The sequence below is a fragment of the Pelagibius litoralis genome, assembly GCF_011683915.1.
Lineage (GTDB): Bacteria > Pseudomonadota > Alphaproteobacteria > Kiloniellales > Kiloniellaceae > Pelagibius > Pelagibius litoralis.
In genome coordinates, this window is sequence record NZ_JAAQPH010000013.1 from 112,726 (window position 1) to 170,396 (window position 57,671).

At 58.4% G+C, this 57,671-nt stretch carries 47 protein-coding genes, 1 tRNA gene and 1 pseudogene (2 of these 49 only partly in view); 22 read left to right on the top strand and 27 right to left on the bottom strand.

The annotated features are described in order from the left end of the window. On the bottom strand, positions 1-692 hold the 5' portion of the coding sequence (gene guaB, locus HBA54_RS17125) for an IMP dehydrogenase (protein WP_167226961.1). The gene continues 772 nt to the left of window position 1, outside the view; only the first 692 of its 1,464 coding nucleotides appear in the window; its start codon is at positions 690-692; its stop codon lies beyond the left edge, outside the window. Between the two features lie 200 nt (positions 693-892). On the opposite strand from guaB, the gene HBA54_RS17130 reads away from it, so the two are divergent. After that, positions 893-1,342, top strand: a complete 450-nt coding sequence (locus HBA54_RS17130; protein ID WP_167226814.1) for a host attachment protein — start codon at positions 893-895, stop codon at positions 1,340-1,342. Here HBA54_RS17130 and HBA54_RS17135 read toward each other — a convergent pair. Together HBA54_RS17135 and HBA54_RS17140 are read right to left on the bottom strand one after the other, a co-directional pair. Next, positions 1,339-2,130, bottom strand: a complete 792-nt coding sequence (locus tag HBA54_RS17135; RefSeq protein WP_167226816.1) for an RlmE family RNA methyltransferase — start codon at positions 2,128-2,130, stop codon at positions 1,339-1,341. The genes HBA54_RS17130 and HBA54_RS17135 overlap by 4 nt on opposite strands. Before the next feature lie 12 nt (positions 2,131-2,142). Beyond that, positions 2,143-3,303 (bottom strand): Ppx/GppA phosphatase family protein, encoded by a 1,161-nt coding sequence (locus tag HBA54_RS17140; RefSeq protein ID WP_167226818.1) that lies wholly within the window; start codon positions 3,301-3,303, stop codon positions 2,143-2,145. A 209-nt stretch (positions 3,304-3,512) separates the two neighbouring features. Here HBA54_RS17140 and HBA54_RS17145 point away from each other — a divergent pair. From HBA54_RS17145 to HBA54_RS17155, 3 genes are all read left to right on the top strand, one after another. Then, positions 3,513-3,586: transfer RNA gene (locus HBA54_RS17145), tRNA-Gln, on the top strand. A gap of 120 nt (positions 3,587-3,706) precedes the next feature. Then, on the top strand, positions 3,707-5,632 hold the full coding sequence (locus HBA54_RS17150) for a site-specific integrase (RefSeq protein ID WP_167226820.1): 1,926 nt from the start codon (positions 3,707-3,709) through the stop codon (positions 5,630-5,632). 252 nt (positions 5,633-5,884) lie between these two features. Then, positions 5,885-6,556 (top strand): IS6 family transposase, encoded by a 672-nt coding sequence (locus HBA54_RS17155; RefSeq protein ID WP_167226822.1) that lies wholly within the window; start codon positions 5,885-5,887, stop codon positions 6,554-6,556. A 118-nt stretch (positions 6,557-6,674) separates the two neighbouring features. Here the strand turns inward: HBA54_RS17155 and HBA54_RS17160 are convergent, their stop codons facing one another. After that, positions 6,675-7,190, bottom strand: a complete 516-nt coding sequence (locus HBA54_RS17160; protein ID WP_167226824.1) for an Lrp/AsnC family transcriptional regulator — start codon at positions 7,188-7,190, stop codon at positions 6,675-6,677. Between the two features lie 80 nt (positions 7,191-7,270). Here HBA54_RS17160 and HBA54_RS17165 point away from each other — a divergent pair, with 80 nt between their 5' ends. Continuing rightward, positions 7,271-8,419, top strand: a complete 1,149-nt coding sequence (locus HBA54_RS17165) for an MFS transporter (RefSeq protein WP_167226826.1) — start codon at positions 7,271-7,273, stop codon at positions 8,417-8,419. A gap of 1,147 nt (positions 8,420-9,566) precedes the next feature. Here HBA54_RS17165 and hyoA read toward each other — a convergent pair. After that, a complete protein-coding gene (gene hyoA / locus HBA54_RS17170) occupies positions 9,567-13,919 on the bottom strand; it encodes an NACHT domain-containing antiphage protein HyoA (RefSeq protein WP_167226828.1) in 4,353 nt (1,450 codons plus the stop codon). Between the two features lie 572 nt (positions 13,920-14,491). After that, entirely contained in the window at positions 14,492-15,592 is a 1,101-nt protein-coding gene (locus HBA54_RS17175) for a type I restriction enzyme HsdR N-terminal domain-containing protein (RefSeq protein WP_205944713.1), read from the bottom strand. Between the two features lie 812 nt (positions 15,593-16,404). On the opposite strand from HBA54_RS17175, the gene HBA54_RS17180 reads away from it, so the two are divergent. Beyond that, on the top strand, positions 16,405-16,821 hold the full coding sequence (locus HBA54_RS17180; protein WP_167226832.1) for a hypothetical protein: 417 nt from the start codon (positions 16,405-16,407) through the stop codon (positions 16,819-16,821). 118 nt (positions 16,822-16,939) lie between these two features. Here HBA54_RS17180 and HBA54_RS17185 read toward each other — a convergent pair whose 3' ends face one another. Next, on the bottom strand, positions 16,940-17,791 hold the full coding sequence (locus HBA54_RS17185; protein WP_205944714.1) for a S1 family peptidase: 852 nt from the start codon (positions 17,789-17,791) through the stop codon (positions 16,940-16,942). 386 nt (positions 17,792-18,177) lie between these two features. On the opposite strand from HBA54_RS17185, the gene HBA54_RS17190 reads away from it, so the two are divergent. The 3 genes from HBA54_RS17190 to HBA54_RS17200 all read left to right on the top strand — a co-directional run bounded on the left by HBA54_RS17190 (position 18,178) and on the right by HBA54_RS17200 (position 24,940). Next, positions 18,178-21,582: a TM0106 family RecB-like putative nuclease gene (locus tag HBA54_RS17190; RefSeq protein ID WP_167226836.1), complete on the top strand. Its 3,405-nt coding sequence runs from the start codon at positions 18,178-18,180 to the stop codon at positions 21,580-21,582. 134 nt (positions 21,583-21,716) lie between these two features. Then, positions 21,717-22,013, top strand: coding sequence for a hypothetical protein (locus tag HBA54_RS17195; protein ID WP_167226838.1), 297 nt, complete (start codon positions 21,717-21,719; stop codon positions 22,011-22,013). An 878-nt stretch (positions 22,014-22,891) separates the two neighbouring features. Continuing rightward, positions 22,892-24,940 (top strand): DUF3363 domain-containing protein, encoded by a 2,049-nt coding sequence (locus HBA54_RS17200; protein ID WP_167226840.1) that lies wholly within the window; start codon positions 22,892-22,894, stop codon positions 24,938-24,940. Between the two features lie 240 nt (positions 24,941-25,180). Here HBA54_RS17200 and HBA54_RS17205 read toward each other — a convergent pair whose 3' ends face one another. Further along, the gene (locus HBA54_RS17205) at positions 25,181-26,053 is read right to left on the bottom strand and encodes a LysR substrate-binding domain-containing protein (protein WP_205944715.1); all 873 of its coding nucleotides are present in this window, start codon (positions 26,051-26,053) and stop codon (positions 25,181-25,183) included. 134 nt (positions 26,054-26,187) lie between these two features. Between HBA54_RS17205 and proX the strand changes: the two genes are divergently transcribed. From proX to betC, 4 genes are read left to right on the top strand one after another with little or no spacing between them, the layout of a single operon-like run. Then, entirely contained in the window at positions 26,188-27,141 is a 954-nt protein-coding gene (gene proX, locus HBA54_RS17210) for a glycine betaine/L-proline ABC transporter substrate-binding protein ProX (RefSeq protein WP_167226841.1), read from the top strand. A gap of 57 nt (positions 27,142-27,198) precedes the next feature. Next, complete coding sequence (locus tag HBA54_RS17215; RefSeq protein WP_167226843.1) at positions 27,199-28,218, top strand: quaternary amine ABC transporter ATP-binding protein; 1,020 nt, start codon at positions 27,199-27,201, stop codon at positions 28,216-28,218. A 9-nt stretch (positions 28,219-28,227) separates the two neighbouring features. Then, positions 28,228-29,145 (top strand): ABC transporter permease subunit, encoded by a 918-nt coding sequence (locus tag HBA54_RS17220; protein ID WP_167226845.1) that lies wholly within the window; start codon positions 28,228-28,230, stop codon positions 29,143-29,145. 6 nt (positions 29,146-29,151) lie between these two features. Beyond that, positions 29,152-30,669: a choline-sulfatase gene (gene betC / locus HBA54_RS17225; protein ID WP_167226847.1), complete on the top strand. Its 1,518-nt coding sequence runs from the start codon at positions 29,152-29,154 to the stop codon at positions 30,667-30,669. Between the two features lie 423 nt (positions 30,670-31,092). On the opposite strand, the gene HBA54_RS29685 is transcribed toward betC, so the two are convergent. Beyond that, the gene (locus HBA54_RS29685; protein ID WP_322096058.1) at positions 31,093-31,611 is read right to left on the bottom strand and encodes a helix-turn-helix domain-containing protein; all 519 of its coding nucleotides are present in this window, start codon (positions 31,609-31,611) and stop codon (positions 31,093-31,095) included. A 138-nt stretch (positions 31,612-31,749) separates the two neighbouring features. Between HBA54_RS29685 and HBA54_RS17240 the strand changes: the two genes are divergently transcribed. Continuing rightward, positions 31,750-32,307, top strand: a complete 558-nt coding sequence (locus HBA54_RS17240; RefSeq protein ID WP_167226849.1) for a hypothetical protein — start codon at positions 31,750-31,752, stop codon at positions 32,305-32,307. Positions 32,308-32,781: 474 nt separating this feature from the next. Here HBA54_RS17240 and HBA54_RS17245 read toward each other — a convergent pair whose 3' ends face one another. From HBA54_RS17245 to HBA54_RS17270, 6 genes are all read right to left on the bottom strand, one after another. Then, complete coding sequence (locus HBA54_RS17245) at positions 32,782-34,725, bottom strand: ATP-binding domain-containing protein (protein WP_167226851.1); 1,944 nt, start codon at positions 34,723-34,725, stop codon at positions 32,782-32,784. Positions 34,726-34,790: 65 nt separating this feature from the next. Continuing rightward, positions 34,791-36,185 carry a hypothetical protein gene (locus tag HBA54_RS17250; protein ID WP_167226853.1) on the bottom strand — a complete coding sequence of 465 codons (1,395 nt, stop codon included), beginning with the start codon at positions 36,183-36,185 and terminating at the stop codon, positions 34,791-34,793. Positions 36,186-36,205: 20 nt separating this feature from the next. Further along, positions 36,206-38,032, bottom strand: coding sequence for a tyrosine-type recombinase/integrase (locus tag HBA54_RS17255; protein ID WP_167226855.1), 1,827 nt, complete (start codon positions 38,030-38,032; stop codon positions 36,206-36,208). A 156-nt stretch (positions 38,033-38,188) separates the two neighbouring features. Then, on the bottom strand, positions 38,189-38,578 hold the full coding sequence (locus tag HBA54_RS17260) for a helix-turn-helix transcriptional regulator (RefSeq protein ID WP_167226857.1): 390 nt from the start codon (positions 38,576-38,578) through the stop codon (positions 38,189-38,191). Between the two features lie 191 nt (positions 38,579-38,769). Continuing rightward, positions 38,770-39,270, bottom strand: coding sequence for a hypothetical protein (locus HBA54_RS17265; RefSeq protein ID WP_167226859.1), 501 nt, complete (start codon positions 39,268-39,270; stop codon positions 38,770-38,772). Between the two features lie 66 nt (positions 39,271-39,336). Then, positions 39,337-39,606, bottom strand: a complete 270-nt coding sequence (locus tag HBA54_RS17270; protein ID WP_167226861.1) for a hypothetical protein — start codon at positions 39,604-39,606, stop codon at positions 39,337-39,339. Positions 39,607-40,721: 1,115 nt separating this feature from the next. On the opposite strand from HBA54_RS17270, the gene HBA54_RS28740 reads away from it, so the two are divergent. Further along, positions 40,722-40,937, top strand: a complete 216-nt coding sequence (locus HBA54_RS28740; RefSeq protein WP_205944716.1) for a hypothetical protein — start codon at positions 40,722-40,724, stop codon at positions 40,935-40,937. Here HBA54_RS28740 and HBA54_RS17275 read toward each other — a convergent pair. After that, complete coding sequence (locus HBA54_RS17275; RefSeq protein WP_167226863.1) at positions 40,916-41,122, bottom strand: hypothetical protein; 207 nt, start codon at positions 41,120-41,122, stop codon at positions 40,916-40,918. The two genes, HBA54_RS28740 and HBA54_RS17275, sit on opposite strands and share 22 nt — an antisense overlap. Here HBA54_RS17275 and HBA54_RS17280 point away from each other — a divergent pair. The 4 genes and pseudogenes from HBA54_RS17280 to HBA54_RS17295 all read left to right on the top strand — a co-directional run. Beyond that, entirely contained in the window at positions 41,109-41,876 is a 768-nt protein-coding gene (locus HBA54_RS17280) for a metallophosphoesterase (protein WP_167226865.1), read from the top strand. The two genes, HBA54_RS17275 and HBA54_RS17280, sit on opposite strands and share 14 nt — an antisense overlap. A 105-nt stretch (positions 41,877-41,981) precedes the next feature. Further along, positions 41,982-42,590 carry a helix-turn-helix domain-containing protein gene (locus HBA54_RS17285; RefSeq protein WP_167226867.1) on the top strand — a complete coding sequence of 203 codons (609 nt, stop codon included), beginning with the start codon at positions 41,982-41,984 and terminating at the stop codon, positions 42,588-42,590. A 186-nt stretch (positions 42,591-42,776) separates the two neighbouring features. Beyond that, positions 42,777-43,091, top strand: coding sequence for a DUF6634 family protein (locus tag HBA54_RS17290; protein ID WP_167226869.1), 315 nt, complete (start codon positions 42,777-42,779; stop codon positions 43,089-43,091). 178 nt (positions 43,092-43,269) lie between these two features. Next, positions 43,270-43,779 (top strand): annotated as a pseudogene (locus HBA54_RS17295) (IS6 family transposase); the annotation flags it as partial. Positions 43,780-43,816: 37 nt separating this feature from the next. Here the strand turns inward: HBA54_RS17295 and HBA54_RS29690 are convergent. Together HBA54_RS29690 and HBA54_RS29695 are read right to left on the bottom strand one after the other, a co-directional pair. Continuing rightward, positions 43,817-44,101: a group II intron maturase-specific domain-containing protein gene (locus HBA54_RS29690; RefSeq protein ID WP_437126214.1), complete on the bottom strand. Its 285-nt coding sequence runs from the start codon at positions 44,099-44,101 to the stop codon at positions 43,817-43,819. A 296-nt stretch (positions 44,102-44,397) separates the two neighbouring features. Further along, positions 44,398-45,072: a reverse transcriptase domain-containing protein gene (locus tag HBA54_RS29695; RefSeq protein WP_322096060.1), complete on the bottom strand. Its 675-nt coding sequence runs from the start codon at positions 45,070-45,072 to the stop codon at positions 44,398-44,400. Positions 45,073-45,663: 591 nt separating this feature from the next. Between HBA54_RS29695 and HBA54_RS17305 the strand changes: the two genes are divergently transcribed. Beyond that, the gene (locus HBA54_RS17305; RefSeq protein WP_167226871.1) at positions 45,664-45,822 is read left to right on the top strand and encodes a hypothetical protein; all 159 of its coding nucleotides are present in this window, start codon (positions 45,664-45,666) and stop codon (positions 45,820-45,822) included. A gap of 323 nt (positions 45,823-46,145) precedes the next feature. On the opposite strand, the gene HBA54_RS17310 is transcribed toward HBA54_RS17305, so the two are convergent. Genes HBA54_RS17310 through HBA54_RS17335 form a run of 6 tightly spaced genes read right to left on the bottom strand, consistent with a single transcriptional unit; the run spans position 46,146 to position 51,650 of the window. Continuing rightward, the gene (locus HBA54_RS17310; protein WP_167226873.1) at positions 46,146-47,063 is read right to left on the bottom strand and encodes a DMT family transporter; all 918 of its coding nucleotides are present in this window, start codon (positions 47,061-47,063) and stop codon (positions 46,146-46,148) included. Positions 47,064-47,080: 17 nt separating this feature from the next. Continuing rightward, a complete protein-coding gene (locus HBA54_RS17315) occupies positions 47,081-47,713 on the bottom strand; it encodes a cysteine hydrolase family protein (RefSeq protein ID WP_167226875.1) in 633 nt (210 codons plus the stop codon). A 16-nt stretch (positions 47,714-47,729) separates the two neighbouring features. Continuing rightward, a complete protein-coding gene (locus tag HBA54_RS17320; protein WP_167226877.1) occupies positions 47,730-48,533 on the bottom strand; it encodes an ABC transporter permease in 804 nt (267 codons plus the stop codon). Positions 48,534-48,535: 2 nt separating this feature from the next. Further along, complete coding sequence (locus HBA54_RS17325) at positions 48,536-49,474, bottom strand: ABC transporter permease (protein WP_167226879.1); 939 nt, start codon at positions 49,472-49,474, stop codon at positions 48,536-48,538. Continuing rightward, the gene (locus HBA54_RS17330) at positions 49,474-50,541 is read right to left on the bottom strand and encodes an ABC transporter ATP-binding protein (protein WP_167226881.1); all 1,068 of its coding nucleotides are present in this window, start codon (positions 50,539-50,541) and stop codon (positions 49,474-49,476) included. Before HBA54_RS17330 ends, HBA54_RS17325 begins: the two co-directional genes overlap by 1 nt. A gap of 20 nt (positions 50,542-50,561) precedes the next feature. Beyond that, positions 50,562-51,650 carry an ABC transporter substrate-binding protein gene (locus HBA54_RS17335; RefSeq protein ID WP_167226968.1) on the bottom strand — a complete coding sequence of 363 codons (1,089 nt, stop codon included), beginning with the start codon at positions 51,648-51,650 and terminating at the stop codon, positions 50,562-50,564. Between the two features lie 156 nt (positions 51,651-51,806). Between HBA54_RS17335 and HBA54_RS17340 the strand changes: the two genes are divergently transcribed. Next, positions 51,807-52,682: a LysR family transcriptional regulator gene (locus tag HBA54_RS17340; protein WP_167226883.1), complete on the top strand. Its 876-nt coding sequence runs from the start codon at positions 51,807-51,809 to the stop codon at positions 52,680-52,682. A gap of 96 nt (positions 52,683-52,778) precedes the next feature. On the opposite strand, the gene HBA54_RS17345 is transcribed toward HBA54_RS17340, so the two are convergent. Next, positions 52,779-53,237: a DDE-type integrase/transposase/recombinase gene (locus tag HBA54_RS17345; RefSeq protein WP_240932742.1), complete on the bottom strand. Its 459-nt coding sequence runs from the start codon at positions 53,235-53,237 to the stop codon at positions 52,779-52,781. 346 nt (positions 53,238-53,583) lie between these two features. Between HBA54_RS17345 and HBA54_RS17350 the strand changes: the two genes are divergently transcribed. After that, a complete protein-coding gene (locus HBA54_RS17350; protein WP_167226887.1) occupies positions 53,584-55,137 on the top strand; it encodes a trimethylamine methyltransferase family protein in 1,554 nt (517 codons plus the stop codon). A gap of 48 nt (positions 55,138-55,185) precedes the next feature. Here the strand turns inward: HBA54_RS17350 and HBA54_RS17355 are convergent, their stop codons facing one another. Then, positions 55,186-56,520, bottom strand: a complete 1,335-nt coding sequence (locus HBA54_RS17355) for an NAD(P)/FAD-dependent oxidoreductase (protein ID WP_167226889.1) — start codon at positions 56,518-56,520, stop codon at positions 55,186-55,188. Then, positions 56,517-57,671, bottom strand: partial view of an aldehyde dehydrogenase gene (locus HBA54_RS17360; RefSeq protein WP_167226891.1) — the 3' portion only. Its footprint extends 354 nt past the window's final position; the window shows 1,155 of its 1,509 coding nt (coding positions 355-1,509); the start codon falls outside the window, past its right edge; its stop codon occupies positions 56,517-56,519. The genes HBA54_RS17355 and HBA54_RS17360 overlap by 4 nt, the downstream gene beginning before the upstream one ends.

Below are 57,671 nucleotides of genomic sequence, written 5' to 3' on the forward strand. Positions count from 1 at the left end.
CGCGCCAGGCCATCGGAGCCGACACCGGTCGCCGCCGCTGCCCGCAGGCGGCCCTGCTCGTCCTTGCAAGCATTGGGGAAAGCCTTGGCCTTTTCCATATCCTTGACGGTAATCAGGCCGATACAGCGATAGTCCTCGTCGACCACCAGAAGCTTCTCGATGCGGTGCTGGTGCAGCAACCGCTGGGCTTCCTCCTTGCTGACCCCTTCCTTGACCGTAATCAGGTTTTCCCTGGTCATCAGGGCCAAAACCGGTTCCTGGGGGTTCTCGGCAAAGCGCACGTCGCGGTTTGTCAGGACGCCGACCAGGCGCTTGGTCTTGCGCTCCACCACCGGAATACCGGAGATGCGGTGGCTCTCCATCAGGGCCAGGGCATTGGCCAGGGGCTCGTCCGGGTGGATGGTGACCGGATTGACCACCATGCCGCTCTCGAATTTTTTGACCCGGCGGACCTCGTCGGCCTGCTGGTCAATGTCCAGGTTTTTATGGACGACACCGATGCCGCCGGCCTGCGCCAGGGCAATCGCCAGGCGGCCCTCGGTCACCGTATCCATGGCAGAGGAAATCAAGGGAATCCCCAGCTCGATGGAGCGGGTCAGCCTTGTGCGGGTGTCGGTCTGGCTGGGGAGAACTGCGGATTCCGCCGGCTCAAGAAGTACATCATCAAAAGTGAGAGCCTGACGGATTTCCATGCCGATCCCCTTGGCGGTGATTGGCGCCGCATCATACACAGGAGCTTCGCGATGCCAAGCGGTTTGCGGCGCAGCTCTGGCGCGCGTGCTGGTCATACCTGCCCCCCAAAGGCCGGGGCAGCTTGACCTGCATCATCGCGCCAGCCCGGCCAATCAGGCAACCTGACCGCATTCACCATGGATTTCCGGGGAAAATCGCCATGAAATCTGTTCGTAGCTGGATTGTCGTCGCCGATGGTGCCCATGCCCGTATTCTTGAGAACGACGGTCCGGGCAAGGGATTGACGCCCCTGACGGCGGAAGAGACGAATCGAACGCCCAGGCCGAGTCGGGAAATCGATGCCGACCGGCCGGGCCGCACCCACGACCGGATGGGCCCCGGACGCCATGCCATGGAGCCACCCAGCGACGCTCATCGAAACGAGAAACGGCGCTTTGCCGAGGATCTGGCGCAGCAGCTCAATACCGCCGTCCTGCGCCATCGCTACGACCGCCTCATCCTGATCGCGCCGGCCAAGACCCTGGGTGACCTGCGCCGCTCCCTCAACAAGGAAGCAACGGCGCGCATTCACGGTGAGCTGCCGAAGGACCTGACCCCTATTGCCGACGGGGACCTGGCGGACCATCTTGCCGAGGTGATCGCGCTCTAGTCGTCGCGCGCCTCGCCGCCGCGACCGCGAAAGCCGAGCGCCACCAGGTACATTTCCGACGAATCGGCCCGGCTGGCCGCCGGCTTCACATGGTGAACCTTGGCGAAGTCGCGTTTCAGGGCGGTCAGCAGATCCCGTTCCGTGCCGCCCTGGAGCACCTTGGCCACGAAGGCGCCGCCCGGGGCCAACACCTCCTGGGCAAAGAGCAGCGCCGACTCGGCCAGCGCCATCACCCGCAGGTGGTCGGTCTTCGCGTGACCGGTCGAGGCCGCGGCCATGTCCGAAAGCACAATGTCAGCAGGGCCGCCAAGGGCGGTCTTCAAGCGCCCCGGCGCGTCCTCGTCCAGAAAGTCGCCGACCAGCAGGTCGGCGCCGGAGACCGGCTCGACCTCCAGCAGATCGATCCCGATGATCCGGGTCGCGCGGCCGCAACGCTCTGCCACCACCTGGGCCCAGCCGCCGGGGGCGCAGCCCAGATCGACCACCCGCAAGCCGCTCTTGAGAAAATGAAAGCGATCATCCAGCTGAGAGAGCTTGAATGCCGCCCGTGAGCGATAGCCGCGCTTGCGGGCCTCGGCAACGTAAGGGTCGTTCAGCTGACGTTCGAGCCAGCGCGCCGAAGAGGCCGAGCGCCGTTTGGCGGTCTTTACCCTGACCTTCAGATTGCGGCCGGAAAGGTCCCGACCGCTGCCGCCTGCTGACGAGCCGCCGCGTGAGCCGCCTGCCCCACGGCCGCCGCCCTGTCCGCCGGAGCGCCCGCCCGAGCGCCCGCTTGGTGATCGCGCCAAACTCTTGCTTCCTTATGTGTCGCCTGCCGCCCGGGCTGCCTGGCCGCCGCCGGACCCAACGGGGTGAGGCATTGTCGCACCCTGAATCATAGTATAGAGCATTCCCTCACGCAGGCCCCGGTCGGCAACCCTCAAGCGCTCGGCAGGCCAAAGATTACACAGCGCCGTCAGGATGGCACAGCCGGCCACCACAAGGTCCGCCCGCTCCTCGCCGATACAGGCATGTCCCGCCCGCTCGCCATAACTCATTCCGGCAATCCGGCTGCAGATCTCATGGACGGTCTCCATCTCCAGATAGCGTCCATCGACCGTGGCCCGGTCGTAACGCGGCAGATCGAGATGGACGCCGGCCAAGGTCGTCACGGTTCCGGAGGTCCCCAGCATCTGCACCTTGCTGTCGGCGACCGCCGCGCGGACGTCATGCTGCCGCGCAAAATCGGCGATTGATTCATCCATCGCCGCCACCATCGCGTCATAGTCGCCAGGCGTCAGATCGACACCGCCAAAGCGCTCCGCCAGGGAAATCACGCCGATCGGAACCGAGGCCCAGGCAAAGAGCGACAGGTCCGCCCCGATGAGCCCCCGCGTTCCATTCCCCTGCGCCCCATTACTGCCGGCGGAACCCGATTGCGCTGTCTCCGCCGCCTTCAACCAGCAGATTTCCGTGCTGCCGCCGCCGATATCGAAAAGCAGGATGTCCGGCACCTCAGGGTCGATCAGAGGGGCACAGCCGCAGATCGCCAGCTTCGCCTCCTCGTCCTGGGATATGATTTCCAGCTCGATACCGGTTTCCTGCCTCACCGTCGCCAGAAAAGCCTCGCAGTTATCAGCCTGGCGGCAGGCCTCGGTAGCGACCGCGCGCACCTGGGTGACCCCCCGGCGCCTTATTTTTGCGGCACAGACCTTCAGGGCCTCCAAAGTCCGCGCCATGGCCTGGTCCGAAAGCTTGCCGGAAGCCGACAAGCCCTCCCCCAGGCGCACGATCCGCGAAAAGGCGTCGACGACCCTGAAGCCCTCCTGCGAGGGCCGGGCGACGAGCAGGCGGCAGTTGTTGGTGCCCAGGTCGAGCGCTGCGTAGACCCCGTTGCCACGCGCCGCCCCGTCCGGGCGCCCAGAACCCCCGTTCCGCCTGGCCCGACCGGACCGGCGCCGCCCGTTTCCGAAGGCTGCCACGTAGAATAAAACTCCTGTTCTTCCCGGCCGGGCATTGGCCGCCGGCCGTTACCGGTCATCATAACGTGAAGCCGGGCTTTCGCGCCAGCCTCGGCCCCTCGGCCGGTCGCAGGTAGTCGCCAGAACAGGACGAAAATCAGTTGAAAAGCCCCCGTCGGTAGGACTATGTAAAGCATTCGCGCGCTATCGAGGGTGCTGGCCCGGCCTTTTGGGGGATAGTTTAGCGGTAGAACTCTCGGCTCTGACCCGAGCAACCCTGGTTCGAATCCAGGTCCCCCAGCCAAACCTTTGATTTATCACGCATTTTAGCCAATTCGGCGGCGCCTGACGCCGCCGGCGCGGGTGTGACACAACCCTGTGACACATTTACCGCCGGCGGCCCCTCGAACAGGGAGCTGCGGCCATGGCGAGACCTTTACATCTTTTTAGGAGAAACGGGCTTTTCTACTGGCGCCGGCGCCTGCCGCGAGCGCTCGTGCGTGGCACCGGGCCCGACCATCTGTGCCGGTCGCTCGAGACCGCGGACAGGCCCCTCGCCCGTCTGCGCGCGCTCCGGCTTTCTGCCGTTTTCGAGGAAGCTCTGTTGTCCCACGCCACCACGCTCAAGTCCGCAAAACCCCTCACCAAATACCAGCGCGAGCAGGTTCTCTTCGCGCTCTACGACCAGATCCTTGAGGAGTGCCAAGCATGGGCGGCCGGGCGGACTGTCGACATCGAGTTCCTCGATCCCGAGCATGTCGACTGGCAAATGGACCGGTACAATCACCCCTCCAGGCAAGCCAGGGAGTGGACGACCTTCTATCAAAACGGCATGTACGAGGGCGCCGAGAACGTGCTGAAGCCCCTGCTGGCCAGCCACCAGATCGACCTTCCGGCCGACAGCCTCGAGTTCCGCAGCTTGGCGGCCGAGGGCATGCGCTACGCCATCGCCGCCTACCGGGAGGCCGCCGAGACCGTCGAACTCGGCGAACTCGACGAGGGCACGCTAGCGCGGCTCGCCCGGCGCCACGGGCGAACATCGGCTCCTTCGCCGGGCACAAGTGGGGCGCCCGCGACGCCGCCGATACCGGCGGCGACGGAGCTCCAGAATGATGATGCCCGTCTACCCCCGCGGAACCGCCCCCTGCGAGAGATCTACACGCAATTTGTGGATGACAAGAGGCGTATGAAAGCCTGGAAAGATGAAGCCCGGGACGACGCCTGGCTCGCCCTCTATCTCTTCGAGGAACTCGTGGGGCTCAGGAAGATCGGCGAGATTGAGCACGGCGACGCCTACACCTTTCGCGTGAAGCTCGAGCAGCTACCGAAGTACCACGGCAAGGGTCCCTTCAAGCGGCCGATGCGCCCGCGCGAGGCCATCAAGAAGGCCGGCGCCATGGATGCGGAGCTGAAGGACCGCCTTGACGCCGCCGTGGAAGCGGGCGAGATCACGTTCGAGGAGCACAAGCGGCGCTTCGAGGAAGAGTGTGTGCCTCGTTGCGGGGCGAAAACCGTCAACAAACACCTCGACTACCTCGGCGGCTGCATCAAGTGGTGCAACCGGCATTTCGGCTGGGACCTGCCGAATGGTTTTGCCGCCACGCGCCTCTCCAAGCGCGAGCTCAATAAGGCCGGCCGGCGGCGCCGGGCGATGAAGAGCGAGGAGCTGAAGCGGCTCTTCGAGAGCCCTCTTTTCACCGGCTGTCTCTCGGAGAACCGCCGTTCGCTGCCCGGCGAACAAATCCTCAAAGACTCGTTCTACTGGGTGCCGCTCCTCATCGCTTTCACCGGTGGGCGCCTGGAGGAGATCTGCCAGCTCACTACCAGCGATGTCCTTGAGGTCGAGGGCATCTGGTGCATCCGCATCTCCGACGAGAACGAGGACCAGGAGGTCAAGACGGAGGCCGCACAGCGCATCATCCCGCTCCACCCCACGCTCCTGAAGCTTGGCTTCATCGAACGAGTCCTCCGTCTCCGCGAAAACGCGAAGCGCCGGGTCTTCCCAGAACTTACGCCTGGCGGACGCTACGGCCGCTATGGCTACCGCCTCACGAAGCGCTGGACGCACTACCGTCGCCAAGTAGAACTCTACGAGCCCGGGAAGGATTTCCACACGCTCCGGCACAGCTTCAACACCCACCTTCTCAACAAGAAGGTGCCGATCGTCTGGATGTCGCAGCTCATGGGGCATGCCACGCCGGGTCACACCGCCGGACACGCGGTCAATCTCGAGACGGCATCGACTTACTACGGCGGCGCCGAAATTCCTCAGCTGAAGGAAGCTGTCCAACAGTTCGACTTCGGGCTGCGGCTGATCGCGGTCGACGGCGAATGGCAAGTTGCCCGATGACCGCAGAGAGAATCGACGACAACTCGACTCGAGCAGGCCGCTATCACCGTCAAAGATCGGGTTAGCGCGATCCAGCTTCACCCCAGTGTGAACCAGCTGCGCCGATCGCTTAGTGGAATTCGCTCACAAGCGAGGAGGTATTCAGAAACGGTTGTGTTCCCATGGGCGATCGCATGAACTGTTTTGCCCCAAGGGGGGCGCTGTCACAGGAACGAGCTGGCCGGATCGATGACAGCCCGTTAGCGTTGTCTCATGTCTAAGATCTCATATGCCCGTCATCATTTTCCACCGAGTGTCATCCGCTATGCCGTCTGGTTATACCTGCGGTTCAACTTGAGTCTCAGGGACGTCGAGGACTTGCTGGCTGAGCGTGGCTTGGACATCTGCTACGAGACCGTCCGCCGTTGGGCCGTGAAATTCGGAACGGCCTACGCCAGGAATTTGCGCCGGCGCCGGCCAACGGCAAATGACCGATGGCATTTGGATGAAATGTTCGTTTCGATCGGCGGGCGCCGGATGTATTTGTGGCGTGCTGTCGATGCTGAAGGCAAGGTACTCGACATTTTGCTCCAGCCGCGGCGAGACAAGCGTGCTGCCAAGAAACTGATTCGGAAACTGCTTAGGAAGCAGGGCATTTCACCCACTGCAGTCGTGACTGACAAGCTACGTTCCTATGGCACGGCGTTGGGAGATCTCGGACTTAAAGAACGCCACGAGACAGGCGGCCGACTGAAAAATCGTGCTGAGAATTCCCATCAGCCGGTGCGGCGGCGAGAGCGATCGTGGATCGGTTTTAATCGGCCAGGATCGACGCAACGATTTCTCTCCATCCACGCCGTCGTCTACAACTGCTTCAACCTCCAACGCCACCTCATCTCCAGACGCACACTCAAAACCTTCCGAGATGTGGTATTCACCGAATGACGGATCGCTACCCAGACTGCGTGACACAGACGTATTCTCCCGAACCCCTTTATTCACTTCGGGAAGATGTGACAGTGCCGGCTGCTCACCTCGTCCAATTATTTTACCCCATAATTTATCACTCGGCTGACCCACCGATTTCGATCTCTGGCTTTGGACCGCGCTCAAGGTAGGTGTTTAGAACCACATGGCTGCGGATGCTCCGCACGCCTTCAAAGCGGTAAATGCGCGCTAAAAGTGCCTCTAGATCCTGGGTGCCGCGCATCCTCACTTTGAGAATGACGCAGGTATCGCCAGCGGCCGAATGGATCTCTTCGACATCCGCCAGGCCGCCAAGTTCAAGAACCGAGTCCGTCAGCCCCCAGCCGTCCGTGTCTACATGGATAAACGCCAAGAGTGGACAGCCGATCTTCTTGCCATCAAGCGTCGCGACGGTGCCCGTAATGACGCCGTCACGCTTTAAGCGCTTCACGCGTTCATGGACAGCGGGCGCCGTGAGATGAACGGCTTCCCCCAACTCCGCATATTTGCGAGTGGCATCCTCAGCAAGGAGCCTTAACAGCTTTCGGTCCACATCGTCGATCGACACCGGTGGCGGGCGGTCTCGTTTAACCGGGTTCATTTCTTTTGCCATTTGAGCGCTTAGCCATTGTGATTGAACTACATTCGAGCAAATCTCATTTTACATGAATGTAGTTTAATGGCAGCTTTCTCTTGGCATCGACCGTTTCAGTTTCACGATTAAGCGCGTTGCTAACGCTTGGCATTGTTGTGATGGGCTCAAACTCGTTCGTTCTGAGTCCGATCCTGACGGATGTGGCGTCGGATCTCGGCACGACGCCGGTCGTCATTGCCCGAGTGATCTCAGCCTTCGGTGCAACGACAGCGATCTCGTCCTTCACACTCGGCGGGATGATCGACCGGGTTGGCGCACGAACGGTATTGCTGGTCGGCGCAACAACGATGGCTATGGCCCTTGTTGGATGCGCCGTCAGCCAGAGCTGGGGCTGGCTCGCACTTTCTCAAGCCGTCATCGGAAGTGCGGTCGGGGTGATGCTTCCGGCGATCTATGCCGCCGCCACCGCTAGCGCTCCAGAGGGTCAGGGAGCACGTATTCTGGGCCGGGTGATCAGCGGGTGGGGCATTTCTCTCGTGCTCGGCGTGCCATTCTCCGCCTTTCTAACGGATTTCGCCGGATGGCGCGCCACTTTTGGCGCTCTCGCAATTTTCGCAACAGTGGCTTTACTAGGCTTTTTCCAGCTTCCACGACATGACCGGACTGGCGCTCAAGCACCATCGATTTCATCCACGCGCGCACTCCTCATCCCAGGCGTGATCCCGTTGCTCACAATCTGCCTTGCGTACATGACGGCCTTCTATGGCCTCTATGCGTTTCTCGGAGACCACCTCCGCACGACACTAGGTTTGAGCGCCGGTCAGGCCGGTTTGGTGGTACTTGGCTATGGGGCTGGATTTGGATTGGCGAGCTTCGCCGATACGGCAGTAGACAGAATTGGCCCTGCCCGGATCTTTCCCGCTGTCTTGCTGGCGATCGGAGCGGTCTATCTCCTTCTCATCCCGGCCACTCAGGGCTACGTAAGCGGAATCATCGCCGCCGTCGTTTGGGGGTTCATCAACCATATTGGCGTGAACATCATCATTCTGCTTCTGTCACAGACACGGGCGGATGCCAGAGGTGCGCTCATGGGTCTTCACACCGCAACAACTTACAGCTCAGTCTTTCTAGGTCCGCTCCTTCTCGGCGCTCTTTATGAACCCTTCGGCTTTCAGACGGTCGCAATCGTGGCCGCCGCATTCCTGACAGGTGGATCGCCCATCGCCTGGAGAATACGGAAACTGTGATTGGAAAGGGAAATGACGGAAACGGAATGGCACAGGCCCTTTTAGTGGCTTCAGATCGACCAAGACCACCTATCGGGCATTGACAATGCCGAGGCGGCTGATGTGGTTCACTAGAACTGGGTGGATCAGCGTTGGCGCCAAGCGTGTTACATAATCTGGTGCTGCCAACGAAAACGTACAAATCTATTGCCTGTTCCATTGACAGACTAAACAAGGTCTAGACGGCGTTCATGGCAATAGCAAACATAGACGAAGATCGCTTTAAAGCTATTCTTCGCACGTACCTGACACCCGCCCGAGGGCACTGACAACTTAACCGCCACGGAACCAAGGGCCCACCGAGTGCATCGAGATAGGCGGTGCTGGAGCTGCTCGACAGTGTACCGTTCATCACCTCTCGGCAGGTCATGACCTCTCCACCTTCGGCTACCGCCTCGTACCGTAGTGTGGTGGATTTTCCCGCTCCAGGTTCGCCGAGCAAGACGACATACGGCTCGTCGCGCAAATGGCTCAGCGGGTGAACCACTGTATCGGCCTTGGTCTGAACGGCGACTCGCCTATCTAGAGATGCACTTTCCATGGCCGGAAAGTAGTAGTGAAGTCTTTCCAAAAAAACACGCGCAAAGGCGCAAGCTGCGTTTTCACCATGGTAATATCTACATCTGGGTTGAGGAAAAGACACCCTCATGGACCGGTATTGGGCGCAAAGTGAACGTCTCTTCCACGGGAGGCGGGCGTTTGAAGCACAACTGCCTTTGAATTCCCTGGTTCATAGGTTGGTTGCGGGTGATTGAAACTACGAAGCTAAGCTATTGATTTTATTGAGGTGCAAACCCGACAAAAACAAGAGCCCTGTAACCTCTTGAGGTTGCGGGGCTTTTTTTGGGGGTTTGGTTGCGGGGGCCTGCAACCACCGAAACCGACATTCGCTTTCAGTAACAGTCTGATGGTCGCTAAGTATCTTAGAAATAAGCTAAATTCCGCCTCTTAAGACATCACTGATTGCATCGCCTTGCGAAAATTTTGAAGTTGTGTCTGCCACAAAGGGCGGGAGTTGACCTTAAAGAGCCGCTCTCGATTAATGGCGCGAACGTCGACTACGTAAGGATCAACCGTTCGTCCGACAGGCTCAGACATGACGGAAGAATCAGTCAAGAGTAGTCATCGAATGTGAACCATTTCCCGACTTAGGCGTCCGTCGCTTGTTCCCTGCACCACGTTTTGTTAAGTCAATACCGATGATGGCGACGTTCTCGATGCCTGAGTGCTTTTCAATTAACTCCCCTGCCTTCAGGCGTAATTCCTCGACCAGTTCGTCAAACGTAAGAGAAAGTCCGCTATTTGGATGCTGCCAGGTCTTCTGCTTACCACCATAGACAAGCAGATAGACTCCGTTCGATGAGTGAACGTCCCGGAGATAGTCACCACAAAGCTGATTTTCGAGTCGCTCAAAAAGCTTCGATCCGCTCCAGCCGTTGTCGGCGATCTTTAGCTCAACAGGTACAGCTCCTGGTATCCCCGCCGCATGAAATCGAATGTCAGTCCGCTTCGTGTCGGGAAGCTCTTCTTCTTGAGCGATTGAGTATCGCCCTTTTGAGATCTTGCGCAGTTCGTTTGCGATGTAGTTTCTAAGCTCGACTTCATCTTTGGTTCTGATAACAACAGCAGCGGGGCTCGTGTCACTATCCTCGTAGTCATGTTTTAACTCCTGAAGGCGAGATACAGCTAGATCGAATAACTGACGATGGGTCGTTGGCTGACACTCCAGGTGCTCCGCAAATTCGGCGAAGCGTGCAGCGTCCCAAGGTTTTCCCTGAGCATCCGATTCTGCACGCTTCATCGCGTAAGAACGCATCCAGACTTCAGACTCCCCTTGCCCCAGCTTCGTTGCAATCTCAATCAATGCATCAAATGATTCCTTGCCGGGAATTGCGAGCAAATCAGAGAAGATTCTGTTACGTGCATCTTGCGCATCATCACGGATCGTTGGGGAATAGACCCCCTGCCCGGCGCGTTCGATGTCTTCGTCGCGCCGAATGTAGTTGTGCATAAGCAAATAAAGCTCTTTCAAGTATGGAGCGCTCTTATGGTTTTCGCGAGCACCAATACCGCGTTCGCTCCGAGAACCGTAGAGCGCGCTGACAAAGGCCATCGCCGCATAAACAGCATCGGCCTTGGCGAGGGCCTCCAAGTAAGACCTCAGTTGAGCTATTGCGACTGCGGGTCTAACCGACACCCAAGCCGCGAGCCATATCGGCGCATGTTTGATAGTCACGTGCGCCGTTACCTTCCCAGCGCACAACTCGGCAATTTGATTGTCGGAAGCGGCGTCCGCCGCGAAGATCAATAGCAGCGCGTTGTAGAGATTACTTGTACAGCGAGGTTCATCTTTCGACAGAAACTTGAGGAGCACTGGCGCAATGGCATCGGCGAGCCATTGGGCATGCCAAGCAACATCGGACAGAACATAATGTGCGCGATCCTGGGATGGGTTCTTGAAAAAATCCCATTCGATCTCGCGCGATACAATCTCAAGACATATCTCTGGGAAACGATCGTACAGTCTGCGAAACCAGCTTGGAAAACCGTTGAGCTCGCTGAAAAGATACCGTGCGGCGTGCTGCGCGTCTGCCTTTGAGAGCGCCACTGGCCAATCAGCCACCTCTGCAGCTTCGATTTCCAACCCAGAGAGACTGAATACCTCGCTTAGCAGGGTCGAGTTACTGGTTTGCCCCACCTCAGACGCGATCTCTGGTTCAAACCGCCGCCACTTTGCCATGAGTCCGTCACGCATGGCCTCCGCCGCATCTTGCCCGTACTCATCGGCGAGGTCTCTCCAATTCGTTTGAGCCCATTTGCCGCTGTCTCCTCCGAGCTCTCGCATCCTCTCAAAGAGGTATCCTTGAACCCTCCAATACGTGCCATCAGGCGGAGGCTCGCGATCATTGATCTTGTTGATCAACCCCGGAATTGTGCCCTTCCAGGTAGCATGGTTTTCCGCGATAGCCTCATCGCGTTTCTTGAACCGCCGGCTGTAGGCCGCCTCGCTCCTCTTCCACTTCTTCTGCTCCTCAGTTTGAGGAGAAGGAATGAGAAGAGATTGCAAACGCACCTCAAGTTCGCGTTCTCCGGCGACCGCACTTTTCATGCGACCGCGCCAAGCTCTCGGGCGTCTTGCTTGAATGTATAACCGGAATGCCAAAGTCAAGGCGACGAGGCGATCATCCAAGAAAGGCTTCACCCCTATCCAACTCAAAACACGTTCAAAATCGTCCTGCTTAAACCTCCAATAATCTCGGAATATTTGAGCGCGCCACCAGTCTACAAGACGCTCTCCTTTCTTCTTGTCGGTAAGTCGGCGACAATCTTCAACGTCATACCAAAATAAGGCGTCATTCAAGTCCAACCAAGCTGGAACTAGCTCACCAAAGTAGGTTTCATTGTCTCGCTCGCCATAGTGATGCGAGAGCGCGGTTAGAGATATTATTGTAAGAGAGGGGCTTTCAAGCGCCGAAGGGTGTCGTGCTCGAACCAACCTTTCACAGCCACTCGCCGCGGAACCAAGCATCCAGGAGTTTTCTCTTGATATCTCGAAATGCCGATGTTCTACGAAAGGCTCTTCCTGAAGCAAATTCGCCGTTTCGACAATCAGATACTCAGCATTCTCGATAGAGCATGACTTGAGATAAGACTTTATGGATTGGTTTAAACCATCAGATCGGTGACGTGATGGTCTTTCAGCACCCTTCATCAAGTCGACCAGCTTTGAAGGTGAGATATTCTTGGGCCCGAAGACATCGATGTAGTCCGAGAGACGCGAGCGTTCGGTGAGGCTGCCATCGCTTCCAATAGCTGCACATGCACTTGTGACTTCTTCTAGGCTACCCGTGGCAACCAACGCCCGAATTGCAGCAAGCCTTGTATATCTGTCCGCACTCGTGTCCTGCGCGTCGCTCGCAGCGATATCAGATAATTCCTTCAAGGGACCAAGCTCTATCGAGCGAAGTAACAAGCTTCTGATTTCGGGTCCATGGGCATATCGCACGTGGAGTTCTCGAACCGTATCAGCGACATCAGGTCGGACAAGGCGCTGGAGCGCATTGTGGTCAACCGAAATCCGCGACGTTTCGCCCTCGGCATATCGAGTGCATATTTTCTGGAGCAGTTCCTGCCGCACGGGCAGAGGTAGTCTCGACGGATCACCTCCCTCAAACAGGATTTCGGGCCAATTCTTCACGATCCGACGCATGATCCGATCATCCATGAGGGCTAACCAGGCAAGGATCGGCCTTAGCTTGGGAACTACAACATCGATCCCATATTGGTTGACAAAGAATAACCCCTCGATAGCTGTTCGGGAGTTCCCGTCCCGAAGTATATCTTCGAACCATCGCGCCGCCAGGTATTCGAGAGTGTCGCGATGATGAAATCGAACAAAGCCATAGGTCTCGGGCTCGAAGACTGGTCTGGCCAAAAGTGCCAAACACTCGGACGATGTCCAATCGGTCTGGACGGTCTCGATCTTGACTCCGTTGTTCGGGTTCTTGCTGTCGGGAACGAATATTCTTGCTTGACGCATCATACTGACGGCAGCCGCTAACCGCTTAGCACCCGCCAGAGCCTTCTCTCTGGACAATGGATCAACTTGGGCTCGATTCGGATCAGCCTCGGTAAGCTTCCGTGCCACATTCGCTTCAACAAGCTCGAAGCGGCTCCCCAACCGACCGTTGGCTCGCCAAAACTCGATGATGTCTTCTAAGTCTTTCGGTCGGTTCGCAAGGCTGAAGACATCTTCACGTTCGATCTCTTGCACGAGATTATCAGCGTCGCCCACACCGTGCGCCATCGCGAAGGTACGCATCTGCTCGGCAGTCAAACCGCGTAAAGTGAAATACCGTATGGGGGATTGGCTCTCAGACTGATCGTCTTCCGCAGGCGGGCCGGGGGAATCATCATCCGAACCGACTACATCGTCAGGCTTGTCAGGAGCTTTGTACCGTAATTGCGCATTTAGCATGCTGGCGTCCGTCGTCGGACGCCATGCACCGATCCTGCTTGTCACAACGATATGGGTCGTCTGCAACGCATTCTTGATTTTTCCTCGCAAACGGCGGATAGCACTCTCAAAATCCTGCGGATTTGAGAGGCGGGCTTCGTCGATCGAATCCAGAAAAACCCAACACTCCTTCTGATCTCTGACCGCAGACTCCAGCTCCTCGTGATCGCCAATCTCAAACGCACCTCCCCAATCATTCGCTAGGTGCTCAAGCCTCAAGAAGACCGCGGCATGTCCTTGCGCTCGAAGGAACTCGCATTGATTGCTGATTTCCATGGTCTTCCCGGTTCCCGCAGACGCCAGGATCACGACACGGTACTCGACTAATAGGTCAGACCAGGAAAGCGCCGAAACCAGACCAAGCTCGGCGCTAGCTTCGAAATTCTCGTCGGCCACATCTTCCCTGCTGAGACGAACAAACTGCCTGCCTAGTTCGATATACATGCTCGATGTGTCCAAGTTTTTTCTTAGTTGCGGGAATTCCATCAAACGCAGGTCTTCTTCTAGCGCAAGTAGAGTGCAGAAGAAAGATTCGAGCTGCTATCGCCGGGGACGACTAACCAGTTCTCAAACCAATCCCGCCGCTGGCTGCAATTTCGGCAAAGGTGGCTTTCGCCCGGTCGTTGGCCATTTGTTGCGCCTCCCTTAATTGCCGCTACAGGTCAATTGCAGTAGTTGATGAGGTGGCTTTTAGCCGTTTTCTTTGTGCTGTTGAGCAGATCGTTTTCCACTAGGAATTTGGATCCCAGCGTGCTCTTTCCTGGCATTGGATGGGCTTGGAAGATGATGCATTCAAGGGCCCGCAACCACCGAAACCGACATTCGCTTATGGTGCAGGTTTGACGTTGGCAGAGAACTGCAAGCCGCACCACCAACCAAGAGGGGTCGCTCACAAATTTGAGGTCATACTCGTACTCTCGGTGTGCCCGGCAAGCTAGACTCTCTGACAGCCTCTTCTGCTGTTCTACGCTAGCAAAGTCTGCAGGAGATCGATTTGGATCGCGAGGCACAACCACTCATTTGATTATGATGTCGAAGGTGCCTTCCCCGCGAAGATCCATCTGAGGCGGCAGCATTGCTTGGATGGCACTTGGAACGCTATCAAATCGGAAGTCATAGATGATGTCGAATGTACCACGAAATCGATCGTCTTGAATGTATCCGACCGCCTCGGTAAACGCGGTCATTGCGAAGCCAAACGGTAGAGGAAACTTTACTGCACCAGGCGCCTGACCAACAAGTGCGGGAGGCACTCCCGGAGGAATAGGAAATTCCACTCCTGGTCTGAGTGCCGCGCGTACAACGTTCTGGAAGATCGTCGGACTCTCAACATTGTTCGATATGAATTCGTCAGCGGTGGAGAAAACCAGTACGTCCATGCCAGCGGCTTTGTTAATCTGATCAAGAACACTGTACGGCCCCGCCAAATCGAGCTCGCCTTGTATCCGGCCGTCAGGCAATCGGTAAGCTGCTTCACCGATGACAGAAGCCCTCATTCCATCCATGTGCCCGATCGAATCTTGAAAGGCCTGCACGTCTGTTGAATGACGAGTATACTCTAGGTGCCCCCCTGACAACTGGATCTTCGAGTTGTACCCTTTAGCTAGAGGCTTCTTGAGATCAACCGGCACATGGACTCGGCGTTTTATAGCCTCGGGACCAAGTAGATTCTCGATGTTTGGCATAAGCGCCTCTGTCTCGTCGGTCCTCCAAGAAAAGATCGGCTCGTCAGGCGCGCTCAAACGATACAGCTGGAACTCACGGCCATTCGTGAGCAGCGAAAAGACTGCACCGATTTCAGGATGGGCCGCATAGGTATGAGCCTGATGTGCATCGTCGACCGTCAGCTCCTGGCTTGGCGCTTTCACTTCGACGACCCAACGCCCAAACGATACAATCTCACAGATGTAATCAGCCCGCCCTACTAGATCAGGATCCTTGCTTGGTTTCTTTCGACCAAGAAAGGCCTTACTGTAGCTAAGTCGCTTTTCCGTCAAAATGTTAGCTTCAGTGCCTTGCCTGTAACCAAGTTTGTGTAAGAGCGGACGAACGATCATTTCACGCACATCCGCCTCATTCATTGTCTCGATATCGTATGAACCAAACAAACTAGTCACTGTGCGCCAATCCAATTGCTATGGAAGAAAATAGATCAACAACTCTTACTTAAAAAGTATTGTTGGTTTTCCACACAATAGCTTACCTGAAGTTGAACTCTAATCGAGCAATTCATGACGTGCGGCTTTCGTATCCCGCAATCGTCCGACTGTCGTATAGCTGAACGCAATTCAAAGATAATCAACTTCGGATCGCAAGTCAGGATCAAATCCGAGTGGCCGAGACGGCGAAACGGACTGAGTTTACGAGAGCCACGTCTGAGCACGTCAGGGGTAATGAGACTACCCTGCCGTTATGTGACACTACAGATCCGGCGCCTCACTCCCTCTCCTGCTCCCGACATGCGCCGCCCAACGCCTACAATGGCACTCATCAGGTAGTTAGCTAGTCGCCCGAGGCCAGACCACAGTACGTGAATTGCTGATTGCGGCTTTTGCCATAACCGGAACAGACCTGGCTTACAGACGAGGGAAATCTCGAGAACGGCGCTCCGACAGATCGTGCTTACCAGCAATGCGTTGGGACTGTCCCCGGCGGCCAGGGAACGGCTCACCGCGCCGGAGCCGGAGCGATATCCAAAATTTGCAAATCTGATCGGCGCATGCGGACAAACGGCCATTACCCGGCACACCGACCAGCGCGTAGAAAAAGCGAACCAACCGCCTGCTAACTTATACGGTAGAAATCTCGCCTTGCGCTCATAGTCCTGCCGAGCAGGCGGAGCAAACTTGCGTTATGGCAGCAGAATTGCCAAGAGTAAGAATAGAAAAGAGCCATGCTATGATTTCGGATCGCTACGGACGAGGAGCTTATGTTTTCACTATTCCGCCGAAACAAAAAGAAACCTCCCGAAATCCAATTAGCTACCATCACAAATGGACCAGGGACGTATTTAGTCGAAGCTGTAGGGGAGAGTAAATATCAAGACACACTGGAGAAGATATGCGGAGGGCGGACTGAGAACGGTCATCGTTACAAAGTCGATGCTTATCTTTATCCTGAAGATGACAATCCGCATGACAACCAAGCGATCTTGATTGTGATCGATGATGAGCCTGTTGGCTATCTCGATCGTGCTACGGCACGTAGTTTTCGGAAGGCCATGGCGAAAATTGCGCCTAATGGAACGATAGCCAAGTGCCCTGGTATGATTGTTGGCGGATGGGATAGGGGAGACGGTGATGAAGGATACTTTGGCGTTAGGCTCGACCTTCCATCTGACCCATGAACTTCGCGAACCAAGCTCCGCTATCCCCGACGTGCCGCCGACGAGCCAGTCCTTCACGGGAAATTTCAGGATAAAGCGATATCGCAAAATGACGCGGCGCGCTATGGCGCAGCTATATCTAGTCGACAGGATGATCGAGAATCAGGTGTCCAAACGCTGCGAGGTCGCGGAGCGTCAACACTTCGTGCTTCCGATCACTAGGGATCTGTTGGTATTCCCAAATGCCTTCTGAAAGCATGAGATTGTTGAAGCCAAGATCCAAAGCGTGCCGAAGCGGCGTAAGGAATGAGGTAACGACGCCTTCGTGCTCGCCAACTCCAAAGTCTATACTGCTTTGGACAACACCCACTATTCGTCCTTCTGAATCGAAGGCCGGCGCCCCGCTGGCACCGCCTTCGATCGGAACAGTGGTCTGGTAGGCCTCTACCTGATGAGCATCGTATTTGCCCGGCTCACGAATGCACTCGAACTGGCCTTCAAAGCGATCAGCGAACATTTCGACGCAGCTGCTCTTGTCAACTGTGAAGTCAAGTAGCGCGTTTCGCGGATAAGCGAAAACCACTAGGTTTGAACCGGGCACGGGATGCCGCAGAGTCAAGATTGGGCGCAGGTTTCTCAGTGGTTGCTCAGGGAACTGCGAAATGAAGTTATCAGCCTCAGCTAGCGCGACATCCGCATAGTGCGAATAGCTAATCCGTGTGACTGGGCGTATGTGTAACGCATTCCCAGTGTCATGAAGAATCCGCAGGCTATGGCGGCCCGGACTATCCGACTTAACGATATGATCGAAGACATGCCGTGCCGTTAGGAAGAGACCATAGCGTGTAACATAGAAGCCGGTCCCAATGACTTGCAGCTTGCCGGGTTCGAGTTCTCTCAGAATCGGAACGACACCCGTCGTCGCGGAGATAATCTTACCATCGCCCGTACGCGCTTGGTGGTTTGCCGGAATGTCTTTGGGTCTGGACATATAGTCTCTTTTCATCGCGCAATGCTTACATTGATTGTGCCCTGACGCCCGACCCCCATCAACTCGATAGGCGCGTTCCTGATGCCAATTACTATCCTTACCCTGATTCAGAGCGCAGGCCTCGGAAGACCGATCAACCAGCGCGACGTGATCTGTAGTGGTCCGCACTGAAGGCCTGGAACACCCGTCGAGGTCCAGGGGCTGTGCGCATCGGAATGCCCTTTGGCAAGCTGCCAAAGCCCGCCAGGACGTCTTCGCTAGGACCTAAACGACGATGCAGCGAATTTTGAGCCGTCTCTACGAATCGACTGAGAATGACTTGCATTTTCGTCAGCGCCTACAACCAATATTTGGTCCTAGACTGCTTCCGCATTAGAGTACCCAGTATGAGGAAAGTCGGGGACTCACTACAACTCACTGCAACCGACCTCGTCGGTTATCTGAACTGCCATCATCTTTCCGAGCTGGACCAGGCTGTCGCCGAAGGCATTCTCGACAAGCCGAAAGTCTGGGACCCCCTGCTTGAAATTCTGTGGGAACGGGGAGCTATCCACGAACAGAACTATGTGGATCATCTGACGAATGCGGGTTTGAACGTCGTCAGAATTGACGGCATCGAGGTAACCGATTCCGCTGTCGACCAAACACTTGAGGCGATGACAACTGGCGCCGAAGTGATTGTGCAGGGCGCGCTGGCGCATGAAGCTTGGGTGGGGCGTGCTGACATATTGAGCCGCGTCGAAGTTCCAAGCGCGCTAGGCTCATGGTCGTATGAAGCGGTCGATACGAAGCTAACGCGTGAAACAAAGGCTGGGACGGTGCTCCAACTCTGCCTTTATTCGGAGCTTCTGGGTCAGGCGCAGGGCGCAGCGCCGGAGTGGATGTACGTGATCGCGCCGTGGTCTGATTTTGAGCCACAGCGATATCGCTTCGCCGATTACGGGGCATATTTCAGGCAGGTCAGACATCGCCTGCTGCGCAGCGTCGCCAAGCCGGACGCAGAAGAGACCTATCCCGACCCAATAGCGCACTGCGACATTTGTCGGTGGCGCGAGGCTTGCGACAAGCGCCGCCGCGACGACGATCACCTTTGTCTTGTAGCGGGAATCTCGAAACTCCAGATTAGTGAGCTGAAAGCCCAGGGCATTGCGACTTTGCAGAATCTTGCTGAATTGGCACTGCCATTGCCGTGGAAGCCAGATCGCGGCTCGGTCGAGGCCATCACAGGCGTTCGCGAGCAGGCGCGAATCCAGTGCGAAGCCCGAGTGGCCGGCGAACGAAAATTCGAAGTCCTGCCGCTCGAACACGGTTTTGGTCTAACGCGCCTGCCCGAACCCTCTGAAGGGGATATCTTTCTCGATCTTGAAGGCGACCCGTTCGTGACAGAGCATGGCCTGGAATACCTCTTTGGCTACCTCTTCAATGAAGAGAACGGCAACGAAGCCTATGTGGGCGATTGGGCCCTCACCCGCACCGATGAAAAACAAGTATTCGAGCGTTTTGTCGATTTCGTGATGGGCCGGTGGGAGACGTTTCCCGACCTTCACATCTACCACTATGCGCCATACGAGCCAGGAGCGCTTAAGCGCCTCATGGGTCGGTATGCAAGCCGAGAAGAAGAGATCGACCGCATGCTCCGGGCCGGCCTGTTCATAGATCTCTATCAGGTCGTGCGGCACGCCGTGCGCGCAAGCGTGGAGAGCTATTCCATCAAGCAACTGGAACCGTTCTATGGGTTTGAGCGGGAAATAGCGCTTCCCGATGCGAACGTGGCCCTGGCTAATTTTCAGGCAAATCTCGAATTGGATGACGCTGCCTCGATCTCCGAAGAGACCAAGGCGATAGTCATGGACTATAACCGGGATGACTGCCTCGCCGCTGCCGGGCTACGCGAATGGCTAGAATCTCTGCGAAGCCAGATTGTCGCTGACGGGACCGACGTTCCCCGACCGGAGCCGGGTGACGGTTCTCCAAACGAGAAAATTAGTGACTGGCTGAAGCTGATAAACGCGTTGTTCGAAAAGCTCACTGCCGATGTTCCGGCTGACCCGCAAGAGCGGGATGAGGATCAGCAGGCCCGCTGGGTTCTGGCTAACGTGCTCGATTACCATCGGCGTGAAGAAAAATCGGTGTGGTGGGAATTCTATCGGCTGGCGGAGCTGTCAGCCGAAGACCTGATCGATGAGCGGGCGGGTCTCTCCGGCCTGATCTATGTTGGTGAAGCCGGGGGAACAGCAAGAGCCCCAATTCACCGATATCGCTTTCCGCCACAGGAAACTCAGTTGCGTGGTGACGAAGACCTGCACAACCTTGGCGGAGCCAAGCTTGGCAAGATCGCAGCGATCTCGCTGGAGAACCTTACGGTTGATATTAAGAAGCGGCAGGATAGCGCAAGCATTCATACCCAGGCCGCTTTCGCGCACAAGTTTATTGGCAAGGAGCCAATCAAGAACGCCCTGGTGCGGATCGGGCAGTACGTGGCCGATCATGGATTAGCTGGGAACGGTCCCTATCAGGCCGCACGCGATTTGTTGCTAAGGGAGCCCCCGGGCGTAGAGGAGCAGTCACTTCACCTTGAGGGCGAATCGACGGTGGATGCCGCCGTGCGCCTCTGCGCGCATCTGGCCGGCGGAATTCTTCCCATCCAGGGGCCACCTGGCGCGGGCAAGACCTTTACCGGCGCCCAAATGATTTGCGAGCTGGTCCGACGGGGTAAGACGGTCGGCATCACAGCGAATAGCCACAAGGTCATCCGCAACCTGATAAACGAGACCATTAAAGTGGCCGACGAAACGGGTGTCGATCTGCAATGCTGCCAGAAGGCAGACGAGGTTGAAGATCCACCGCACCGCCTGCGTTTTGCAGCGCGAAGCGAGGATCTGAATGCGGCGCTGGGCAATACGGCGGAAGTTGGTGGCGGGACGGCTTGGCATTGGTCGCGGGAAGATGCATTCGAATGCGTCGACGTACTCTTTGTCGACGAAGCTGCGCAAATGGCCCTGGCCGACGTTCTAGCTATCTCACAGGCTGCTAAAACAGTCGTGCTGATCGGCGATCCGCAGCAGCTCGATCAGCCGCGACAAGGCACTCATCCGGATGGCACAGACGTCTCAGCGCTCGATCACATCCTAGCAGGAGAGCAGACCATTCCTCCGGACAAGGGACTGTTCCTCGAAGAGACTTGGCGGTTACACCCCGATATCTGCGCTTACACCTCCGAGCTATTTTACGAAGGCAAACTCAAGTCGAGGGCCGGGCTCGACAAGCAGGTGATCAAACCACCGGACTCTCCGGTCAGCGGCGCGGGCCTATTTTTCTTACCAGTCGAGCATAGCGGCAACCAGAATAGTTCCCCCGAAGAAGCCGAAGCGGTTGTAGCGATCGTGAAAGGCATCCTCGAAAGCAAGGCAAGCTGGGTTGACCGTGATGGAGAAGAGCAGCTGATCGCACTGGATGATGTTGTGATCATCACACCGTATAACGCGCAGGTGTTCGAAATTCAGGAGCGCCTGCCGGGTGCGCGCGTGGGCACGGTAGACAAGTTCCAGGGCCAGCAAGCGCCTATAGCGATTTATTCGACGGCCACGTCAAGCCATGCTGATGCCCCTCGCGGAATGGAGTTCCTGTACAACCTACATCGGCTCAATGTTGCGACGTCGCGCGCTAAATGCATATCCCTTATCGTCAGTTCGCCGCAGATCTTCGAAGCCGAATGCCGGACGCCCCGACAGATTCAGCTCGCAAATGCGTTTTGCCGATATCTCGAAATGGCGCAGTGCCTCCCAGACTAGCCACATCTTTTGCGGCATCATCCAGCGATTATCCACTTAAGAAAACCAGAACATTAGTGGCACAAGATCGTTGACTCTATGGTTGCATAAGAGACAGGATTTCTCTCGCAAAACCAACCACGAAGGCGACCGGCATGATGATCTCAACTGCCTGCGAGGCATTGCGCGCAGGCAAGTGTCTTGAGCTTCGCTATGACGGCTTTTCTCGCACTGTCGAAGTTCATGCCGTTGGCTTCACCAAGGACAGCAACGCGATCATGCGCGTCTGGCAGGTTGCAGGCGGCAGCCATAGCGGCGAGCGCACGGGCTGGAAGATTATGAGGCTCGATGAAACATTTTCAGCCCACCTCACCGAAGAGGCCTCCCACGCGCCCAGACATGGTTACAAGCGCGGCGACAAGGCGATGGAAAGCATCAGGTGCCAGCTCTAGCCCGCCGCAATCGCGGGAACCTGCGGCAAATATGGTTCGCCGCACCCCAGTTCGGCCGCGCGGTTAGCGGCGACCAGCGCCCTGGCGCGGGGGGGCTTTTTCTGCGCTCTGAAGTGGAGATTGCGCGGTAATTCCAAGCGCTTTCCCCTGCGCTTTTGCCCTCAAATCTGCTCTGCTCCGACCCTCCCAACAGGGCGTTAGTACCCCTCTAGATCACGCCTGGCAACGATCTCTCACCACAGAATCAGGTCCAAAAAAAAGCCGGGCACACATTAAAAGCGGGTGTGGCGATGCGGCCAGTGTGACACCGTCATCCCCTATGAAGAGTACCAAATCGAGGCGGTTCCACATGGTTAGCCGGGTCCATGTGGCGGTCAGATTCGGTTGCCAGAACAACGGCGGTGGGTGGGGGTTTTCGCATGCAGCCGCAGCTTTGAGCATGGCTGGAACGCCGGCGACTGCTCCTCAAGCCGATGCGGCAAGAGCGGGTTCACTCAGCCGCCCTAGGCCACATCAAAGAAGAACAGTTCGGCGCATTTTGCCGCAATTGGCGCGTCGACGGAACGACCGAGCGGCTGCAATCCAGAGTCTGCCCAGCGGCCGGAAGGCAAAGTCAGTCCAGTGTCAGGAAGGAATTGGAGTGGTGGAGTGGGGTAAGTGACCGAGGGCAAGATAAAGCGAACGCCGTTCGCAGCACTCCATGAGTGCTAAGTGATTGTCTGCACACTGTTTTTTTGCTGCCATTTTGGCGCCATCGAAATATCCACGGCACCATGATTCTCACACGCTTCTCAGCAAGTTCTTGAATTAGATCACCTTTCCAGCTTCGAACCATGGTGCCACTTGTCTCGGTGTTGCCGGGTGCGAATATCTGCTCCATGGCACGCGACGACGACACAGGCTTCGAGCCACGGCTTGGCCGTTCGCGCCCTCGTGGCGGCGGACGCAAGCCAGCCTCCTTCTTGCAACGGATGACACGGGAGGTCACCCGGGCCGGCGGCGACCCGCGCCGTATCAGTCTCGCCAAGGGCACGTCGAGAACCGGCCGCTTCAACGTGCGCGGCCGGGGCCGCAAAGCCGTTGCCACCTTCCCGCGCCAGAGCGGCTGGAGCCGGCCTGAGGGTGGCATGCGCTTCCGGGCGCGCCGCCTCATCGTGAAGGCGCGGGTCGTGAAGCTGCGCGGCGGCAAGAGCAAGGCCGCCTATGCCCATCTCCGGTACCTGCAACGCGACGGGGTGACCCTGGACGGCGAAGGCGGCCGGCTCTACTCGGCGAACCTGGACCATGAAGACGGAGCGGTTTTCCTCGGCCGGGGCCAGGACGACCGCCACCAGTTCCGCCTGATCGTCGCGCCAGAGGACGGAACCGAGCTTGGCGACCTTCGGGACTTCACCCGCCAGCTTATGGAGCAGATGGAGCATGATCTGGATACCCAGCTCGATTGGGTGGCGGTGGATCACCACAACACCGGCCATCCCCACTCCCATGTCGTGATCCGGGGGATGACCGACGACGGGAAGATCCTCAACATCGCAGGCGACTACATCGCCCACGGCATCCGCCACCGGGCGAGCGAGATCGCCACCTTGGAGCTTGGTCCGCAGAGCGAATGGGAGGTGCAGCAGAAGCTCGGCCGGGAGGTTGTGCAGGACCGCTTCACCCGGCTCGATAGAGCCATCCTTCAGGAGGTCAACGACCAGGGTCTCGTCGATCTCCGGATCGGCGAAGAACAGTCTTATCTCGGGCGGGCCAACCGCGCCCTCCTGATAAGCCGGCTCAAGCGACTGGAGCGCATGGGCCTCGCCCGCGAAGAGGCCTCGGCCCGCTGGTCCCTCTCCGGCCGCCTGGAGAAGACGCTGCAGGAGCTGGGCAAGCGCGGCGACATCATCAAGACCATGCACCGGGTGATGGCCGAACAGGGCCTCGCGCGCGATCCCCATGGCTATGTGATCCATAGGGGCGCGGACAGGCAGCCACCGACCGTCGGCAAGGTGGTCGGCAAGGGGCTGGCGGGCGACGAACTGACCGGCCGGCTACACCTCGTCATTGATGGTGCGGATGGGCGGGTACACTACGCCGAAGTAACCGAGACGGCCGGCGACGGGATCACGGTCGGCAGCATCGTCGAGGTCGGCCGCGCCGAGGCCCGTTCCCGTCCCGCCGACCGCAACATCGCCGAGCAGGCCCGCGACAATGGCGGCCTCTACGGGCCCATCATGCATCTCGTAGCCGCCCGCGACAGCATGCGGCTGCCGGACGGAAACTACGAAGGTTATGTCCAGGCCCATGTGCGCCGGCTGGAGGCGCTGCGCCGGGCCGGTATTGTCGAGCGCCTGGGCGACGGCAATTGGCGTATCCCGAAGGACTTCGAGGACCGTGCGCGGGACTACGACACCGGGCGCAGCAAGCAGCTTGGCGTAAGGATGCTATCGCTCATCGATCTCGATGCCCAGGTGACGGCGAACGCCGCCACCTGGCTCGACCGCGAGCTGGTCGCGGACACGCCGACCCCGTTGCGGGATGGCGGCTTCGGCCGGGAGGCGCGCGACGCCCTTGCCCGGCGCCGGCAATGGCTGATCGCGCAAGGGCTCGCCGACGAGACCGATGCGGGCTTCGTCACCCGCCGTGACATGCTCGCTAACTTGACCCGGCGCGAAGTGGAAGAAACCGGCAAGAAGCTGGCTGGGCCACACGGCCTGCACTTCCGCATGGCCGAGAGCGGCGAGCGGATCAGCGGCACCTACCGTCAGTCCGTGCAGCTCGTCAGCGGCAAATACGCCCTGGTGGAGCGCTCGCGGGAGTTCACGCTGGTCCCCTGGCGTCCGGTCATCGAGAAGGCACTGGGGCGGCAGGTTACAGGGCTCGTCCGGGGCAGCGGTATCTCATGGGACCTGGGCCGCAAGCGCGGGCGCGGCATCGGCATGTAGGATGGTACCCGCTGCATGTCAGCTAAGTCAGGGACGATGGACGCCTACGAATGGGCCTTGAACGCCATCTGACGCCGATGGCCGAGTTCGGCCATGAACGGTCGGTCGTCGGGTTTGCAGCGAATGACCGATCTGAGCCCGAAGTGACAAATGCAGCAGTCGGAATGAATGACCGTTATTGAGGGTCTGCAGTTGTCGCCTGATCCTGCCATTTTTGCACAAGGAATTTTGACTTGCACGCTAAGGGTTGGCTTTTAATTGGGTTTCGAGCCAGTCGCTAAAAACCGTCGCTTGGATTCGGTTTGGGTTCTTGTAGAGATAAAAGAAGTCACGCTGCATTGGGGCGATGTTTGGCATTGCGCATAACGTCCCGTCGGCCAGGTAGGTATCAACCAATGGAGCACCGGCCAATGCAATCCCCTGACCCTCAATCGCGGCCTGGAGCATATTGATATAAGTATTGACGTGGATGCCGGAGCGTTCCTCGGGCGGCTGGAGTCCCTGTTGCGAAAACCAGTGGTGCCATCTTGCTTCGGGTCGGTACCGGCCAGACAGGTAAAGCAGCCGCTCCTGACGCAAATGCTCAGGCGTGTCTAATCTGGTCCGGGGGACATACTTCGGGCTGAAGATCGGAAAGATCGTCTCTTTGACGAGAGGCAACCAGCGGTCTCCAACCGGTGCGTCCGGGCTGTATCTGACAGCCACGTCAATCAATTCAGCGTCGATGTCGAGATAGCGATCCGAAACCACCAGGTTGATTTCGATATCAGGATACAGAGCACCGAAATCAATCAAACGCGGCATCAGCCAATAGGTCGCAAATGCGGATGTGACTGTCACGGACAGTCGTGACTCTGAAGCACCGGATCTTTGCTGTGCGAGTGCATCGGCAATGCTATCCATCGCTGGATTTACGCTTCTTGCAAAGGCTTCGCCGCTACGGGTCAGCGAGACCTTGCGATGATTTCGAGAGAAAAGCCGTTGACCGATGGCCTGTTCTAGTTCGGCAACCTGACGGCTGACTGCGACGCGTGATATCCCAAGCTCAGCCGCCGCTTTCGTAAAGTTTTCGGAACAGGAAGCAGCCTGAAATGTCACAATGTTCCGCAGCAAATGAACATCTCTACGCAGATTAGACATAAAGCAATGGTTAACACAGTGATACTCAGTGAGCAACTTTACCCGGTCCAGTCCTACGCTATCCTGCAAAAAAATATTCCGCTACAAGCAAAACAGGGAGTTGAACCATGCCGCGTCTGGCCATTGCCACCACACTTGCCACGATAGCACTGACCACAGCCGTGTTCGCGCAGGATATGCCCGGCAAGGGTGTCACCGTCGATCCGATCAAGGGCTCACCCGCGAATGCGTGGTTCCAGCACATGGTTGTGCAACTTGGGTTGGAAGCATTGGGTTACGAGGTTGCCGAAACACGGGAGGCCGATTTCCCGGCGCTGCATCTGGCGGTGTCTTCCGGTGATGCGGATTACACCGTGAACCACTGGCGTCCGCTTCATAATGATTTCTTCGACAAGTCCGGCGGCGACGGCACGATGGTGCGGGAACACGCGGTCATCACCGGTGCCGGTCAGGGCTACTACATCGACAAGAAAACAGCCGAAGCGAACGGCATCACCAATCTGGGTCAGTTGTCCGACCCCGCCATCGCCGCACTGTTTGACGGTGATGACGACGGGTTGGCCAATCTTTCGGGCTGCAACCCCGGTTGGGGCTGTGAGTTGAAGATAGAAGAGCATCTCGACACTTACGAACTGCGTGGTTCGGTTGAACACGATCAGGGCAGCTATTTTGCGATCATGGCCGACACGATCACCCGCTACAACGAAGGCAGCTCGATCCTTTATTACACTTGGACACCCAACTGGATCAGTGATGTTCTTGTGCCCGGTACTGATGTAGTTCAGATCGGCGTCCCTTCGGACAGCAGTGAGATGGACCCCGGCTTTGCGGTGAACGATGTTTATGTAGTCGCTAACAAAGACTTCATGGATGAAAACCCTGCTGCTGCCAAATTCCTCAGCATCGTTGAAATTCCGATCGGTGCTGTAAACGCTGCGCAGGTCAAGCTGCGTGACGGTGAGGATACGCTTGAGGATTTCCGACGCCACGCGGAAGACTGGGTTGCCGCTAACCAGGCCCAGTTTGACGCTTGGGTCGCAGAAGCGGCGGCTGCTAACTAGACCTCCCTGAGTCCTGGGACGCTGAAAAGCGCCCCATCTTTTATGAACTGGGACTCTATGACTGACATGCAAATTGAATGTCGAAACCTGTGGAAGATCTACGGGGCGCGTGCCGAACAGGCGCTAAAGGCCGTTCAAGAAGAAGGCCTTACCAAGGACGAGGTTCGGGACAAGTACGATTGTGTTCTGGGCGTTCGCGACGCCAGTTTCAGCGTCAAAAAGGGCGAGATTTTCTGCATCATGGGTTTGTCCGGTTCGGGCAAGTCCACGCTTGTGCGGCATATCAATCGCCTGATTGAGCCGACAGCGGGGGAAATCCATGTCGCTGGTCAGCGGGTCGACACCATGGATGAGGCAAGATTGCGCCAGCTCAGGGCCGAAACCATCGGCATGGTGTTTCAGCATATGGCGCTTTGGCCGCATCGGACCCTGGCCGAGAATGTGGCCTTTGGTCTTGAGGTCCGGGATGTGCCGCTGGACAAGCGCCGCACGGCGGCGGACGCGGCTCTGGCGTCAATGGACTTGACCGGCTGGGAAGATCACTATCCCGATCAACTGTCGGGCGGTATGCAGCAGCGCGTCGGGCTTGCCCGCGCGCTTGCCGCCGACCCGGATATCCTGCTGATGGACGAGCCGTTTTCGGCGCTGGACCCTCTGATCCGCCGACAGTTGCAGGACCAATTCCTGACATTGTCGCAGAAGGTCAACAAAACCACGGTTTTCATCACCCACGATCTGGATGAGGCGATCCGAATGGGCGACCAGATCGCGATCATGAATGATGGTCTGATTGTTCAGACCGGAACGCCCGAAGAGATCGTGACAAATCCCAAGGACGCCTATGTCGCGGAATTCGTCAAGGGGATCAGCCGGGTCAGCCTGGTGCGGGCCGAGACGATCATGCATCCGCTGGAGGGGCGTTCAACTACGCCAAAGACGGTGCCGCTTGGCAGTGAATTGGGCGAGATCATGGATGAATTTATGGGAGATCAGGCGCCCGTGACAGTGGTCGACCCGGATGGATCGGCGGTCGGCATGATCTCGATTGCGGACGCGCTGCGCGCGCTGCGCGGATAGGGGGTGGACATGGATTTCTGGAACATATTCGACAAGGAATGGGTGCCGGTCGGCGCCTGGGTCGAAACCGCCCTGCAGTGGGTCGTCGACAATTTCCGTTTTGTCTTTCAGGCGATCAAGGTTCCTTTTGACATCGTTTTGACCGGCCTGGAGGACGGGCTGACCGGAGCGCCGGACCTGCTGATGCTGTTGATCATCGTGCTGGTGGCCTGGCAGGCGGGCGGGCGGCGTCTGGCGGCGGTTTCCGCGGCGTCGATGATTGCCATCGGCCTGATGGGGGCCTGGGAAGAAAGCATGGTGACGCTGTCGATCGTGCTGACCTGCGTAATCTTTTGCTCCCTGATCGGCATCCCGCTGGGCATCATGGCCGCGCGAAACGACCGGTTCTGGACGGTATTGCGACCGTTGCTGGACCTGATGCAGACGATTCCCTCATTTGTCTATCTCGTTCCCATCGTGATGCTGTTTTCCATCGGAAATGTATCGGGCGTTATCGTCACGTTCATCTATGCCCTGCCGCCGGTTGTGCGCCTGACAAATCTCGGTATCCGGCAGGTGCGCGCGGATATGGTCGAGGCCGCACGCGCCTTCGGGGCAAGCAGGCGCCAGACGCTCTACAAGGTTGAGCTGCCGCTGGCCATGCCCACCATCATGGCCGGGGTGAACCAGACGATCATGATGGCCCTCTCAATGGTCGTCGTCGCCTCGATGATCTCGGTCACCGGGTTGGGCCAGATGGTACTACGCGGTATCGGCCGACTTGACATGGGGCTGGCCACAGTCGGCGGTCTTGGCATCGTCTTTTTGGCGATTGTGATTGACAGGGTCAGCCAGAGCTTTGGCACCTCAGCGCGTGATCGCGGGCACAAGAAATGGTATGAAACCGGGCCGGTTGGTGCACTTCGTAGCGTGTTAGGCAGGGGCTAGGGCGCATTGCAGCAACCAAATATACTGTTCATTCAGGTTGACCAGCTCACCGCATTCTCTCTGCGGTGTTATGGAGATACGGCTTGCCATGCGCCGAACATTGACCAGTTGGCCGATTCGGGTACCGTCTTCGAAACCGCCTATTGCAACTTTCCTTTGTGCGCGCCGTCCCGCTTTTCGATGGCCACGGGGCAGCTTTGCTCCACGATAGGCGCCTATGACAACGCCGCCGAAATGCCCGCGTCGCTTCCCACTTATGCGCACTACCTGCGCGCCGCGGGATATCAGACTGCCCTTTCGGGAAAGATGCATTTCATCGGTCCCGATCAGCATCATGGCTTCGAAGCCCGCCTGACGCCCGACCTTTATCCTGCGGATTTCAGCTGGGTTCCAAATTGGGAAAATGAAGGCAAGCGCGACACTAACGATGCGCGCGCGGTGCTGGTCTCTGGTGTCTGTGAACGATCAGTGCAGATCGATTTTGACGAGATGGTGACAACACAGGCGATCCAGCACCTTTATGATATCGCGCGCTCAAAGGATGACCGCCCCTTCTTTCTTCAGGTCTCCTACACCCACCCGCATGAGCCCTATCTTTGCCGCAAGGAATATTGGGATCTCTATGAAGGTGTCGAGATTCCTCTGCCAAACGTCCCCGCCTTGTCATCCAATGAACACGACGCGCATTCCCGCCGCTTGCTGGCGGATTTCTCGATGCTCGACATGCGCTTTGCCGACGAAGACATTGCCCGCGCACGCCGCGCCTATTACGGATCCATCAGTTATCTGGATGCGATGGTAGGGCGTGTTTTGGAAACGCTGGACGCAATTGGTCAGGCCGAGAACACGGCCATCATTTTCACCTCTGACCACGGCGAAATGCTGGGTGAGCGCGGTATGTGGTTCAAGAAACACTTTTTCGAGCCAGCGCTGCGTGTCCCGCTCATCATGAAACTGCCTGGCGAAGGTCAGGGCCGCGTCGATACGCCGGTGTCTCTGGTCGATCTGCTCCCGACCTTCATGGGCATTGCGAAAGGATCGAACTGGTGCAATTGGGTCGAAGCGCTGGAAGGATGTAGTCTGGTACCGATGATCGGACAGCCGCCAAAGCACGACAGGCCCATCTATGCCGAATACCTGGCCGAGACTACGCCGTCACCGATCCTGATGATCCGCCAGGGTCAGTACAAGTTTGTATATTCCAAAGAGGATCCGGCGTTATTGTTTGATCTGGAAACAGATGAAAACGAGCGATACAACCTGGCCACCGACCCAAATCACTCAGAGCGCGTTGCGACGTTTACCAAGCAGATCCTGGCCAAGTGGAACATCGACACGCTCGCGACAAACATCGTAGCCAGCCAGAAACGTCGCCGCCTTATCGTTGATGGGTATGCCTACGGCCAAAGACCCCGCTGGAACCATGACGAACAGGTGGGAGAGGAAGTCCTCTGGTACCGCGGTGAGGGCGGTTACAACGAATGGGCTTTCGAGTTTCTTCCAACAAAGATGGATACTGTATAATCGTCGTCTCGGGCGAATTCGCTCGCAATTCCGCAAAACCGGACATCCGCGCTTCCGCATCGAAAACTCGCTTTGTCCGCTTCGCAGCCGTTCGCATCGTTCAATACAAGTGACCGCTTCGGATCAACTTCGATCATATGCGAACAGGAATACCCCGAGTATCTTATCTCCCGAGTGGACAGCTGAAATCTCTCAGAGAAGATGATTACAACGCCCGGCTGGCTTAAAGCTTTGTCGTAGAGCCGAATTTCTCAGACACCCTGATCCAAGTGTAAACGGCTGGCGGCTCCAGTGTAATCGGCAACAGGGCAACGAAAGCCGTTTCAGAATAGCCCTTTGCTGGTATGGCCTCGGTTCGTTGTCAACACCGCAGGTGTGTAGGGTGTGATAATCTCTTGGTGGTAGGTTTCAACCTTTCGCGCATCACTTCCGCAGCCGAACACCGGGCCCGGCGGAACCATCGGCTTCGATGAACGCGACGCCGGCAGCTTCCAGGGCGTCACGCATTGCCTGAAGATTATTGGAGATCGGCACTCGCGCGCCACGCTCGAACTCGGCAACCGTCGACCGTGCAATTCCAGCGGCTTCAGCGAGATCCCACTGCGACATGTTCAATATATTGCGGGCCGCCCGGCACAGGTCTGGAAAAAACAGCGTTTCGCTGGTACCACACCCACTCCGCAATTCACGCAGGCGGACACCCGGCCCTCCGCCGTTCGCAGGAATGAACGCGATGCCGGCCGCCTCCAAGGTGGCCCGAATCGCCTGAAGATTATTGTAGCCTGGCGCCTTTCCGTATCGCTCAAATTGAGAGAGTGTCGCAGCAGTGACATGAGCCGGTTCCGCAACCTCCGACTGGGATAGGTTGAGTAGCCCTCTGGCGGCGTGGCATTGCCCCGGAGAGAAGGACATTTTTTTATAATACAAATTCTTGTTTGACATAGAGTCGCTGACTATTTAGCCTGAGGCACGCTAGATAGCTTGCCTGATGGATACAACCGAAAGGCAAACAAGCGGCACGAGAGGATGCGTCAACACCCTCCCGCGCCTGACCACAACCCGACTTGTTGGAGTCCGGTCATGGCTACCCCTACCCTTAGCACAAGACTTTCCCGCCGGGCCATGCTGGCCGGCAGCGTCGCCGCGCCGGCGATGGCATTTCCGGTTTTCCAGGCACTGGCCGCCCTGCCAGTTCCTGCCTTGCTCTGCGCCGATCCCCACCCTGATGCCGAGCTGTTCCGCCGGATTGCGGAGGCCGAACACTTGCGTAACCAGAACGCCCGGGCACGGCGGCTGCGCGCCCGCCTCCGCGACGCCCTTTACGCCCGCCACGATCTCGCCTACCGGCCTTTCCGGGACAGCCACCCGGAGGCTTGGCTGCACTGCTGGGAGACCCACGGGCGCTACGCCGATGCGGTGCGCGAGGCCGTTGCTGTGCCGGCCCATACGGTCGCCGGCATTCACGCCAAGCTCAGCCTTGCTGTGATCGCCTCACGGCGCGGCGGAGCACGGGTCTACATGTACGAGGACCGCGAGTGGCTGCAAGCCGCCCTGGTCGATCTGGAGCGCTTGGCCAATCCCGGGCAACGCGTTGGTCCGGTACGCCGCTGGACGCCAGACCCTCTCGTATTGGCTTAGATGCCGATGCCTACCATCGCCCTCGCCCGCGAAGTCGGTCTTCTGGTCCGTGCCCTGCGCAAGCGGTACGGCCTGACCCATGCCGCTGCAGCCAAGCCGCTTCAGCTGGGTAACGTTGCACGAAGGTCAGCAGCTTCGACGTTCGGACTGGTACGACAAATCAGATGAAGATGCATGCGACCATTCGTCAATGGCCATGGATCACACGATGGAGAGGCTCGCTCGCCCTGGCGAAGAGTTGGTTGGTGACGAGGACCCCGAACTAGCAGCACTCCCTTGATCGACCGCAAGTCACCTCCATGCGTGGATGAGGTCCTTGCGAAGATCGAGCAGGAGCCATCGATGTAATCACCAGCCGCCCATGAACTCTTGCCGAGGGAAGAAGTTGGTTAATCTGTAACAACTCTAACATCCGTCTCAACTTGGCACCAACAACGGGAATACCTCACAGGCGAATCTTCCGCTGAGCAGCAACTAACTCGACATCTGTAAGCATTCGGGAATGTATAGTTCCCTAGTGGCTCTCGTTGCAGCGACGTAGAGGACGTTTAGCTCGGCGTCGCGATACTCGCCATCTGTTGTCTCGTCCAGCTTGTCCCTATTAATGAAGTCATCCATTAACATAACTCGTGGCCACTCACGGCCTTTTACTCGGTGCGTAGTCGACAAAACAATGGGGGCTTTGGCCTCTACCGCCACGTGATGCTTTCCGAGGGTCGCTAATTGCCCTTCTAGGACGCTGTGTCTCTCCTCGATTGTCTCCCGCACACGACGCAACTCCGAGTCCATCGTCTGCTCTTCTTCAAAAACTAGGTCGTCCCAACTACCGAACCGGACTAGCGTAGGATGTGGCGTCCCACGATTGGCACCTCCCCTATACAGCCTAAGGGCATCGAGCATCAGCCACTGGAGGTCCTCGATACCCCCAACCAAATGGAAGCGGTGACCAAATTCAGCAACAGAAACGGCCTGGCGGAAAACGCCTGTATTCGTCCGAGCGAGAATAGTGATTGGCCACTCGGGCCCCTGATGGCTGCCGCCGTAGGTAATTATCTGACTGGACAGGCCGAGGTTTCCACGCATCTTTTGCGCGGGCACGTTGGACTTCCTCCCCAGAACCTTGTTCGCATAGTCGGCGATCTCCGGGCCAAACCGCCAGGATTGTGTCAATGGAAATGAACTTCCTTCAATTTGCGCCATCGCATTCACAGCCCCGCGCCAGTCATATAGCTGTTGATGGTGGTCGCCGATCAAAATCCGCTTACAGCTGGAACGTCGCAGAATGGACATGAACGCGCCATTTGCGTCTTGCGCTTCATCGAAAAGCACGACGTCATATGGAATGGTGCCTTCACGTAAGTCCCACCATTTCATAACCTGGTGAGGGAAAATTGGCAGATCTCCGGACTTCAATATCATCATTGCCCAAAGATTCTTTGCCCATTGAAGAACCTGCTCATTCCCGCCGGTAGGCCATTCTAGCTCCGGCACATGATTCAGAGACAGTTCCGGCTCCGCTGAGTAACAATAGTTCTTGACCGTCTGATCAACTTGGCGAACTAAAATTCCCCGCCTGTAGATCCCAAACATTTGCGGCAGACCGAGACGATCGGCGAGGTCGTGCCAGGGCATGCTCTGGCCTCTTTGGCACCGCTCCTCTCCCCACTGATTGCTAGGCTTCACCACCTTGTAAGCCAGACTGTCCGATGTCCTGCAATCTTCTACAGTGCCACCTAGCCTCCTCTTCGCCTGATCCGCCATGTCCCGATTGAAAGCAAGGTAGACCGCCGACCCGCTACCCAATTCTTCTCCGATGAATCCGCATAACGTCGTCTTCCCCGTTCCGGCGAATGCCTCGGCTTTCACAACATCCGTGCTGCCGGCCTTTCTCGATGCCTCTAGGATCTGCCCCTGCTCTTCAGTAGGTCTAACTCTTGTGTGAAAGGTGTATACAGACTCACGGTAGTCGCCAGTGGTCCGTACAGTCGCCGAATCATCGCTCTCGCCGTTTCCATATTGATGGGACGTTGGCTGGCCACGTAGTTCCTGGGCCTCATGTTGACCTGGTGAAGATGCCCAATACTCATCTGTGGAAATCCACCGAAGGCCGACGCCATCTGCGATTTTGAGTCCCTCCTCGATAAACGCTTGCAGGTGGGTGAATGCTGCCAGCTTGCTCCTTTCATGTAATGGCGCATCGTTCACAAAATCTCGGGACCGCATAAGCTCATCGGAAAAGTCCCCGATAGAGAAGTCATACTCGGGGTCAACGATTGCGTCCCTCCCTATAGTGACCAATGCCCATATCGCTGCGACGGCCTCATTCGGAAAAGCCATTAGAACTGGGACAAGAATAGATCCCTGTTGAACCTGATACTTGAGGTCCTCAACAAAATTCCTTGGTATCGGCCACAGCATTTCGCGTCCTGGATTTGCGGAGTCTCGCCAAAACGACTCGGGTGCCAACTGTCCTCGCCTTCATTCTACTCCAAAGACGTTTCTGAGCATTGCGGTAAAAGCTGCTGGATCAGTGACTGAACGGTCGACATGCTCTTCCGGCGCTGCACGTTAACCTCGTAAGCCTGCCGGGTCAGCTCCGAGCCATGGCCGACCAGCGCGGAGGCCGCCCAGGCATTGTCTGGATCCTCCTCGGCGTAGTAGGAGCACCACAGCGAGCGCACGTAGTGCTCCCCTACCCCGAAGTGCCGGCGCCAGACCTTGGATGGCCATTGGCCATCCACGGCAGCGAGCCCCCCATCCCATGAAAATAAGTATCGGCCCTCGAGCTCCTTCAGGCGCTGGGAGAGGGCCACCGGTGATCGCCCGTCGAGAATCAGGGCATCAAGCATCTCCGCCACCTCCGGCCAGGCCGATACACCATAGCATTGCTGGTTCTTCTTCTGCTCCAGCCGGAGGCGCCAGCTCTGCTCCTGCCTGACGATCTCCCGACCGATCCGGAGGCGGTGGAGGTCGCCGCAGCGCAGCGGGGCATTACACGAAAGGCCGATGAGCGCGGCATCCATGCGCGCATGGAAGGCCGCGTCCTGGTGGGCCGGGGTCTCGCCGGCCTGAGCCAGGAGATCCATGGCCTTCAGATAGATATCTCCCAGATCGTAGGGAAAACTCAGCAGGACGTCTTCCTTTCGCGTGCGGTTCAGCTTCGCCTCCCGCTCGAAGCCTTCCCGCAGTTGTCTCAGGAAGATCAGGACGTCCTCCCGGGCGCCGAGCTCGGCCGCGAAAACAAGCAGCTCTTTGGTGCGGGCGAGCTTCGTGGTCGGCCGGGTCTCCCGCGCCCTAAAGGACCGCAGGAGCACATCGACTGCCCCAACCGACACCACATCACCCAGACCGTGGTCCCGGTTCGATTTCGCCAGCTGCCCGACGATGTTGGTAAGGGACCGCACGATAGAAATCGCGTAGACGGGACCATCATCGTGGCCGATCTCATCGCCCTTCGCCTCGGCGGCCCTCGCCTCGAGCGTCCTCAGCGCGATGCGCCAGGCGGCCGGCCAGGCCTCCGGCGGCAGGGAAAGACGGCGCCGGCTCTTCCGAATCACGGGCTTCCGTACCGCCTTCTCCTTCCGCCATTTCTCCGCGCGCAGCTCCTTGAGGGCCGGGCGCGCGAGAGCGGCCACCTCGGGTGCTAGCATTGAAAGCGCCTTCGCGAGGCCCTCCACGCGCCAGAGCGGTCCGAAGTCGGCGAGGTCCTGGTGCCCGGTCTGCACGAGTATTTTCCCGCGCTGCTCGAGATGGAGCAAAAAACGGTGAAGAAGCCGCAGCTGCGCCAGGGTAAGCTTGCCAGCCTGGAGGTGTTCCAGAGCCGCGAAGGCCAACTCATCGGCCCAGAGGGGGCTGCCGAGGACTTCCTCAACGCTCATGCTGCCTGGGGCTCCAGCCATCACGACCGACTCCGGACCGGCGTCCTGCGACGGGCCTCACGGATAAGCTTTTGCATATGCTGCTGCCCGAGCTCCGCGGCACGCCGGCTATCCAGGAAGCCGTAGTGCTTCCTAACCGTAGCCGGATCGATCCCGAGCCAGTCTGCGACCATGACGAGTCTGTCAGGGTTCTCGTAGAGGATCAGGGTCGCGATCGCGTGGCGACACATGTGAAGGGTCATGTCGAGCCCGGCGGCCCTGATTCCGATCTCGAAACAGTGAGCGAAGACCGAAGCGTCCACCGGACGATCGGCCAGAGTGCCGGGAAAGAGGAAGTCGCTGTCGGATGCATTTTTCCCATAGGGATGCGCTGTGACTAGAAGGGGCCGGTAGACCTCGACGAAGCGCCGGACGATCTTCTCGCAGTCCGGCGGTAGTGGACAGCCGAGTTCCCGGTTGTTTTTCACCTGCCGGCCGGGGATTGAGATCTTGCCGGCCTTGCGGGCTTCACCCTTGAAGACAATTGTCGTCTCCTTGCCGCGAAAGGTAATGGATCGCAGGTTCGTCGCCCGCAGGGCCATGGCCCTCAGGAGGATCGCCGCCTGGCAAGCACAAACCGCAAGGCGCAGGCAGCGCATCCGCGCGGAGAGGCTCAGGTCGTCCCAGTGCCCGAGCAACACATCGGCCTCGCGCAGCGTGGTTTCCGGCAGCCCCAGAACCGCGGAACGAATCCGCAGGTTGTCGAGAAGCGCGCTGGCGAAGGCTTCCCGCTCCTCGCCCATCTTCCCGACCCGATGGTTCTTGATGGCCTTCTTCTTCCTCAGCCTTTTTAGGCGCTCCACCTCCTCCGCGGAGACCCTGACCCAGTGGCGAGCGATGTAAGAGACCCGACAGACATAGGTATGCAGAGAGGTGGCGTCGCGGCGCAGGTGAGACACCTCATCGAGGGCGCGGGTACGAAAGATCCCGGCCACCTGGCGCAGCAGCTGATACCGGCAGATGTCAGAGAGCGAAGTGATCTCTTCCGGCTTCATCAACCCTGCTTCGAGGATCTCGCGCACGAGCCAGGAGATCGCTGAGCGATAGCTGCTGGCACTTTGGACGGACCGCTCGGCATCCTCCAGGTGATCGCGCACAAGCGGCTCCTCGCCTTGCCAGAGATAGTGCTCGATGAAGGCCTCCACATCGGCGAGTAAGCTCTCTGGCAGTGCTGCGCCGGCGTATTGCTTGCCCCGCTGACTGCGCGGAAGCTGACAGGGCGCCTGCGGCAGAAGGTTGCCCAGGTTCGGGTGTGCGCCACGGTGACGAACCAGCTCGTTGAAGAATACCGCAGCCCGCATGAAGCCTTTGCGCCGCTTGTTGTGCAGGGCGTCGTACTCCTCCCGTAGCCACGTCGGATCGAGCTGATGAGGGCTCCGGCCGGCGAGGCGCGCCCGCTCGATCAGGATCGAGAGGGTGATTTCCCGGTGCGGTCCGAAAACCCTTCCATTGCCGCTGCGCTCGGCCACATAGTCCTTCAGTTGCTGCCACTCATCGGCCAGCCGACGATCGTCCGCTCCGGCGTCCCCCAAAGCCTTGAGTCCGAGGGCCCGTTTGAGGGCGCCTCGCACGTTGGAGCGCCACTTCTCAAAGCCGCCACGGGACCGGAACCCATGCTCCAGGGCGCTGACCTTGCCGCGCCAGCGGGCGTCGAAGGCGTCGAGATCGACCCTGATCGCGCCGAGGGGCTCATTGTAGATCTTCTCGGCACGGACGAGGGCCCGGCGCACGTCGTTCGCGGTATTGCCTTCGTAGCCCAACCGATCGAGGCCCTCGGCGAGGCAGCGGAAGGTGCGAAAATCCTGCATTTCTTGTTTTTCCTCGAACTAAGTAACTGTTTAACGGACACTTGCGCGTTTACTGGCCATAAGGAAATACGTATCACAGAATATCGGGCATGTATTTTGGGAGACCTTTTTGCTGTTTTGCCGATTTCCTAGTGATTGCGCGCCATTTTTGCTTTTTCACGCCACATCGTCCCGATCCAACTGGAGGTCATCGAGGCGATCGAGATCACTCTCGCGAAGCCGCAGGATCCGCGGGCTGAGTCGGATGGTGGGCAGTTCCCCATTGGACATCCAACGGAGCGCCGTACGCTGGCCGATCCCGTAGCGGGCAGCAACTTCCTCTCGTCGCAGCAGAGGCTTACGGAGGGCATCGAAGGCCTCAAGTGGAGGCGCCAAGAGTCCTTCGAGGCGCCAGATGTCAAGCCACGAGACAAAGGCCCGGCCGGATCGGCGGATGATCCGCACGCTGCGCGGCGCGAGCAGAGACCTGGCGGTGCCGGATGTGACTCTCCAATGGGCGCAGATCGTTGCCAGCGGGGCGTAGCCCGCCAAAGTCAAATTTTTCACTGTTCGTTTACTCCACGGTCTAGAGGGGACGGAAATCGTCCCCCTAGAAGGGGAGCTATAAACATCGAATTGGAATGCAAACCAGGGGTCACCAGGCGTCATTCTCGGGACCTGAACGGCCACCTGTACATGGAACATGTCTGCGCGACCTCAGCGCCTCGGTGAGGTCATTCTTTGGCCTCAGGAACGAATTATGGCCTCTCCGCTCCCAACGTGCCCGACGGCGCTAAACCAGCCTGAGGACGAGAAAACCAGCACCAGGTCCGTCGTCCCGCAGGTGTAGCTGAGGTCATGGCGAGGCGACCAGACGGGAAGTAGTCCCATGTCCTGTAGACCTTGCGGTCGGAGGCGCGCTCCCGTGGCCATCTGGCTCGCCACTTGTCTTCCTGCGCCTGCCGCTCGAGTTCTTTCTTGGTTGGATGATGCTCGGTCTTGTCGCGCGTCTCGTGGATGCGCCACGAGACCGGGATCTCGCCCACGAGGATCCTTACGCCCTCCTTGCCCTCAGCGAAGCGGTAGCCTCGCTCGTCGAGGGCCCGGGCAAAAACATCCACGATACAGGATACCCGGTCGACAGACTTCGGCCCGATGGCGACGGCGATACCACCCTGCGCGCTGCATGTCTTAAACCCCTCGCCATCCATCCGGGTCGCCTGCAGCGCCTTCCTGGTTGCCGAGGCGACGGGATACAACCGGACCGGGCGCTCTTGCGGTACTACGATGGAGGCGTAGGCATCCTCGCTGGCCAGGGCGGCATTCTACTCTGCCACCACTTCAATTGGGGGTTCCGCTATTATTGATCGGAACGCCAGCGGAATCGGCACATCACGCCCGCTCTCTGCCTGCGGCAGGGGTGGCTGCTGAACCCGCTTGCCGTGGGCGCGCTTTGCCCAGTAACCCAATGTTGGCGTCGGAATACCGTGCTTCTTGCAGATCTTCCGAAGGCCGACATCAGACATGCCGAAGCGCTCACTGAGCTTCGTCATCGGCGTCTGCCAAACCAGTTCATAGAGTTCACTGCGCTTCACTTTGCACAATCCCGTACAGATGCAGATCGCAAGTCTCAACCTATTCCAGATACTACACTACATTGCGACCCGGCCGCTGGAAGCAACGTGGATAGGTCGCATCCAATGGCAAAGAGTAAGACGCCCCATGAAGAAGGTTTTGAAAAGCAACTCATCACTCGGCGGTGCCACCAAAAACTGTTTCGTCGGCATCCCTTTGCACGTCTCCTCCCAGAATCCCCGACAACCTCGATTCTTCAACTCAGCATCGGTTCCCAATTATGGGGTAAGGCGACCGACTCTCCGGCAACAAGAGACGACTTGATACGCACGATCTCCCTGCAGGTTCGTGCTCCGGGCAAAGATTGACTCCCCAATTTGACAAACCAAGAAAGAAAAAATCACCGCCAGATGTTACATTAAATATAACTCCGGTTCATTTTTGGATTTATTATATAAAAATACAACATTACACTCCGTTTGACTCTTTTTCATTTATCCTATATCAATTTTTCACCAACTATACTAATAATGCCGGAACTACGTTAAATAATGCGTCGCAGCCGATCTCAGCTGTGCCGCAATAGGGGTTATTATGACCTTCGAGGACGACATCGACAGCTGGCCACTCGGGACCCGATTACTTGCCTTAGCTATCGAAACCAACCAAACGCGGGCTTGGGCCGAGGGAATCCGATGGCGCGACTACTTTGATCCTGCCGTCGATCAGCGCCAGCTGGAACTCTGCTTAAAGAACGTGCGGCGCTTGCTGGACTCAGTGGGCGCCCCAATCGTCGAACGCTATCGTCACCGCAGCCCAGACCTTCGCCGACGCTCTTACGGGTTACGGAGATGTGCCGCCCGAAGGGCCGTGGCCGGATAGCGCAAACCTGGAGAAGGAGATGCGCAGAGAACTTCGAATTGTGCTACTACCCCCGGCTCCCATGAATGCAACTGAGTGGGTACGCCGCACCGATTTTCTGACTAGCCGAAAATGGCTAGGACGTCATGCCCGGAGTTGTCCGGCTGGCTGGCTCCCGCTCCTCGAGCGCGCCGTGTCCCAGGCTGAGCGCCGGGTAGAGAGGGCTACTCTGGAACAGTACCGCACTTCTCAAATCAAGGAGAAATTTGGGACTTTGCGCTGGTACGTGGGGTCGAACGAGGTGCTGTCGGTCATCGTTGATTACGCGGAGCTGACGTCCGCGTTCACCTGTCTGGCTTGCGGCGCGGAAGGAAAGCTACGCTCGGACAAAAGCTGGTATCTGACGCTCTGTGATGCTCATAACAAGCTCGGTCGCGAAGGCAATATTCATGCTCTTACTCGCCTCGCCTACCCCTCGGTCACGGAATAGATGATGCCTTCCGTGAGAAAATGCTGCGCAGCAAGCCAGGTCGCCGCTTTCACCGCCCTGAATTCAATATCCGGAATGCGGGGGATGCATGTCGATTGATCGCGCCCCAACCAACGCCACAATTCATCACAGAAATGGGGCGAGGCTTGCTCAAAATGAGAACGCAGCACCGTGAAAATTTGCATTCTTAGTGATCTACACCTCGAGTTCGCGGATTTCTCCCCGCCGCCGATTGAAGCGGATGTGATTGTCCTGGCCGGTGATATTTGGCTCAGGGACCTGGGCATCACCTGGGCGGCCGAAAGCTTTCCGCCGGAGAAAACAGTCTACGTTCTCGGAAACCATGAGCCGTATGGCGCAGACCTAGATGAATCTGTCACCCGATGTCGTGAGACGGCCAAACAGCATGGCGTCCACTTCCTAGAAGACGAAGTGGCAGTAATAGGCGGGGTTCGCTTTATTGGGGCCACATTGTGGTCAGATTTTCGGTTGATGGGGGATGGAATGGAGCGCTCTTACGCCATGGATCTTGCCGATCGGCACGTCAACGATTTCCGACAGATTACTGTGGTTAATGACATGGGTCAGCATCTGGGCTTCACAGCACGAAATGCAGTCGCACGCCACATAGCCTCTCGGCAATTCATAGAGAGAGCGCTCAGCCTCCGCTTCCCAGGCCCTACAGTGATCGTGACTCATTTTCTTCCTTCCCATCTTTCGATCAGCGCGAAGTTTTATAATAGCTGGTTCAATCCGTACTTCTGCAGCGACCTCACAGCGCTTATCCGAGAGAGGCAGCCAGCGCTTTGGATTCACGGGCACACTCACGAGAGCTGCGACTATTCAATCGGAAGCACCCGCGTGGTCTGCAACCCCAGAGGTTACTTACCCCACGATGCCAACCCGAGCTTCCGCCCCGATTTGACGGTGGCTCTCTGACAGAGATTCAGCGCCCCTGCATATGCTGTCAATTGCCAGTCTATTGGAAGCTCCAATCATCATATCCCTCGGGGGCGACGTCGACAATGCGCTGAGGCGACTGCAATGGCCGAGATCGAAAAGGTAATGAAAATTCTCGGTGAAGAGTTAGCTGCACTTGACATGAGCACCAACGCGGAGGCGTTTGTGCGGCTCGTGCTCGAAGCTGTGGCCAATAAGCGGAAACTCCAGATACCGAAAGCGACACCCCTTTTGAGTGCAGCTGAAAAAGCGGCCTACTTGGCAGGAGGATTCGATCTTTGTGAGTGTGAGGAGCAAATCCCAGGGTCTCTCGAGCGCGCAATGGCTGAGTACGTCGCGTTGATCGCCACGGCATTGCCGATACATGACGCGGCCCGTCTGCTTGGTGTCCATTGTGAGACCATTCAGAATCGGCTGCATCGCCGTGAGCTCTTTGGGATCAAACATCGAGGGCGTTGGTTGCTACCACGATTTCAGTTCCACCATGAGGAAACGCTTCCGGGCCTGGAGGAGGTCGCGCCTGCAATCGATCCCGATGCCCAACCGATCTCATTAGCTCGATTTTTCCACTTGCCACAAAATGACTTGGTTATTGCCGATGCGCCTGCGCCTTTGTCACCCCGAGACTGGCTGATGGCCGGCTACTCACCAACGCGAGTCGCCGCTTTGGCGCGTGAGCTCATTCTGTTGTGATGCGCTTCTGGTCCGGCCGCGGATTAATCGCTTTGGCGCTAGCTGCCTCAGTGTTCAAACATCGGAGATTGCTCAAGAGCACCGCTGATCCATCCGTTGATGACTTCAGCTTATCCGCGCGATCCGTTCTATGACATGGGAAGCAGATTGCACTAGAAAGCACCTGTATCTTGACGGAGAGTAACGATGTCTGAAGAGAAGGTACTGCACGATAAGCTCGAGGATGTCCGTACTGTACTCAAGCGCATTCGGCGCGGAGATGCGCCCACAAAAGAGGAATTGGCCGCGGCACCGCAACTTGAATGCTGGAGCTTTTCAAAGCATCACGGTTGCTTGGCGCTGTCCGGATATGTCACCGGCCATCCAACTCTTCAGGATGGCGCATACATCTATACCAGTTGCTTGCTTTGGCTATCAATCGACCGAGGTGCCGCTCGAACTGTCTCCCGATTCTACCGCTTGTCAACGTCTGTAGAAGAGCTTCTGGCGCAGAAACAGTAAACTTCCAAGGGAGACGTGACGAGGAATCGGGCCATGCCCAGTGTCCGCGTCTTTGCTGGCTGGGCATGGCGCCGTGACTCAAGCCGACCCCGGCAGGTGGCACCGCTAGCAATAGCCCAGCAGGCTCTGTCACAGGAACGAGCTGGCCGGCCCGATGACAGCCCGCTAGCTTTGTCTCATGTCTAAGATCTCATATGCCCGTCATCATTTTCCACCGAGTGTCATCCGCTATGCCGTCTGGTTATATCTGCGTTTCAACTTGAGTCTCAGGGACGTCGAGGACTTGCTGGCTGAGCGTGGCTTGGACATCTGCTACGAGACCGACCGCCGTTGGGTCGTGAAATTCGGAACGGCCTACGCCAGGAATTTGCGCCGGCGCCGGCCAACGGCAACTGATCGATGGCATTTGGATGAAATGTTCGTTTCGATCGGCGGGCACCGGATGTATTTGTGGCACGCTGTCGATGCTGAAGGCAAGGCACTCGACATCTTGCTCCAGCCACGGCGAGACAAGCGTGCTGCCAAGAAACTGATTCGGAAACTGCTTAGGAAGCAGGGCATTTCACCAACTGCAGTCGTGACTGACAAGCTACGTTCCTATGGCGCGGCGTTGGGAGATCTCGGACTTAAAGAACGCCACGAGACAGGCGGCCGACTGAACAGGAGAGTGGCGCGAGGGAACTTCCCCCCCGCGCTCTCGCAGAACCGGACGTGAGCCTCTCAACTCATTCGGCTCCCATCATCCAACCGTTGCTTTCAGGCTCTGCCAGTGGGCAAACAGCCAAGGCTGGCGACGCGCAATGCGCGCCAACCACTGTGCTGCCCGTCGCTTGCCACTTCAGGCCCTTATATTTCCGCATCACCCATCTCGTCAGATAGCGGTCGAGATGCCGGAGCGGTGGGTACAGCGCCGATTTGTAGAAGCGGCCATAGTAATTGATCCAGCCCCGGAGGGCGGGATTAACGATAGATGCCAAGTCTTCCAGGGATTTGTCACTGCGCTGGTGCAGCGCCCATCGCGCAAGGTCCGGCGTATCGCCGTTGCGGCCTTGTTGCTGACCTCAGGGCTGAAACTGACGAAGTATTCTCCCCGGCGGTTCTTCGATTTCCGATGCCTGAAGGTGTAGCCAAGGAAGTCGAATTTGTGCAGGGTGTAATCACCTCGCCGCCTAGTGTCCTTGCAATAGACAATTTTCGTCTTGTCGGGATGCAAGGCCAACCCACAGTCCGTCAGCCTTTGCTCAACCAGCGCTTTCAGCCTTTCGGCTTGGGCGAGGTTGGCGCAGTGGTAGATCCCATCATCGGCTTAGCACTCGAAGGGAATGTCCGGATGGTTCCGAACCATCCACGCATCCAGCGCGTAATGGAGGAAGAGGTTGGCCAGCAAGGGGCTGATTACACCCCCTTGCGGCGTTCCCTGATCCCGTGCCTCCAAGGCTCCATCCGCAAACTGCGCAGGGGCTTTCAACCACCTTTCGGCGTAGAGAAGAACCCTCATGCAGTCCGTGTGCTTGCGCACAGCCCGAATCAAAAGCGCATGATCGATGTTATCGAAGAAGCCTTTGATGTCCAGATCCAAAACCCAGTCACGGCGCCAGCAGCGTTGCCGTGCCGTGCCGACAGCCTGGATCGTGGACTTGCCGGGGCGATACTCATAAGAATCCCCGTGGAAGATTAGCTCCAAGAATGGTTCCAGGTATCTTTTGACAACCATTTGCGCAATCCGGTCCGCGACCGTGGGAATTCCCAATCGCTGAGTTCCACCCGTTGCTTTTGGTATGTCTACCCGACGAACCGGGGGAGGAAAGTAACTGCCGGAGGACAGCCGGTTCCAAAGCTTGTACAGATTGTCAGACAAATCCTGTTCAAACCCGGCAATCGATTGCCCATCAACCCCGGCAACGCCTTGGTTGGCGCGTACCCGTTTATAAGCCTCCCAAACTTCACGCTTGGGAATGTTAAACGGCTTTGCTTTATCCAAGGGACTCCTCCCAACTTCGGTTGGTCCCAGGATAAAGCTGAATGACGCCGCCTCTTCGCCCCGGCTCCATTGCAGAGCTTTCATCGCTACTACGGGCGGCTCCGTCCCTGTGCCTCGCATCGGTACTCTCACCCTCGGAGGGACCACCTCCTTAGGTTTCTCCCTTGGCATCGAGACGACAGGTTCCCATGTTCCCTGCAAGAGCCTCGTCCAAGGTCACGCCACCTTCATGCCGGATACCATCTGGACAGTAAGCAGGTCGCCTTCCAGACTGATCACGGGGCACTCGATCTTCCCCGGTTTTGACATCATCCATTCTCTTTCAACACGTCATCAGTGGTTCACTCGCGTTCGTCTCCTTGGACCTCACCTGACAAGAGTATCCTTGCCTTTTTCATCAACGCTCACCACCAGGGCTCTTTACCCTTGCAGCTTAAGGAGGTTTGAAACCTGCTCCTGCAAGCCGGTTCCGAGGGGCCCACCCTCATCACTTGCACAGCACCGCACACCCTATCGCTCATTAGGTTGTGCGTTCATGGCACACATCGTGCTGAGAATTCCCATCAGCCATTCCGAAGACGGGAGTGTGCGATGGCGAAATTCCGGAACCTGAAGACTCTGCGGAAATTCACCTCTGTCCACGCCTCGATCCACAATCATTTCAATCTCGACCGTCACCTGAACTGCCGCGAAACCTTCAAAGAGAACCGCACCGCCGTCCTGGCCAAATGGCGCCAGCTGGCGGCGTGAAAACTGCCCGTTGTAGAAATTTTTTCACACCGCTTCACGTTTGTCTGACAGTGCCATCGCGCGGGTTGTTCGGGTCGGCGATGATGTCGAGTTCGGTGAAGAAACGCATGCCCATGATCGTTTAGAGGCCAAAGGCAGTGACCGTTTGCAGACCCTCTCTCGTGTTCTTGGAGGGCTGCCAACACAATTTAAGCTGTGCATCTCGCCATTTGAGATCGGCCAGCAGAGTATCGATTTCGATATGACGGACGACGCCCTTCATATGCTCGATCGGGACGAACGGAACGAATGCAAGTTCGGAAGGCAGGGGACATGTTGGGATCTCACGTTTGGGAACGCTGGCGCGGGCGGTCGCCAAGCCATGTCATGGCCAGCCCGGATGAAATGATGATGAGGATACCTGCAAGGCCGAGCGCATTCGTGGGTGTTTCCCAAAGCAGTAGTGCCCAGATCGCAGCAAAGACCAGGAACGAGTATTCAAAGACGGCCACAAAGGACGGATTACCGATGCGGTACGCCTGCGCGATCAGCGTCACGGCGATCACGGCGCCTACAGCCTGGAACAGCGTGAGCCACAGGAAGCGTGGCGTTGGCGTCACCCATCCCGCGGTCACGAAATTAATCTGCTGATCCGCACCGGTGTGCCCGGTGGCGACCAAAAGCAGAACGAGGCTCACCCCGCCGATCGTGGCAAAGACGCCGAAGGCCAGCACCAGTGGGTTTTCATCGGCGCAGATTTGCCGAGTCAGCAACATGCCTAATCCATAGAATAGGCCCGCCGCCAAAGGCATCAGGGAAGCGCCCGAAAGGTTGGCGAAATCGGGCTGCAACAACATCAGCGCGCCGGTGAAACCGACCAGAACGGCCATGATGCGGGCGGCTCCGATTCCGGTGCGGAACAGGAGCGCCGAAAACAGCAGCACCCAGATCGGCGCGCTGAACAGCCCGGCGCCGGCCTGAGCCACCGGCAGTGTCCCAAGCGCAGCGAAGTAGATCAGAAGACCGAACGATACAGCGACGCTGCGCAGCGCGAGACTGTAAGGTCGAACCGGCCGAACGGAGCGGCCGGCAGCCTTGGCGACGAGGACCAGCAAAGGCAGGGCAAAGAGGGCGCGCACCACCTGAAACTGCCAAAGTCCGGCTTCCTCGCTCACCTCCTGCACGAAGTTGTCGATGAAGCTGAGTATGGCCGAGGCAGCCAGCGCCAGTCCTGCCGCCTGAATGTTTCTGTTGTTATCCACGTTTCGGCTCTGTGCGATCAGGCGGCTCCCTGGCCGCTCATCGCATCGAGCACCTCGTCAAGCGAGCCCACAGCGCCGGTCTGGAGGTATTCCATCGCTTTGAGCGATGCGTCATGTGCCTCGACACTGGAGCCTGCAACGCAGTCCTCGATCACCCGGCAGAAATAATCGCCCTGATGGGCGTCCACGAAGGTGTAATGCACGCAGACATCCGTCAGCCCGCCGGTCAGGATCAGCGTTTCCGCCTTCAACCCGCGCAGCAAAATTTCCAGATCGGTGCCGTAGAAAGCGGAATACCGCCGCTTTGAGATGCGGTAGTCGTCTGGGCGCATGCCCAGTTCTTCTTCGGCGAAATCTGTCAGCGGGTTGCTGTCCAGACAATGAATGTCCTCGTCGCCGTCCAGCTCGCGCCCGAAATCCACAAGGTCAGCGCGGTGAATTTCCTGAATGAAGACCACGGGAATGCCAGCGTCCCGGGCGCGGTCGATAGCCACGCGGGTCCGCGCCATACGCTCGGCGTAGTCAGGCATATGCGCGATGGCGCGCTTTTCGTCCGGGATCGGCGCAAAGGTGGACTTCTGAATGTCGATGACGATCAGCGCGGCCTTGCCCTCGATCAGCGCACGACGGTTTTCCTTGCCATGGATCATGGTGTTTCTAACTCCTTCAGGATGGTTTTCTGCTGTCCGCACCGAGAAGCTGCGGAAGGTTGCCGAACCGTGCGATAAGCGAGAAGATCAGCGCGGAAACGGTGATGAATGTGATCGCACCTACGGCCATTGTCGGGGTGAACCCATTTCGGAGCGAGTTGAAAATCTGCACCGTCACGGTCGAGTACCCCGAGGCCGAGACGAAGAAGACAACGATGAATTCGTTAAAGCTGAGCACCAGCGCAAAGAAAAAGCCCGAGGCGGTGAAGGGCAGCATCTGTGGTAGGATGATGGTGCGGAATGTTGTGGCCTCGTTCGCGCCCATGGTTGCCGCGGCATCCAGATGCGCGCGGTCGATGGATTGCAGCCCGATCGAAAGTGTGGTGAGCGGCAGGGCGAGAAACAGGATCGCGTGGCTGACGATCCCGGACCACAGGTTGCCAAGGGCCCCGGCATAGCCCCAGAAGAACACCAGCCCGACGCCGAACACGATCGGCGGTAGTGCGAAAGGCATGGAGGCAAGGCCGGCAAGCAGCTTGGACGCCCAGTCGGCCCTGCGCCAGAGACCGTAGGCAATGGGCCAGGCGGCGAGCACTGCCAGCGCTGCGCTGCCGACCGCCACGATCAGCGAATTACGTAGGCTCCGCACCCAGATTTCCTCGGTCAGGAAGAACTCGGTGAATCGGTCAAAAGTCGGCGCCTCGGGCGGAAAAAACATCGTGCGTCCGCCGTTGAGCGCCGCGAGGCAGACGACAAGGATTGGAAAGGCGATCCAGATCGCGATGAAGCCCATGAAGGTGCAGGACAAAAGTCTGGCCATTCTCAGCGTCCTTCCGGGTGTGATACGAAACGGCGGCCAAAGAACAGGATAGCGGCTGCCGTGAGCAACAGGATCACCGCCTGCGCCGAGCCAAACGGGGCGTTCAGCGTCGCGCCACGGACCGCTTCGTAGACTGAAATCGACAGGGTGTGCTTGGCGGGTTCAGCGAAGACCGCGACGGTGACATAGGCGCCCAGCAGGAATACGAACAACAACAGGATCGTGCCCACGATGGGGGTGCGGACCATGGGTAGTACGACCGTGCGCACGACGGTCGCGGGGCGCGCGCCCATGGTGCGTGCAGCCTCGATAATTTCGTTGTTGATCTTGGAAACCGGCGGGTAGAGCAGGATCACCGCATAGGGCCAGACCAAGTAGGTCATCGTCAGGATCGTCGCGAACTCGCTCGGTTTGAAGCGCACGTTGCGCGGCGTGGCGAGGCCCCAGTCACGCATGATATCAAGCCCGCCGGTCTGCTTGAGCCAGTCGGTCAGTCCGCTTTCCTTGAACAACATCGGCAGGCCCGAACGGTTAGACATCAGTATGTCCCAGCCCATGACGATGAAAACCTCTGAAAAGGTCAGGCTGCATAGAAAGAAGACAAGCCAGATCGTCTGGACGCGGCGCGACAACCGGGTCATCAGATAGACGAACGGGAAAGCGGTTGCGACCGCGAGGATAGACGCGATGAGCGCGTAATAAATCGAATACCAAAGATATTTGAGATATAGAAACGATACGCTGTTGGGATAATCCGCGCCCACAAAAAAACGCTTGTAGTTCGACAGTTCAAAGCTCCATACCCACGCAGCACCCTCGATCTTTTCGCCAAAGCTGATGGCAAAAACGAGCAGGAAAGGAACCACGGCCAAAACAAGCACGACGAATTTTTGGAACAGGCGAGCGACGGTGAACGGGATTGCAGGCTGGGTGGCCCGCATCACGCAGCCCCCGCTGCTGGGCGGGCGGGCAGCAGGTGCAGCGTCTCGACCGGAAATTCTGCGTGCAGCCGGTCTCCGATGCGGATTGTCTCGTTAAAGCTTCCCGGGATCTCGGCGATGATATGCCCTGCGCCGGTGTCCAGATGGATTTCGCGGGCAATGCCTTCGTCTCGCACGAAGGTCACCATCCCTTTCAGGGCGTTCCCACTCGGCGCGACCTCGGTCAGACGCACAGCCTCGGGCCGACAGAACAACGTCACCCGATCGCCCGAGGCAAAGCCGCCGCGCTCGGCAACCGCGAAATGCGTATCGCCCAGCGTCACGCCGCTGTTAGTCGCCCTGCCGTCGAGCAGGTTCGCGTTGCCGATGAAAGAGGCAACGAAGCCATTGGCGGGCTTGTGATAGATCTCCTGTGGTGTGCCGACCTGCTCGATCCGTCCCTGACTCATTACCACGATCTTGTCGGCTATGGTCATTGCCTCGCGCTGATCGTGGGTCACGACGATGGTGGTAATCCCCAGTCGCTGTTGCAGCAGCCGAAGTTCCATCTGCATGTCGTTGCGCAACTGCGCGTCCAGCGCCGACATCGGCTCGTCCAGCAGGAAAATTACCGGCTCTTGCGCGAGCGCCCGCGCGATCGCAACCCTTTGCTGTTGCCCGCCCGAAAGCTCGCCGATGCGATTGTTGCCCTTGTCAGCAAGCTGCACCAGTTCCAGAAGCTCGCGGGCGCGCGCGCGGCGCGTCAGCGCATCAACACCCGCGATCCGCAAGCTGTAGGAAACATTGCGTGCCACATTCAGGTGTGGAAACAAGGCAAAGGACTGAAACACCATACCAAACTTGCGCTGCTCGGCAGAGAGCGATGCGATGTCCTTGCCCCCCAAGAGGATCTGTCCTTCGCTCGGTGCTTCGAGCCCGGCAATCATGCGCAGGAGCGTGGTCTTGCCACAGCCGGAAGGGCCCAGCAACGCCGTGAGCTTGCCCGCCTCAAAGAATAGGTCCGCCTTGTGCATGGCGACGAAATCGCCAAAATTCTTGCGGATGCCGCTGAGTTCGAGATCGGACATGGCGCTGCCCCCCTCTTGCGTCAGGCTTTTGCGACCATGCGGTCCCAGGTTTCGGTGATGAAGGTCTCATCATCGAGGTAGACTTCGTAAGGCGAGTGGATCGCCGGGGTGCCCGCGACGGCCGCAAGCTCTTCGGGCGTCAGATCGGTCTTGGCGGCATCAACGACCGGCGCCGTGCCAATCTTTCGGGACATGATCGCCTGGGTTTCTGGCAGGCACGAAAAGGCCATGAATTCGTATGCCTCGTCCTGTTTCTGCGAGCCCTCGGACAACGTCCAGGAATTGAAATCGATGACGTTGCCTTCCTTGGGAAAGATCGATGCGATCGGATGCCCGTCTGCCGCCATCAGCCCCGCGACGTCATGGAAATACATGCCGCCGATCACATCGAAATTCTTCAGCGCCTGCTCCATCTGGCTCTCGCCCGTGTACCACAGCGCGACATTTGGATGGATCTCGGCGGCTTTTTCGACCGCAGCCACGATGCCCTCATGCGACCGAAGCGCATCGGTGCCGCCGAGGAAAGTCGCCGCAACAATATCGAGGAACTTGAAATTGACGTTCTTCGGCAGGCCAAGGCTCGCCTCGAAACGACCCGTATCCCAGAAATCGGCCCAGCTTTTGGGCCGCATATCGACCTCATCGGTATTCACCACCATAGAATAGTAGAAGCTGAGCGCGCCAACGCCGAGAAGGCGACCGTCCGCGCGATGCAGGAAGTTCACTTCAACATTGTCGAGCGTTGGAATTCGCCTCGGATCGATCGGCGCCAGAATGCCGCCAAGACGCTGGCCTTTGATGATGTTGACCGGGGTGTGCATCGACAGATCGGCCGGAACGTTGCCCGCCGAAATCGCCTGACTCATGGTCTGCAGCCAACTGGTCGAATCCGGTTGTGTCACGCTTTCCACCGCAATCCCGGTGGCTTCTGTGAAGGCGGGATAGACATGGCTCTTCAGGCTGTCCTCGAAATAGCCGCCATAGGAGCCAATCTTGATCGAGCGGTTTTGTGCGAGAGCGGGCGCTACCAGAAGGCCAGTCCCAGCCATCACGCCCAAGCTAGCGGACGTCTTGAGCAGGTTGCGTCGTGTGAATGTGGTTTTGGACATATTCTCTCTCCCTGAAGGCAGAGCGGTCGCAGGGTCTGGTGCGACCGCTCTGTCGGAACAGCCTATAAGGGAGCCCTTGCCTCTCGAAAATGCGAAGAACTGGTGCTGAGCGTCGGTTTTTGCTACGCTGAGTGGATGTCCAGATCCCTCAGACACTTGAATTCCCTTCGCGCCTTCGAGGCCGCCGCGCGGCATTCGAGTTTCGCCAAGGCGGCCAGCGAACTGAACGTCAGCCACAGTGTCGTAAGCCAGCACGTCAAGAAATTGGAACTCTGGTTCGGGACGGAGCTTTTCATGCGGCTTGGCAATCGTGTCGAACTGAGCGGGGATGGCCGCGCGTTGTTGCCGCAAGTGGCAAGCGGCTTGCAGACGCTGAGGGACGGCTGCAACAGCTTGCTGCGAAAGACACAGTCAGGGACCCTGGTGGTCAGCGCCGAACCGGCACTTGCTTCCTTGTGGTTGCGCAAGCGGGCTACGGAGTTCTGCAAGCTGTTTCCGCGAATAGAGATTGACCTGCGACCGGCGTGGACGCCTGATCGATTGGGAGATGAGAATGCCGATATGCTCATTCATTTCGAGACACGTATGCCCTCAAGCGGAGTAGAACGGCAGGGTTTATTTCCAATAGACGGTTATCCGGCCTGTACCCCGAAATTTCGGGATAAACTGCTTTCGGACGACCTACGGATCGACTGGGATTCGGTCCCTCTGGTCCACGATAACGGCAGGGAGATCTGGCATAAGTGGTATGCGGCATACCAACCTGAAAGTTCAGGGTGGCAGCAAGGTCGAGTCTATTCAGACCTGTCTTTGGCAATCGACGCCGCGGTCGATGGCGAGGGCATTGTGCTGGCGGACGACATCCTGTGCCAACGCGAGATTGAATCCGGCGCACTCGTCCGGCTGGATCCTCAAGCTGTCCGCTGTGTCTGGTACCAAATCGCGTTACCAAAGGGTGGATTGAAGGCGCCCGTCTCAGAAACCTTGAAGCAGTGGCTGCTGGATCAAGCACTACCTCACCGAAACAATTGAACCGGCTGCTGCAACGGCATTGAAGGTGTTGTAGACGGCAGCGGGCACTGTCAGACAAACCTGATTCGGCCAGTGAGCAGCGCCGATCCGAGGCATTCAGGCCGCCAACTGGCGCCACTCCGCCAAGGCATCAGACCGGTTCTTTTTGAAGATGCCGCGGCGATTGAGATGGCGGTCCTGATTGAAATGATTGTGGATCGAGGCGTGGACAGTGGCAAACTTCTGGAGCGCCCTAACGTCCCTGAACCTGGTCATCACCACCTCTCGTCGTCGGAACGGTTGATGTGAGTTCTCAGCCCGGTTGTTGAGCCAACGGCCGCACTCCTGCCGCTCCACAATTCCCATAGCTTTCATCGCTGCGCCGTAAGACCGAAGCCGGTCTGTCACGATTTCCTTCGTCTGACCATAACGTTTCATCAAACGCTTTAGGGACTTGAGAGCAGCTTTACAATCCCGGCGCTTCGACGCAATGACTTCCAGCACCTCGCCTTCATGATCCACGGCGCACCAAAGGTAATGGATCTGCCCATTGATCCGCACGAACACCCCGTCCAGATGCCAGCACCAATGCGAATACGATCATTGATGAACGCACCGCTTTCTGATCTCCGCGGCACACATCGGCCCAAATCGGTTCCATGTCGACTGAAGGTTCCTTTCCATTGAAACCGGTGCGTGCGCGGAAGACGAGACTCTGCCACAGGTCAAACAGCAACCGGGCACGCTCCAGTGACGGAAAATCATTTGGCAAGGCGTCCCGTTGCTTCTCCAACTCGAAGCACGCATGCTTAGCGCCTTCAACCGCAATGTCGGTTTCTGCTGAAATACTTCGGTTCTTGAGGCGCAGAGGGTGCGGATTTCCGGGAATGCTAGCCTTAAACTCAGTTGAAGGACACGCGACATGGGCGGGATTGAAACCAAAGCACGCAGCCGGGGCGGGCGTCAGGCCCGGCGGGCTCTGCGAACGGCTTCGTCGTTTGAGATGTTGCCAGCGCTGGAGCGTGGCCTGCCGCTCTGCGAGCCGATGGACGAAGAGCAGATCCGGCGCGTCGATGAAGCCTCACTCGCCATCCTCGAGGAGGTCGGCGTCGTCTTCCGCGACGACATCGCACTCGCCGACTGGAGACGCGCCGGTGCTGACGTTCGCGACAACCGAGTTCACCTCGACCGCGAACTGGTGCGTGAACTCATCCTAACGATTCCGGAGAGCTTTACCTATCACGCCCGCAACCCGCAGAAGAATGTGCAGCTCGGCGGACCGCACTCGATCTTCGTGCCGATGACCGGTGCGCCCTACCTGCGCGATCTCGACGACGTGCGGCGGCTACCGACACTCGACGACCTGGCCATGTTCCATAAGCTGGCGCACATGTTGCCGGCGCTGCATTCGTCAGCCCATCACATCGTTGAGCCAATGGACATGGTGGTGAGCCATCGGCACCTGGACATCACCTACTCCTCGATGAAGCATTGCGATAAGACCTTCATGGGCATGACCACCAGCCCGAAAAATGCCGAGGATGTGATGGAGATGTGCGCCGTCCTCTTCGGCGAGACCTATTTGGAAGACCATCCCGTGACGACGGGCAACTGTAACGGTAACTCGCCGTTGGTCTGGGACGAGACCATGCTCGGGGCCATGCGCGCTTTCTGCCGGCGCAATCAGCCAGTGCTATGCTCGCCCTTCGTGCTGGGCGGCGCAAACACGCCGGCTTCGACGGTGCCGACGGTGGTGCAGGTGAACGCCGAGGCGCTTTCCGCCCTCGCCTACACCCAGGTCATCCGCAAGGGTTGCCCCGCAATCTACGGGCATTATCTGTCAACTGTCTCGATGCAGTCAGGCGCGCCGATGGCGGGCACGCCTGAAATCTCGCTGATGAACTTCATGATCGGCCAGATGGCGCGGTTTTACCGTGTGCCCTGGCGTACGTCGAATACGCTGGGCGGCGCCAAGACCTTCGACGCTCAGGCCGGCTATGAAAGTGCGACTACGATGTCGGCTGTCCTCCACGCCGGCGCCAATTATATCTGGCACTCGGCAGGTTGGAACGAGGCCGGCATGCATTGCTCGGTCGCCAAGTTTATCGTCGATGCCGAGCAGTGCGCCATGGGATACCGCATGGCTGAGGGACCACGCTGGGACGACTTCGACGAGGCGCTTGCCGCCGTCCGCGATGTCGGCCCGGGTGGCCACTATCTGGGCCACCCTCATACCCAGGCCAACTTTCAGCGCGCCTTCTTCATGCCACGGATGTTCGACAACAACTCCATCGAGCAGTGGCAGGCCGAGGGCAGCGTCGAGATCACAGAGCGCGCGCTCAAATATGCGCGCAAGCTGCTGGCGGACTACGAAGAACCGAAGCTGGATGAGGCCAAGGACGAAGCGCTGCGCGACTACATCGCTCGACGCAAGAAGGAAATCCCGGCCGTCGACGAGCTGAACCAGGTGCACTGAAGCGACCGCAAAAGGCGCCCATTCCCGCGGACGATTGCCCAGCAGGCTTCAGATCTCCCGCCTTGCTCGCCATTCCTTCCACTTGAGAGCCGCGTTGGCCCCCAGCCAGGCAATCGGTTCCGGCGGCAGGCGTCGCGGTGCGTCGAAGGCCGCCATCTTGGCGGCAAGCGGGCTGTTGCCCTGAGCCGCCAGGTCGGCCGCGAGCATTCCCGAGACCGTACCTTTGGTCGTGCCCAGGCCGTTCTGACAACAAGCGGCAAACAGGCCGTCGTCGATCTCGCCGAACGCCGGAACATCGTTCAAACTGAGGCATAGCCTGCCTCCCCAGCGGTATTCCATGTCAATGCCGTTCAACTGAGGGAAACGTTGGTTGACGCTACGGTCGTGGCTCTCGCCCATGGCCGCCAACCTGACTTCATCGGATTCCATGTCTGGGTCATAGGTCACCCGGTTGCGTATGACAATGCGGTCACCGCTGGTGCCGGAGATGCGGCGCACCGTGCTGCCGATGGGATCGGCGGGTGTGATACCCCAGTTCCGTGCGCCACCGAGGCGCCGCGCCTGCTCCGCCGTCAACGCCCGGGTCATAGAGGCATAGAGGTGGATATGGACAAGGCGGCGGCGAAAGTAGCCGAAGCTCTCCACATGACCGTTGACCGCAAGAATGACCCGCGGCGCAGTGATCGAGCCCCTGGGTGATTCGACGCGCCAGTCCGCGCCCTGACGATGAAGGCCGATGACCGGCGAGCTCTCGAAGATAGCCACCCGCCCGGCGATGCCTTCGGCAAGTCCGCGGACGAACATAGCCGGCTGAATCATGGCAGCCCCCGGCGTAAACACACCACCGAGATAGTATTCCGATCCCGTAAGTTCCTGCATCGCGGCGGCATCGAGCAACTCGTAGGGCTCACCGAGACTCGCCAGATGGCGCGCATAAGCAGCGTTGGCGGCCAGCCCGCGTTTTGTGGCTGCGCCGTTGACCTTGCCACTGCGGCAGAAAGCCTCCGGACCGAGCCCGTATTCCTCCGCAGCACCGGCGGCGAACTTGATGGCGGCCCGGTTGAGTTCAGTCTGTGTCGTATCCACCTCGGCAACGCCAGCATAATTGTCCGAGGTCAGCTTGTGCGGCAGATCGATCATGAAGCCGGAGTTGCGACCCGCCGGGCCGGAGCCAATGCGGTGCGCTTCGACCAGTGCAATCCGGTCACCGCCGCGCAGTTGTGTGAGCCGCCGCGCTGCGGCCAGGCCGGCAAATCCGGCACCAATTACCAGCCAGTCGGCTGTCCTGTCCGCCTCCAGGACTCTTGGAGGCGGCGCCGGCAGCAACAGTTCGTTCCAGGCGGCAGGTCCGGGGTCACGCGGCAGGCGGATGACACGGGTCAAGCCACGGCCTCATCCAGATCGTCGGTCAGGTCGAGCCAGATGGTCTTTAGCTGAGTGTACTGGTCGTGGGCCTGGATGCCATTGTCGCGCCCGCCGAAACCCGACTGCTTGTAGCCGCCGAACGGTGTGGTGATATCCCCTTCGCCGAAACAGTTGACCGTGACGGTGCCGGCGCGCAGTGCCCGGGCGCCCCGCAGAGCGCGCTTCGCATTGCCGGTAAAGAGCGATGCAGCGAGCCCGTAGTCGGTATCGTTCGCGGTGGCTATGGCCTCTTCGAAGGAACCGACGGTCAGAATGGAGAGCACCGGACCGAAGATCTCATCGCGGGCCAGCACGTTGTCATTCGACGCCACATCGATCATCGTCGGCTCGACTTGCGTGCCGTTGGCCGTGGCGCCGCCCATTAGTATTGCGCCCTTCTCCGCCTTGGCGAGATAGCCACAGACCTTGTCGAAGTGGGCCTTGGAAATCAGCGCGCCCACGCGGCACGCCGGATCGAGCGGGTCGCCCATGCGCCATTCGCGAACGTGGGCCATGATGCGCTCGACCAGCCGGTCCTTCACGGCATGGTGCACGATCAGGCGCGAGACGGCAGAGCAATTCTCGCCCATGTTCCAGAACGCGCCATTGACGACGTGGGCCGCCACGCGGTCGAGGTTCTCGGCGTCTTCAAGCACCACACAGGGGTTCTTGCCGCCCATTTCGAGGACAACGTTCTTGAGGTTAGAGTCCGCGGCATAGCGCAGGAAATGGCGCCCGGTCTCGGTCGAGCCGGTGAAAGAGATCATGTCGACGTCCAAGTGGCGGCCCAGCGGCTCACCAACCTCCGGACCCGTACCGGTAACAACGTTGAAGACACCGCGCGGCACACCCGCCTCATGGGCAAGCTCAGCGACCCGCAGCGCTGTAAGAGAGGACTCTTCGGCGGGCTTGACCACGACTGAGCAACCAGCGGCCAGCGCCGGCCCGATTTTCCAGGCCAGCATCAGCAACGGGAAGTTCCACGGCAGCACCAGGCCCACCACGCCGGCCGGCTCTCGTACCACCACCGCCATGTGATCGTCCGAGGCCGGCGCCACCTGGTCATAGAGCTTGTCGATGGTTTCGGCATGCCACTTCAAGCAGTCGATCGTCTCCGGGACATCCACCTG

Bases quoted from the DNA above. Each gene is read 5' to 3' on its own strand.
- HBA54_RS17315 (WP_167226875.1), bottom strand. From the start codon at position 47,713: ATGATCCATGGCAAGGAAAACCGTCGTGCGCTGATCGAGGGCAAGGCC.
- HBA54_RS17255 (WP_167226855.1), bottom strand. From the start codon at position 38,032: ATGCAGGATTTTCGCACCTTCCGCTGCCTCGCCGAGGGCCTCGATCGG.
- HBA54_RS17330 (WP_167226881.1), bottom strand. From the start codon at position 50,541: ATGTCCGATCTCGAACTCAGCGGCATCCGCAAGAATTTTGGCGATTTC.
- HBA54_RS17130 (WP_167226814.1), top strand. From the start codon at position 893: ATGAAATCTGTTCGTAGCTGGATTGTCGTCGCCGATGGTGCCCATGCC.
- HBA54_RS17180 (WP_167226832.1), top strand. From the start codon at position 16,405: ATGTTTTCACTATTCCGCCGAAACAAAAAGAAACCTCCCGAAATCCAA.
- HBA54_RS17285 (WP_167226867.1), top strand. From the start codon at position 41,982: ATGGCCGAGATCGAAAAGGTAATGAAAATTCTCGGTGAAGAGTTAGCT.
- HBA54_RS17325 (WP_167226879.1), bottom strand. From the start codon at position 49,474: ATGCGGGCCACCCAGCCTGCAATCCCGTTCACCGTCGCTCGCCTGTTC.
- HBA54_RS17245 (WP_167226851.1), bottom strand. From the start codon at position 34,725: ATGCTGTGGCCGATACCAAGGAATTTTGTTGAGGACCTCAAGTATCAG.
- HBA54_RS17200 (WP_167226840.1), top strand. From the start codon at position 22,892: ATGGCACGCGACGACGACACAGGCTTCGAGCCACGGCTTGGCCGTTCG.
- HBA54_RS17275 (WP_167226863.1), bottom strand. From the start codon at position 41,122: ATGCAAATTTTCACGGTGCTGCGTTCTCATTTTGAGCAAGCCTCGCCC.
- HBA54_RS17335 (WP_167226968.1), bottom strand. From the start codon at position 51,650: ATGTCCAAAACCACATTCACACGACGCAACCTGCTCAAGACGTCCGCT.
- HBA54_RS17220 (WP_167226845.1), top strand. From the start codon at position 28,228: ATGGATTTCTGGAACATATTCGACAAGGAATGGGTGCCGGTCGGCGCC.
- proX (WP_167226841.1), top strand. From the start codon at position 26,188: ATGCCGCGTCTGGCCATTGCCACCACACTTGCCACGATAGCACTGACC.
- HBA54_RS17160 (WP_167226824.1), bottom strand. From the start codon at position 7,190: ATGGCAAAAGAAATGAACCCGGTTAAACGAGACCGCCCGCCACCGGTG.
- hyoA (WP_167226828.1), bottom strand. From the start codon at position 13,919: ATGTATATCGAACTAGGCAGGCAGTTTGTTCGTCTCAGCAGGGAAGAT.
- HBA54_RS29685 (WP_322096058.1), bottom strand. From the start codon at position 31,611: ATGTCAAACAAGAATTTGTATTATAAAAAAATGTCCTTCTCTCCGGGG.
- HBA54_RS17305 (WP_167226871.1), top strand. From the start codon at position 45,664: ATGGCGAAATTCCGGAACCTGAAGACTCTGCGGAAATTCACCTCTGTC.
- HBA54_RS17250 (WP_167226853.1), bottom strand. From the start codon at position 36,185: ATGAGCGTTGAGGAAGTCCTCGGCAGCCCCCTCTGGGCCGATGAGTTG.
- HBA54_RS17290 (WP_167226869.1), top strand. From the start codon at position 42,777: ATGTCTGAAGAGAAGGTACTGCACGATAAGCTCGAGGATGTCCGTACT.
- HBA54_RS17320 (WP_167226877.1), bottom strand. From the start codon at position 48,533: ATGGCCAGACTTTTGTCCTGCACCTTCATGGGCTTCATCGCGATCTGG.
- HBA54_RS17190 (WP_167226836.1), top strand. From the start codon at position 18,178: ATGAGGAAAGTCGGGGACTCACTACAACTCACTGCAACCGACCTCGTC.
- HBA54_RS17195 (WP_167226838.1), top strand. From the start codon at position 21,717: ATGATGATCTCAACTGCCTGCGAGGCATTGCGCGCAGGCAAGTGTCTT.
- HBA54_RS17215 (WP_167226843.1), top strand. From the start codon at position 27,199: ATGACTGACATGCAAATTGAATGTCGAAACCTGTGGAAGATCTACGGG.
- HBA54_RS17240 (WP_167226849.1), top strand. From the start codon at position 31,750: ATGGCTACCCCTACCCTTAGCACAAGACTTTCCCGCCGGGCCATGCTG.
- HBA54_RS17150 (WP_167226820.1), top strand. From the start codon at position 3,707: ATGGCGAGACCTTTACATCTTTTTAGGAGAAACGGGCTTTTCTACTGG.
- HBA54_RS17155 (WP_167226822.1), top strand. From the start codon at position 5,885: ATGTCTAAGATCTCATATGCCCGTCATCATTTTCCACCGAGTGTCATC.
- HBA54_RS17185 (WP_205944714.1), bottom strand. From the start codon at position 17,791: ATGTCCAGACCCAAAGACATTCCGGCAAACCACCAAGCGCGTACGGGC.
- HBA54_RS17350 (WP_167226887.1), top strand. From the start codon at position 53,584: ATGGGCGGGATTGAAACCAAAGCACGCAGCCGGGGCGGGCGTCAGGCC.